General features: G+C 63.4%; 44 protein-coding genes (1 of these 44 running past the window's edge). 28 read left to right on the top strand and 16 right to left on the bottom strand.

All coding sequences use genetic code 11. The features are described 5' to 3' along the window. The 4 genes in view from FVW59_RS13615 to FVW59_RS13600 are tightly spaced (at most 59 nt apart) and all read left to right on the top strand, a layout consistent with a single transcriptional unit that may run on beyond the window. Positions 1-706 carry the 3' portion of an amidohydrolase gene (locus FVW59_RS13615; protein WP_148064906.1) on the top strand. Its footprint begins 728 nt before the window's first position, so the window shows 706 of its 1,434 coding nt (coding positions 729-1,434); its start codon lies beyond the left edge, outside the window; the stop codon is at positions 704-706. A gap of 27 nt (positions 707-733) precedes the next feature. Continuing rightward, complete coding sequence (locus FVW59_RS13610) at positions 734-1,534, top strand: glucose 1-dehydrogenase (protein WP_148064905.1); 801 nt, start codon at positions 734-736, stop codon at positions 1,532-1,534. Between the two features lie 59 nt (positions 1,535-1,593). Further along, positions 1,594-2,043: a MarR family winged helix-turn-helix transcriptional regulator gene (locus FVW59_RS13605; RefSeq protein ID WP_148064904.1), complete on the top strand. Its 450-nt coding sequence runs from the start codon at positions 1,594-1,596 to the stop codon at positions 2,041-2,043. A 30-nt stretch (positions 2,044-2,073) separates the two neighbouring features. Continuing rightward, positions 2,074-3,831 carry an aromatic amino acid hydroxylase gene (locus tag FVW59_RS13600; RefSeq protein WP_148064903.1) on the top strand — a complete coding sequence of 586 codons (1,758 nt, stop codon included), beginning with the start codon at positions 2,074-2,076 and terminating at the stop codon, positions 3,829-3,831. Here the strand turns inward: FVW59_RS13600 and FVW59_RS13595 are convergent. The 5 genes from FVW59_RS13595 to FVW59_RS13575 are packed head-to-tail and all read right to left on the bottom strand — an operon-like array spanning position 3,812 to position 13,931. Beyond that, complete coding sequence (locus tag FVW59_RS13595; protein WP_148064902.1) at positions 3,812-5,647, bottom strand: ShlB/FhaC/HecB family hemolysin secretion/activation protein; 1,836 nt, start codon at positions 5,645-5,647, stop codon at positions 3,812-3,814. The two genes, FVW59_RS13600 and FVW59_RS13595, sit on opposite strands and share 20 nt — an antisense overlap. Further along, positions 5,629-8,865, bottom strand: coding sequence for a two-partner secretion domain-containing protein (locus FVW59_RS13590; RefSeq protein WP_148064901.1), 3,237 nt, complete (start codon positions 8,863-8,865; stop codon positions 5,629-5,631). The genes FVW59_RS13595 and FVW59_RS13590 overlap by 19 nt, the downstream gene beginning before the upstream one ends. Before the next feature lie 22 nt (positions 8,866-8,887). Beyond that, complete coding sequence (locus tag FVW59_RS13585; RefSeq protein WP_187275886.1) at positions 8,888-11,176, bottom strand: CHAT domain-containing protein; 2,289 nt, start codon at positions 11,174-11,176, stop codon at positions 8,888-8,890. A 55-nt stretch (positions 11,177-11,231) separates the two neighbouring features. Beyond that, complete coding sequence (locus tag FVW59_RS13580; RefSeq protein WP_148064899.1) at positions 11,232-13,001, bottom strand: serine/threonine-protein kinase; 1,770 nt, start codon at positions 12,999-13,001, stop codon at positions 11,232-11,234. Positions 13,002-13,019: 18 nt separating this feature from the next. Then, positions 13,020-13,931: an OmpA family protein gene (locus FVW59_RS13575; protein ID WP_187275885.1), complete on the bottom strand. Its 912-nt coding sequence runs from the start codon at positions 13,929-13,931 to the stop codon at positions 13,020-13,022. 392 nt (positions 13,932-14,323) lie between these two features. Here FVW59_RS13575 and FVW59_RS13570 point away from each other — a divergent pair, with 392 nt between their 5' ends. Beyond that, positions 14,324-15,310 (top strand): haloalkane dehalogenase, encoded by a 987-nt coding sequence (locus FVW59_RS13570; RefSeq protein WP_148064897.1) that lies wholly within the window; start codon positions 14,324-14,326, stop codon positions 15,308-15,310. A 1-nt stretch (position 15,311) separates the two neighbouring features. Here the strand turns inward: FVW59_RS13570 and FVW59_RS13565 are convergent, their stop codons facing one another. Continuing rightward, positions 15,312-16,757 carry a peroxidase family protein gene (locus FVW59_RS13565; RefSeq protein WP_222711516.1) on the bottom strand — a complete coding sequence of 482 codons (1,446 nt, stop codon included), beginning with the start codon at positions 16,755-16,757 and terminating at the stop codon, positions 15,312-15,314. Between the two features lie 396 nt (positions 16,758-17,153). On the opposite strand from FVW59_RS13565, the gene FVW59_RS13560 reads away from it, so the two are divergent. The 8 genes from FVW59_RS13560 (at position 17,154) to FVW59_RS13525 (ending at position 29,934) form a co-directional block, all read left to right on the top strand. Continuing rightward, positions 17,154-17,789, top strand: coding sequence for a glutathione S-transferase family protein (locus tag FVW59_RS13560; protein ID WP_148064896.1), 636 nt, complete (start codon positions 17,154-17,156; stop codon positions 17,787-17,789). Positions 17,790-17,903: 114 nt separating this feature from the next. Then, entirely contained in the window at positions 17,904-19,106 is a 1,203-nt protein-coding gene (locus FVW59_RS13555) for an acyl-CoA dehydrogenase family protein (protein WP_148064895.1), read from the top strand. Positions 19,107-19,115: 9 nt separating this feature from the next. Then, positions 19,116-20,252: an acyl-CoA dehydrogenase family protein gene (locus FVW59_RS13550; protein WP_148064894.1), complete on the top strand. Its 1,137-nt coding sequence runs from the start codon at positions 19,116-19,118 to the stop codon at positions 20,250-20,252. A 10-nt stretch (positions 20,253-20,262) separates the two neighbouring features. Continuing rightward, positions 20,263-21,648 carry an ABC1 kinase family protein gene (locus FVW59_RS13545; protein ID WP_246139740.1) on the top strand — a complete coding sequence of 462 codons (1,386 nt, stop codon included), beginning with the start codon at positions 20,263-20,265 and terminating at the stop codon, positions 21,646-21,648. A gap of 345 nt (positions 21,649-21,993) precedes the next feature. Beyond that, a complete protein-coding gene (locus FVW59_RS13540; RefSeq protein WP_148064892.1) occupies positions 21,994-24,711 on the top strand; it encodes a TonB-dependent receptor in 2,718 nt (905 codons plus the stop codon). Between the two features lie 206 nt (positions 24,712-24,917). Then, a complete protein-coding gene (locus FVW59_RS13535; RefSeq protein ID WP_148064891.1) occupies positions 24,918-25,826 on the top strand; it encodes a glucosamine kinase nucleotide-binding domain-containing protein in 909 nt (302 codons plus the stop codon). Between the two features lie 9 nt (positions 25,827-25,835). Beyond that, positions 25,836-28,055 (top strand): family 20 glycosylhydrolase, encoded by a 2,220-nt coding sequence (locus tag FVW59_RS13530; RefSeq protein WP_148064890.1) that lies wholly within the window; start codon positions 25,836-25,838, stop codon positions 28,053-28,055. A 43-nt stretch (positions 28,056-28,098) separates the two neighbouring features. Continuing rightward, the gene (locus FVW59_RS13525) at positions 28,099-29,934 is read left to right on the top strand and encodes a sodium:solute symporter family protein (RefSeq protein WP_148064889.1); all 1,836 of its coding nucleotides are present in this window, start codon (positions 28,099-28,101) and stop codon (positions 29,932-29,934) included. 140 nt (positions 29,935-30,074) lie between these two features. Here FVW59_RS13525 and nagB read toward each other — a convergent pair whose 3' ends face one another. The 3 genes from nagB to FVW59_RS13510 are packed head-to-tail and all read right to left on the bottom strand — an operon-like array spanning position 30,075 to position 33,087. Continuing rightward, on the bottom strand, positions 30,075-30,869 hold the full coding sequence (gene nagB / locus FVW59_RS13520) for a glucosamine-6-phosphate deaminase (protein ID WP_148064888.1): 795 nt from the start codon (positions 30,867-30,869) through the stop codon (positions 30,075-30,077). A gap of 23 nt (positions 30,870-30,892) precedes the next feature. Next, positions 30,893-32,047, bottom strand: a complete 1,155-nt coding sequence (nagA, locus tag FVW59_RS13515; RefSeq protein ID WP_148064887.1) for an N-acetylglucosamine-6-phosphate deacetylase — start codon at positions 32,045-32,047, stop codon at positions 30,893-30,895. Then, complete coding sequence (locus FVW59_RS13510; RefSeq protein ID WP_148064886.1) at positions 32,044-33,087, bottom strand: LacI family DNA-binding transcriptional regulator; 1,044 nt, start codon at positions 33,085-33,087, stop codon at positions 32,044-32,046. Before FVW59_RS13510 ends, nagA begins: the two co-directional genes overlap by 4 nt. A 175-nt stretch (positions 33,088-33,262) precedes the next feature. On the opposite strand from FVW59_RS13510, the gene FVW59_RS13505 reads away from it, so the two are divergent. Together FVW59_RS13505 and FVW59_RS13500 are read left to right on the top strand one after the other, a co-directional pair. After that, entirely contained in the window at positions 33,263-34,372 is a 1,110-nt protein-coding gene (locus tag FVW59_RS13505; RefSeq protein WP_222711515.1) for an NADH:flavin oxidoreductase, read from the top strand. A gap of 91 nt (positions 34,373-34,463) precedes the next feature. Beyond that, positions 34,464-35,138, top strand: a complete 675-nt coding sequence (locus tag FVW59_RS13500; protein WP_148064884.1) for a 2OG-Fe(II) oxygenase — start codon at positions 34,464-34,466, stop codon at positions 35,136-35,138. On the opposite strand, the gene FVW59_RS13495 is transcribed toward FVW59_RS13500, so the two are convergent. Next, positions 35,135-36,133, bottom strand: coding sequence for a calcium/sodium antiporter (locus FVW59_RS13495; RefSeq protein ID WP_148064883.1), 999 nt, complete (start codon positions 36,131-36,133; stop codon positions 35,135-35,137). The genes FVW59_RS13500 and FVW59_RS13495 overlap by 4 nt on opposite strands. A gap of 145 nt (positions 36,134-36,278) precedes the next feature. Between FVW59_RS13495 and gdhA the strand changes: the two genes are divergently transcribed. After that, complete coding sequence (gene gdhA, locus FVW59_RS13490) at positions 36,279-37,634, top strand: NADP-specific glutamate dehydrogenase (RefSeq protein ID WP_222711514.1); 1,356 nt, start codon at positions 36,279-36,281, stop codon at positions 37,632-37,634. Between the two features lie 123 nt (positions 37,635-37,757). On the opposite strand, the gene katG (FVW59_RS13485) is transcribed toward gdhA, so the two are convergent. After that, positions 37,758-39,980 (bottom strand): catalase/peroxidase HPI, encoded by a 2,223-nt coding sequence (gene katG / locus FVW59_RS13485; RefSeq protein WP_425468407.1) that lies wholly within the window; start codon positions 39,978-39,980, stop codon positions 37,758-37,760. 266 nt (positions 39,981-40,246) lie between these two features. Next, a complete protein-coding gene (locus FVW59_RS13480; protein ID WP_148064881.1) occupies positions 40,247-41,575 on the bottom strand; it encodes an MFS transporter in 1,329 nt (442 codons plus the stop codon). 153 nt (positions 41,576-41,728) lie between these two features. Here FVW59_RS13480 and cyoA point away from each other — a divergent pair, with 153 nt between their 5' ends. The 8 genes from cyoA to FVW59_RS13440 all read left to right on the top strand — a co-directional run bounded on the left by cyoA (position 41,729) and on the right by FVW59_RS13440 (position 48,928). Next, positions 41,729-42,664: a ubiquinol oxidase subunit II gene (cyoA, locus tag FVW59_RS13475; protein ID WP_148064880.1), complete on the top strand. Its 936-nt coding sequence runs from the start codon at positions 41,729-41,731 to the stop codon at positions 42,662-42,664. 86 nt (positions 42,665-42,750) lie between these two features. Next, a complete protein-coding gene (gene cyoB / locus FVW59_RS13470; protein ID WP_148064879.1) occupies positions 42,751-44,757 on the top strand; it encodes a cytochrome o ubiquinol oxidase subunit I in 2,007 nt (668 codons plus the stop codon). After that, positions 44,757-45,386: a cytochrome o ubiquinol oxidase subunit III gene (gene cyoC / locus FVW59_RS13465; RefSeq protein ID WP_148064878.1), complete on the top strand. Its 630-nt coding sequence runs from the start codon at positions 44,757-44,759 to the stop codon at positions 45,384-45,386. The genes cyoB and cyoC overlap by 1 nt, the downstream gene beginning before the upstream one ends. Beyond that, positions 45,383-45,760 (top strand): cytochrome o ubiquinol oxidase subunit IV, encoded by a 378-nt coding sequence (gene cyoD / locus FVW59_RS13460; protein ID WP_148064877.1) that lies wholly within the window; start codon positions 45,383-45,385, stop codon positions 45,758-45,760. Before cyoC ends, cyoD begins: the two co-directional genes overlap by 4 nt. Before the next feature lie 7 nt (positions 45,761-45,767). Then, the gene (locus tag FVW59_RS13455; RefSeq protein ID WP_246139739.1) at positions 45,768-46,502 is read left to right on the top strand and encodes an SURF1 family protein; all 735 of its coding nucleotides are present in this window, start codon (positions 45,768-45,770) and stop codon (positions 46,500-46,502) included. A gap of 78 nt (positions 46,503-46,580) precedes the next feature. Continuing rightward, complete coding sequence (locus FVW59_RS13450) at positions 46,581-47,903, top strand: ATP-binding protein (protein ID WP_148064876.1); 1,323 nt, start codon at positions 46,581-46,583, stop codon at positions 47,901-47,903. Positions 47,904-47,939: 36 nt separating this feature from the next. Beyond that, complete coding sequence (locus FVW59_RS13445; protein WP_148064875.1) at positions 47,940-48,338, top strand: MAPEG family protein; 399 nt, start codon at positions 47,940-47,942, stop codon at positions 48,336-48,338. A 35-nt stretch (positions 48,339-48,373) separates the two neighbouring features. Beyond that, positions 48,374-48,928 carry a response regulator transcription factor gene (locus FVW59_RS13440; RefSeq protein WP_148064874.1) on the top strand — a complete coding sequence of 185 codons (555 nt, stop codon included), beginning with the start codon at positions 48,374-48,376 and terminating at the stop codon, positions 48,926-48,928. Between the two features lies 1 nt (position 48,929). On the opposite strand, the gene FVW59_RS13435 is transcribed toward FVW59_RS13440, so the two are convergent. Beyond that, positions 48,930-50,120: a Bcr/CflA family efflux MFS transporter gene (locus tag FVW59_RS13435; protein ID WP_148064873.1), complete on the bottom strand. Its 1,191-nt coding sequence runs from the start codon at positions 50,118-50,120 to the stop codon at positions 48,930-48,932. Positions 50,121-50,199: 79 nt separating this feature from the next. Between FVW59_RS13435 and FVW59_RS13430 the strand changes: the two genes are divergently transcribed. Further along, positions 50,200-50,409 carry a putative hemolysin gene (locus tag FVW59_RS13430; RefSeq protein WP_148064872.1) on the top strand — a complete coding sequence of 70 codons (210 nt, stop codon included), beginning with the start codon at positions 50,200-50,202 and terminating at the stop codon, positions 50,407-50,409. A 40-nt stretch (positions 50,410-50,449) separates the two neighbouring features. On the opposite strand, the gene katG (FVW59_RS13425) is transcribed toward FVW59_RS13430, so the two are convergent. From katG (FVW59_RS13425) to FVW59_RS13415, 3 genes are all read right to left on the bottom strand, one after another. Continuing rightward, positions 50,450-52,627: a catalase/peroxidase HPI gene (gene katG, locus FVW59_RS13425; RefSeq protein WP_148064871.1), complete on the bottom strand. Its 2,178-nt coding sequence runs from the start codon at positions 52,625-52,627 to the stop codon at positions 50,450-50,452. Positions 52,628-52,756: 129 nt separating this feature from the next. Continuing rightward, positions 52,757-53,608 (bottom strand): SDR family NAD(P)-dependent oxidoreductase, encoded by an 852-nt coding sequence (locus tag FVW59_RS13420; RefSeq protein WP_148064870.1) that lies wholly within the window; start codon positions 53,606-53,608, stop codon positions 52,757-52,759. 196 nt (positions 53,609-53,804) lie between these two features. Further along, entirely contained in the window at positions 53,805-54,299 is a 495-nt protein-coding gene (locus tag FVW59_RS13415) for a lipocalin family protein (RefSeq protein ID WP_148064869.1), read from the bottom strand. A gap of 386 nt (positions 54,300-54,685) precedes the next feature. Between FVW59_RS13415 and FVW59_RS13410 the strand changes: the two genes are divergently transcribed. The 3 genes from FVW59_RS13410 to FVW59_RS13400 all read left to right on the top strand — a co-directional run bounded on the left by FVW59_RS13410 (position 54,686) and on the right by FVW59_RS13400 (position 57,514). Next, on the top strand, positions 54,686-55,639 hold the full coding sequence (locus FVW59_RS13410) for a sulfotransferase family protein (protein ID WP_187275884.1): 954 nt from the start codon (positions 54,686-54,688) through the stop codon (positions 55,637-55,639). A gap of 5 nt (positions 55,640-55,644) precedes the next feature. Next, entirely contained in the window at positions 55,645-56,646 is a 1,002-nt protein-coding gene (locus FVW59_RS13405) for a phytanoyl-CoA dioxygenase family protein (RefSeq protein ID WP_148064867.1), read from the top strand. A 91-nt stretch (positions 56,647-56,737) separates the two neighbouring features. Then, positions 56,738-57,514: a glutathione S-transferase family protein gene (locus FVW59_RS13400; RefSeq protein ID WP_148064866.1), complete on the top strand. Its 777-nt coding sequence runs from the start codon at positions 56,738-56,740 to the stop codon at positions 57,512-57,514. Positions 57,515-57,671: the final 157 nt, after the last annotated feature.

The raw sequence follows: 57,671 nt of genomic DNA, 5'->3' as shown, positions 1-57,671 counted from the left end.
GATGCGCGAGCACGTGCCCCAGGAATCGCGGATTCACTACGTGATCACCAGCGGTGGTTCCGCTCCCAATGTGGTTCCGGACTTTGCCGAAGTGTTTTATTACGTCAGGCATCCGAAAGCGGCAGAGCTGCAGAAAATCTGGAGCCGGGTCATGGCCGCGGCCGAGGGCGCAGCCCAGGGCACCGGTACCCGCATGGAGGCCGAGGTGATTCACGGCAACCACAGTATGCTGCCCAACGAGACCCTGGCCAGCGCCGTGCACAAGCGGCTGGAACAGGTGGGTGGTGTGCACTACAGCCCCGCCGAACAGGCCTTTGCCGACAAGATCAGCCCGACGCTAAATCTGTCCGAGGATCTCAGCGGCCGCGAGCAGACGGTCCTGCCGATGGAGTTCATCCAGGGCATGGGCTCCACCGATGTCGGCGATGTGAGCTGGCAGGTGCCCACCGTCGAGATGCGCGCCGCCACCTGGGTGCCCGGCACTGCGCCCCACAGCTGGCAGGCGATTGCCGCCGGCGGCATGTCCATCGGTCACAAGGGTATGATGGTGGCCGCGAAAACGCTGGCGTTAACCGCCGCGGACCTGTACCAGAGCCCTGAGCTGCTGCAGGCGGCCGAGAAAGAGTTCGAACAGCGCCGGGGTGCGGATTTCCACTACGAAGCCCTGCTGGGTGATCGCGAACCGCCACTGGATTACCGCAAATAATTTTTCCTGCAACAGGAGGGCTGGCAGATGGCACTGATGGATAAATTCCGACTGGATGGCAAAGTGGCCCTGATTACCGGGGGCGGCAAGGGGATCGGTGCAGGTTGTGCCAGAGCCTTCGCCGAGGCCGGGGCCAGGGTCGCTATCGCCGCCCGCACCCGGGCCGACCTGGAGCGGGTCGCCGCAGAGGTCGACTCCCTGGGCAGCGAGGCCCTGCTGATCGAGGCGGATGTGCTCGACTTCGAGCAATTGCGTGAACTGGGGCCGAAAACCCTGGCTCACTTTGGTCGGCTGGATATCCTGGTCAACAATGCCGGCGGGTTTCCGCCCAAGCCGGCGGCAAATACCAGTGTGGAAGAATTCGAGGGCGCCTTTCGCTTCAATGTCAGCACGGCATTCGAACTCAGCCGTTGCTGTGCTCCGCTGATGGTGGAATCCGCCGGCGGCGGTGCGATGGTGAACATATCCTCTATCGCCGGCCACCGCCCCACGCCCTGCTTCAGCGCCTACGGCACCGCCAAGGCGGCCATGTCCTTCCTCACCCGGGAGCTGGCCCAGGAGTACGCGCCGAAGGTAAGGGTGAACGCCATTGCAGTGGGGTCCACCCGCACCGATGCTCTGGACACGGTTCTGACCGACGAGATAGAGCGCACCATGGTGGAGTTGACCCCGATGGCCCGCCTCGGCGAAGTGGAGGATGTGGCGCTGGGCGCTCTCTACCTCTGTTCCCCCGCGGCCTCCTACGTCACTGGTGATATTCTCGCGGTCAACGGCGGTATGGAGCGACTCAATATGCAGATGCCCCGGGCCTGGGGCGGGCTGGGTTAACATGGTTTCTTTTGAAACTATAACGGGGCGTGGCTATACTGCGGCCATGGTCAAAACCCATGGATGACAAACTCAGCCTGCAGCAGTTCCTGCCCTACCGCTGCAACAGCCTGGCCCAGCGCATCAGCGTGTCGCTGGCCAGGATCTATGTGCAGAAGTTCGGTATTACGGTGCCCGAGTGGCGCACGCTGGTGGCGCTGTCGGAATACGGCGAACTGCAGTCCAAGCAGATTGCCGCACATACCAGTATGGACAAGGTGCGGGTGTCGCGGGCAGTGGCCAGCATGACGGACAAGGGACTGCTGAGTCGCCGCCCCTGTGACCGCGACAGCCGCGCTGCTTTCCTCACCCTGACCGAGGAGGGGCTGGAACTGTACCGGCGCATCGTGCCCGAGGCCCTGGCCTGGGAAGAGCGCCTGCTGGCGCCACTGTCCGAACAGGAACAGGCGGCCCTTTTCAGCCTGCTGGACAAGCTCGATCTGCGCCTGGCTGAGTTGTCATCCGATTGAACAGCGGCCCCCGGGCCCGGAGCTATCGGTATGCAAGGCGGAATACAACAACAGGACATCGTGGCCAGTTTGCCGGCCCATCTGCAGCCCTTCGTCAAGCTGCAGGACTACAATCGCTACACGCCCCGCGACCATGCGGTGTGGCGTTTCATCATGTTGCAGCTCACCCGGCAACTCCGCGATACCGCCCACCCGGTCTATCTCGAGGGCCTGGCCCGCACCGGGATCGCCCTCGATCACATCCCTTCCATCGATGAAATGAACGCTGCGCTGGCCGCGCTGGGCTGGCGCGCGGTAGTGGTGGACGGCTTTATCCCGCCGGCCATTTTCATGGAGTTCCAGGCCCTGAAGGTGCTGGTGATTGCCCTGGACATGCGCAGTGTCGACCACATCTTCTACACGCCGGCGCCGGACATCGTGCATGAATCCGCCGGGCATGCGCCGTTTATTGTCGACGTGGACTACGCTGAATTTCTGCAGCGCTTCGGCGAAGTGGGCATGAAGGCCATCTCCACCCGCTACGATTTCGAGGTCTACGAGGCGGTGCGCCACTTGTCCATCGTCAAGGAGTGCCCATCGAGTACCGAGGGCGACATCCGCGCCGCCCAGCAGGCGCTGGAGACCGTGCTGGCGCGGGAGGAGGAACCCTCCGAGGCGGCCCTGCTCACCCGGCTGCACTGGTGGACGGTGGAGTACGGGCTGGTCGGCGAGATGGACGACTACCGTATTTTCGGGGCCGGTCTGCTGTCGTCCCTGGGTGAAAGCCGCCACTGCCTGGATGATGGGCGAGTGGCCAAATTGCCGTTGACGGTAAATGCGGTGACCTTTCCCTACGACATCACTTCGGAGCAGCCCCAGCTCTTTGTCACCAAAAGCTGCCGTCACCTGAGTCAAGTGCTGGAGGAGTTCGCCAACGGCATGTGCTTCCGCCGCGGCGGCGCGGTTTCCCTGCGCACGGCGATTGCCGCCGGTACCGTTTGCACCGCCCAGTTCGACTCCGGTATGCAGGTCAGCGGCTGCATGGAGGAGGTGGTCTGCGATGCGGTGGGCAACCCTGTCTACCTGCGCACGGTGGGGCCGACCCAGCTGGCCTGGCGCGACCGCGAGATTTACGGCCAGGGGGTGGAAGCCCACGCCGAGGGCTTCGGCTCCCCCATCGGCCTGCTCAAGGACTTCAGTCGCTGCCTGTCGGATTACACGGTGGATGAACTCAAGGCCCACGACATTGTGCTCGGCGAACGGGTGCGGCTGGAGTTTCTTTCCGGTATCACAGTTCAGGGGAAACTGTGCCATATCGTGCGCCAGGAGCACCGCAACCTGATCCTCAGTTTCGAGGACTGCACAGTGACAGATCTGGACGGCCGTGTACTGTTCGCTCCGGACTGGGGCCGCTACGATATGGCGGTGGGCGCGCGGGTGGAATCCGTGTATGGCGGCAGCGCCGATCGCGACCGCTACCGCCTGTACAAGGCCCCCTCCCGGCACAGCGCACCGGCGGCGGCCCGGGATGAAGCGCTGATGGCGCTCTATGCCCGCGTAGCCGATGCCGCGCAGCAGGGCCGCAGCGACTGGGCGGCGCTCGCCGCCGCCTGTAACGACTACCCCGACGAGTGGCTGCTCCAGCACGAACTGCTGAATGCACTGCCCGCTGGTGATGGCACTGCCGGGCTGCGCGAGCAGTTGCAGTCCTCTCTGGCCGGGGTTGCCGCCCGCCGGCCTGAGCTTGCGGAATTGGTGAGCCTGGCCGGCGCCAGGCCAGAGGCGCGAGCTACCAGAGCGGCCAGTTGACGCCAAAGGCGATGTGGAAGCCCTCGTCCTGCAGGTCATCCTCTGGCGGCGGCGGGATGTCATCGTCGGCAATGCGTTCGCCGTAGTAAAGGCTGAAAAAAGTGTGGGCGGTCGGCAGCCAGCGCAGCCCCAGGCCGATGCTGCTGATCTCGGCCGGGTTGTGGGTCGAGAGGTTGTCGTCGTAGTCCCAGCTGCGGCCGTAGTCCACGAAGGGAATGGCGGTCAGGTTCCAGCGACTGACACCGGCATCGTTGGTAAACAAGGGGACGCGCCACTCCAGGGATGCGCTGAGACCGCTGTCGCGAACCAGCTGGTTTTCACGAAAGCCGCGCACCGAGTACACACCACCAATGGCCATTTTTTCTACCGATAGCAGCGGGTCGAAGGCCTGCTGCCATACGCCACTGAACACCAGCTGGCTGTTCAGCCAGGGCATGCGGCGCGCGTACTGGAACTGGGTGAGCAGGGCCGTGAAACGGCTTTCGGGAATACGTGCGCCGGTATCGGGCTGGCGGCTTGGAGCATCGCCCGGAATGATCGTGGCACCAAACCAGTCCAGGCCATAGCGCACGCTGCTGCGCAGCGCCAGTACCGCGTTGTCGCCCCGTTCAATCCACTCTGCCCCGATGCTGGCGTTGGTCGCGGTGATCTCCCCGTCCCGGGCCCCCAGCGAGAAAGAGAAGGGCTTGCCCAGCAGGTCGGTTTCCGAGTGGCTGTAGTTCAGGCCCGCAAACACCTCGATGCTGCGCTGCAACTGGTCCACCAGGGGGCGTGTCAGGGCGACGCCCCAGGACTCGGTGTCACTCTCGATATCGAGGTCATCGAAGGGGGCCTCGACCACCTCCGAGGCACCCCGCCGATAGCCCATCCACAGCCGGGTATTATCGTCGCCAAGGGGGCGCGTGTAGTCGATATAGGCATCGTTCAACCCCTCACTGGCGCTGCCCGCAAAGGCCAGCCGGTCGGCCTGGCCGGTCAGGTTAAGGTGTTCCAGGCTCACCACTCCGCGCTCGGCACCCACACTGGGAGAGCGGTAGTTGTCGGCGGTCAGGGCCAGGCGCACCGCCCTGGCCTCGTCCAGCTGCAACTGGAGGTCGGCCTCGCCCGGCACCAGCCCCGGCACCAGGGCCGCGTTCACTTTGCGAATGAGGGGGTTGAGCTCCAGGCCGAGCAGGCTGTCCTGCAAGTCGTAGACATTCAGGGGCTGGCCGACGTCGCGGCGCAAGCGTGCCTCCAGCCGGCGCTGGGGGTAGCGTCCGTTGGACGCCAGGGCGATGTGCCTGAGCTGCCCTTCAATGGCCTGCATACGCAGCGTACCCTGCCCGGGCAGTGGGTCTGGCAGCACCACACCGGAATTTACATAGCCGGCGTTGTAGTACAGCAACGACAGACGCCGTTGCAGTTCACGCAATTGCTCAGGGCTCAGCGTCCGGTTGGCAAAGGGCTCGGTGATCGAGGCGATGGCCTGGGCCGGAATGACCGTGTTGCCCTCCACCACGATATCGCTGACACGCATCTCGTGCCCCGGCGACGGCGCGCCGGAGCCCTCGGTCGCGCTCTCCCCCGGTGCCGGCAACACCTGCCGATGCACCGGTGGGCTGGCGCTTTCGGCTTCCACATTGAAGCCGGGCTCGGCAAAAGGGTCCCCGGCATCGCTGAATCCGCGCCCCACGTTGTCGCGAAAGGACGAAATAGCCGAGCCCGCCGGCGGTGGGCTCTGGGCCAGCGCAACAGGGCCGGCCAGTGCCAGCGTCAGCAGTGCCAGCGCGACCAGTTGCACTCGCGTGGGCGCCGCGATCAATGGCGCGGGTTGCATGCCGCCTCCCGCCGCAGGGCAATCAAGGTGTGCGAGGCACCCGGCCCCAGCCGGGTGTTCGAGCCCTGCGCAGCGTCAGCCCCGGGGTCTGCGCCGGTTGTTCCGCTGGTGAGGTAGTCGTCGTAGCGCTCAGCCATTACACCCTCGCCGCGCACCACCAGGCTGCTGGCATCCTCCGGATTGACGGCGCAGCGGTCCTGTATCAGGTTGGTGGCATCGAGCAGGGCCACGTCCAGCTCTGCCACTGCCGCACTGATGTCCTGCTCTGGGGCATTGATCTCCAGGCTGCCCGCATCGCCCAGCGTGGATGTCACCTGGAAACTGGACAGTGCGTCGCGCAGGAAATTATCGGCATTGATATTGATGCGCCCGCCGTTGCCGGCATTGGCGTTGGCCAGCAGGGCGCTATAGCGCACCAGAACCAGGTCAGCCGGCGCCAGCGGGTCACCCAGGGTAATGGAGCCGCCATTGCCGGCAGCATCGGAGGACTGGGAGTCGGCGGTGATGAACACAATACCGCCGGCGCCGGGATCGCCGTCGATAAGGATGTCGCGGCCAAAGATATTGACGTCACCGCCGCCGCCATTTTCCGCGGTGCCCTCAATCCTGGCGAGGTTTATGCTCACCTCGTCCGCCGACAGCAGGATGGTTCCGGCATCTCCCGAACCCACGGCGGAGGTCTGGATGAAGCCGCCATCTTCAAACAGCAGGGAACCCTGGGCCAGCAGGCTGACGTCGCCGGCATCGCTGCTGCCCTCGGCATTGCTGAGCAGTTCAGTGGCCGGGCCGGACAATGTGATGTCACCGCCGCTGACCAGCAAGATGCTGCCCGTTGTCCCCGACGCGGTGGTCGCGGTTTGCATGGACACGTCATCCACCCGCAGTTGCTCGCCAGCGCTCAGGAACACCTGCCCGGCCGGCGCCTGCCCCACTGAATTGCTCTGCAGGTTGCTGTCGCGAATATCCAGGGTGCCACTGGCGGACAGGCTGATCTGCGCCGGCGTGTCACCGGCATCGTTGGCGCGGGTAGCGGTTGTCAGCACGCTGTCCTGCACCTGCATCGTGGCAGCATCCAGCAGGATGAAGCCCGCCGCGCCCTGATCAACCGCCAGACTGTTGATAAAAGCACCAGACAGCTCCAGCGTGTCCAGCGCAGCCAGGGAGATAATGCCGGCATCCCCCGTGTCCAGTGAAGAGGTCGACAGATTGGTGGAGAGGGGAGAGTCAATCACGATACGTCCCCCCTGCAGGAGTACGGCCCCTGAATTACCGGCACCGATGGTATTGCTGGTCAGGTCGTAGGGGGCGCTGATGACAATGTCCTCCGCGGCAGAGAATACGATGTTGCCGCTGTCCCCGGCGGTGGATGTAAAGCTGCCGATGCTGCCGCGCAGCGACGCGTCGTCAATGCCATCCAGCACAATATTGCGGCCACTCAGGGCAATCGTTCCGGCGACCCCTGTGGTGGTTGTGTCGCTCGTGCTGCTGGTGCTGATATCCAGATTACCGCTCAGGTTCAGATTGCCCTGGGCGGTAATAAAGATGTTGCCCCCGTTCAGGTTGCTGCTGGTTCCGGTACTGATGCTGGCAGCCGCCCCGTCCACAGCCAGGGTCATGTCTGCGGCGGACTCCAGCAGGAGGGAGGCGCCCGTGCGCCCGCTGCCGCTCAATCCGGTCACCGCGCTGTTGACCAGCTCCAGGCCCCCGGCGCCGGCCTGCAGGCTGATAAAGCGTTCATCACCGGGGTGAAAACCGGCGGAGAAAAGCTGGATGCCGTCGCCGCGGATGCGCTCCGCCAGCAGGAGAATGTCGCCGGCAGGGCCGTCGGCCGCATTGATACTGCTGATGCCGGAGTTATCGCCCGGCTGGCCAGCGAGCTGTAAGTCGCCCTGCACGTTCAGCAGTATGTCGCCCGCGGGCGCGGCACCCAGGCTGATGGATTGCAGCTGGCCACCGCTGAGGTTGAAGCTCTGCATGGGCAGGGAGGCACTGGTACCCAGCAGGATATTGCCCGGGGCGCCGGAAGCGGCCGTCCCCTGGCTGCCAATCAAGCCACCCGCCAGTTCGACCTGCTGGCTGTCGATGCGAATGTCACCCCCGGCCAGGGGGCCTGCGGTGGCGCTCTGCAGCACGGTATTGCTAAAGGTGGCATGGCTGATCGAACGCAGGGTGAGAGGCACTGTCTGGTTCAGGGACAGCGTATCGATGTAGGCGCCGGACACCAGCAGGCTGTCTGCCAGCAGTGACAACCCGGCCCCCTCCGCGAAGCCAAAGTCCGATATCTGCAGGCGGGTATTGTCGATACGTATGCCGCCAAGCGCCGCACCGGGGTCTGCGCTCAGGCTGCCTGGGTTGCTCGCGTCAATGTTGATCACGCCCCCCGGGGCGAGCGCCCCGAGCGCCAGGTTGATGGCCTGAACCGTGCTGCTATCAAGGGGCACCAAGCCACTGCTGGCGTCGTAGCCCGGCCCAATGTCCCCGGACAGTTGCAGCGCTGGCATCGCCGGGTCGATGCTGGTGCCCACCAGCGTCAGGTTGGGTAGCAGCAGGGGAATGTTGTTGTCGTCCGGATCGGCAATCGCAACGGTAATCCCGCGCGCGGTGACGCCGGCGGGCAGATCCTGCCGGTCGAGGAAACCAAAGGCCGCCGGCTCCGCCACCGACAGCACGGATGACAGCACCGGTTCGTGGGAGTGGAAGCTATCGCCGTTGGCAAAGCCGAGGCGGTTGGCGGTGGACAGTACAAAGGTGCTCTGGGGGTCGAAGATGGCGCCGTCGCCAACCACGATGCCGTTGGGGTTGATCAGCCACAGGGCTGCGTCGGTGGGGCCCAGGCTGCCGCCGAGGTCCTGGCGCACCTGCATGGCGCCGTAAATCTCCGTTGCCGTGCTGCCGCTGACCCGCGCGATAATGTGGTCGATGTTTCCGGCCTGGTGGCTGAAGGTGGCCATCTCCCCGCGCTCCACACCGAAGGCGGAAAAGCTGTGAAACAGGTTATTGCCGGCGACCGCGCCATCGCCCTCGCGAATCTCGAACTGGCCGGCCCGCAGCGTACCCGCCGGGTTGGGGCCAATGGTTCCATCGAACACGGCATCCGCCCAGGTGTTATGGGCCCAGGCGGTTACTGCCAGCAATTGCACCATCCGCCTCAGGCCGCGACGCCGGATAGCGCCGCCCAGCCGCGGTGGCGGGGCGCCAAGCCGTTTCCTGTCACTCATCTCAGGCCTCCTCCCCCAAGCGCTACAGCCAGTTGCCAATCAACAGGAAGGGCGCCCACTGGCTGGGGTGGGGATTGCCGCCTTCCCGGATCCATTTGAGTTGCGCCCGCTGCAGACTGCGCGCCTTGGATTCCCCGGCGGTAGACAGCGAACGATAGAACTCGGTAATGATGTCCAGTGTGGCCTGGTCATCAACCTCCCACAGTGTGGCCAGGGCGCTGCGCGCACCGGCCTTCAGGGCGACACCGGCCAGCCCAAGCGCCGCGCGATCATCACCGGCGGCGGTCTCGCAGGCGCTTAACACCAGTAGCTCGAGAGTGTCACTGCTGCCGGCCCGGGACTGGATGGCGCGGCCCAGCTCGTTGATACGCAGCCGACTGTCGTACGTCAGTAGAAAGGACTCATCGTAGCTGCCGCCAAACTGGCCGTGGGTCGCAAAATGGACGACGCTGTAGTCGCCACTGCCCAGCTCCGCTTCCACGCGGTTGAGGGTGAAGGTGTCGTTGGCGAGCACGTTGGCATCCACCAGGCGATTCAGGTTTTCGAGCTCGGTGCCCACACTCGGCAGGGCGGGAAAGCCCTGTACTGACTCGGACAGCCCGCCCGCGAGGGCACTGTACCGGCGCCCGGCAAAGGGCTTGGGATCGATCAGGGTCAACCCCGGGGCCGTGGCCAGGGCGAAGCGTTCGATAAGAAAGCGCTCGCCATCGTGCAGTGCCGCCAGGGGAATGGTACGCAGGGGGCCGTCCGGCACGAACACCAGCGTATCCACCTGGGCCTGCTCAAGCATTGCCGTCAGTGGTTCAATCAGGTAGCCGTAGAGCCTGCGCGCCTGCTCGAGATAGTCGTCGGTACCGGTATCGGCCTGCAGGTTGAGGCGAAAGTCCCTGACCAGGGTCACCAGGGTCTGGCGATCCACGGCAACGGATAGCTGGTGAATATCGGCTCCGGTACTCAGTAGCAGCTCCAGGCGCTCGTCCAGCAGCACGGGATACAGTACCGCTGTCCGGCCTGTCAGATTCTCCAGTTGCACGGTCTGGTCGCCGAGGCACTGTTGCTGGAAGTAGTCCTCCACCTCTGCCTGTTTCAGGCCTTCCAGGGCGGTTCTGGCGGACTGCAGCAGAGCCTGTTTATCCCCGCCTTCCGCCAGGGCAGTACTCTCCTGCAACAGCAGGTCCGCATACTCGTAATACAGGGGTTTGATCACTGTGGCCAGGGCCTCCTGGTCGAACACTTCCAGGTTCGCGCGCAGGGTTTGCAGAGAGGTCACTGCCCGCCCGTAGGCGGCTAGAGCAGCCTGCTTGTCGCCCAGGCTGCTGAAGGAGCGGGCCAGCACCCACTCCCAGCGATACTCAAGGTCCACCGCACCGGCCCGCGAGGCCGCCGACAGCGCTTCCCGGCCGTAGCGCAGCGCGCTCTCGAACTGGCGGTCATCGGCATAGAGTCCGGCGGTATAGCCCTTGATAAGCGATTCATCGCGTGATGACAGAGGTGTCTGTCGCGCAGCCCCCTGCAGTAGCTGCAAGGCCTGCAAGCGATAACCCTGATCGGCGCCAAAGCGGTTCACCGCGTCCCGGTAGAGCACCGCGAGGGCAATGCGGCTGTGCAACACCGCGGCCGTCGGCGCCGTCTGCCTGGTATCGAATTGACTGCCCAGGTGCTGGGCTTCGTCGAGATAGGCGGTCAATTGCCCGTCCTCCAGCATGGCCCTGGCCGCATTGACCCGGTAAACCAGCGCCTGCGGTGTGCCCTCGACAGCCTGCGCCGCGGCGGCAAAACCCACCATTGCCCCGGTACTGTCACCGCGGCGCTGTTGGATTATGGCGGCGTCGTTGAGAAGACTGGCGCGCAGGGAAGGTGTCAGTGCCTGTTGCCGCTGCAGTGCCTCGGTGACCGCGGTCTCCGCTTGAGCCAGCTCCCCTTTGAGCACATGGAGCAGGGCTTTTTGGTGTAGTAGTTGTGCGCTGACTGCCGGATCGACGTCCCCGTCAGCGGCCAGTTGCGCCTGCAGCTGCGCCAGGGCCGCCTCGGCTCGGCTCACCCGGCCCAGCTTGCGTAACACGTCAATCCGCAACAGGCTCGCAGCGGGCGTCAGGGGCACCGCCGCCGTATCCGGCCCACCGGCCCGCTGTTGTTCGAGCACGAGAAGTGCGGCGTTCAGTTCGCCCCCGTCAGCCAGAGCCTGTGCGTGAGCCAGTGCTTGTTGCGGATGGTCGTCCGCTGCGTCGGCATGGGTGTCCGCCACTCCCAGCAGTACCACCAGCCCCAGGGTGGCGAAGCATCGCCACAGTGGCAGCGCAAACGCCGTCATGGCTTGCCCCCCCGCCGTGAATAGCCGACAACACGGGCTGATTTCCTCGAAACGGTCATAGGGGGTCTTCCAGGTAGCTTTTGGCGCCCGGATGGCCGAGGGCGGCCGCCTGCCGGAAATAGTCCCGGGCGCGTTCGGGATCGGCCGTTTGGCCGTAGAGGCCCGCGTCCAGAATGCGGGCCAGATTGAACAGGGCATTGCGGTCACCCTGTTCGCCAGCGGCGGCCAACAGCGCCAGCCCGTCGTCGATATCCCGCCCCGGCAGTTGTCCTTCCAGACGCTCGGTGCCGAGCACAGTCTGTGCCAGGTAAAACCCGGCATCGGCAGAGTCCTGCAGAGCGCGCAGGCCTTCGCGCCGCTGCTCATCGTTTTGCGCCTGCGCCAGCAGCAGCATCGCGTAGTGGTAACGGGCAAAGGCATTGCCGCTGGTTGCGGCTTGCCGGGCGTGGGCCAGCGCCTGTGATTGGTCCTGCGCAACGCCCCAGCCGGTGTCGTACAGCTCGCTGACAACCACCTGGGCCCGGCTGTTGCCCGCGGCGGCCCGTTGGCGGAGGGCGGCGAACGCCTCTGGTGCCTGCCCCAGCTTGAACTGCAACATCTGCGTAAAGACGCTGCCGGGAAACGCCTTTACAAAGTCCTGCTCAAGATCTGCCAGCCCGGCGTTCACCGCGTCGTAGAACGCAAAGAATTCTTCCGGCGGGGGAATGCCCAGGGGGCCGTTTGCCGCCTGGAGGCTATCCTGGTCCGCCGTTGTTGAGCCGCTCTCCGGGCGCGCACTGGCGCCCTGGTATGCGCTGGCGATATCGTCTGCGGGGACGGCGGCAAAGAACCAGGCGAGCCCGCCGCCCACAAGTACGACAAGGGCAAGGACAGCCAGTGCGGCCACCCGCGATCCCGACGTCCTGCCAGCGCTTGCCGTTGCTACTGTATCCACCAGGGTCTCTGCGTCCGGGTCAGCGGCGGAGCCGGTGCGTGCCGGGGCAGAATTCACCGTCCCCGCGCCGGGCAGCACTTGTTCAAGCGCGGCATGCACCGCCCCGCAGTCACGGAATCGCTCGTCGCGATCATAGGCCAGCAAGCCGTCCATCAGGGGTTGCAGATGCTGCAGTGCGGGGGGCATGCGCGGCACCTGTTTCTGCAGGCGCTGCAGTGATAGCTCGGCCAGTGTGCGACCGGTGAACGGCAACTCGCCCACGAGCATCTGGTACAGCATCACACCGAGACTGTAAATGTCTGAACGGCCATCCAGAGGCTGCCCCAGCGACTGCTCAGGGCTCATGTACTTCGGCGAGCCGATGACTGATTCCACCTGGGTGATTTCTGTCAATTCCGCTGAGTCATGGGCGGGACGGGCGATTCCAAAGTCCGTCACCACCGCTTCACCGGAGTCGCGGAACAGCACATTGTCCGGCTTGATATCGCGGTGGATAAAGCCGCGGGTATGGGCAAAGCCGAGGGCAGAAGCAACCTGTCTTGCGATTTCCAGAGCCTCTCGTTCGCTGATGACAGAGCGCATTCGCTGTCGCAGGTCACCCGATGTCAGCAACTCCATGGCGAGGTAATAGAACCCTTCATGCTCACCCACATCGTAGACCGAGATGATATGGGGGTGGGACAGGCCGCCTACGATGCGTGCCTCGCGCAGAAAACGACGCCCGAACTCCGGGTTGCTGGCCAGCTCCCGCAAAATGATCTTGAGCGCCACGGGGCGTTCAAAGCCCTGCTGAATGGCCAGATAGACCCGCGCCATTCCCCCTGCCCCCAGCAGGCGCTGGATGGTATATCCGGGAATGGCGGGCAGAATGTCCTGCGCTGCTGTTGTCATTGATTTCGCGGCGCCACGCTAGTTGACTATCACCTCCAGCCGTCGGTTCAAGCGGTGATCCGCTTCCGGAATACGTTCGCCGGGGTACTTTGGCCTGGCCTCTCCAGCACCGGTGACGCGCAAACGCCCCTGCAGCGAGGGGTACCTGCGCTCCAGTGCCTGCCTGGCCGCATCCGCACGCTGTTCCGACAGTGCCAGGTTGTGATCCCAGCTGCCGCGTACATCGCTGTGACCAACCAGGGTAAAGGTCTTGCCGGCATACTCGGTACTGGACAGCACCTTGCCCAGTTCGTCGATGTTGCCGGCGGTCAGCTCGTCCATCTCCACGCTGTCCAGCTTGTAGTTGATCGGGATACGAACGGTTGCCTTTTCCTGCCGCTCAGGGCCGTTCTTGCTATCGATCGCATTGATGGCCAGCAGTCCGAACTGCTGGCTCGCCAGGCTGCGCTTGATGGCGTCACTGCTGATCGGAGACTCCACCAGACTCTGGTCGAGCTCGCGTGCGTTCTCGCGCATCCAGGACGGCGGGTTGGGGTGTGCCTCAATGGCGCGCTCGAGCATGGTGAGCGCCTCAAAACGCTGGCCGTTGAGCGCCAGCACCTGTCCATAGCGCGCCATGGACAGGGCCGCCTGCTCCTGCCGCGTGGCGTGCAGGGTGGCCTGCTCGTAGGCAGTCAGGGCGTCCTCCAGCTTGCGCTGCTTCTGGTAGGCCGTACCCAACAGGTGCCAGGCGGAATAGGAATCGCAGGCCGTGAGCGACTTGTTGAGCCAGTCGACCGCCTTGTCGAAATCCTGGGAGGAGCCCGCCTGCTGCGCGAGCCCGTAGTATCGTTTGCCATCTTCACAGGGAATGCCGGCCTGGCTGGCCAGCGTAGCATTGCCAAAGCTCAGTGAAGCGAGGGCCAGGCCCGCCAGATAACTCCAGTTCATTAACAGCCCCCGCAGGCGTGACATGGCCCAAGCCTAGACCCGAATGGCGGGTTATCACGCACGGAAAGCGAAAAGTTTGATGCAGTTAACGCTTTTCCGAATTTTGGTTACAAGACACCTATCCGGCACTCGCGCTCGCGTTGTGCAGGGAGCGCTGCACGATAGAGGGGCTGGGCTTGCTCTCAACGAAAACCGCAACCGCCAATTTTTACCGGCCTGTGGGTGGTCGATAACTCTGGTTTGGAGGCGTGTACCAATGTTGATGCATTTCGCGCGTAATACCTGACAAGCACCGTTTTTCTTTAAGCTGCTTTCAGCAGATGAATACCTTTGGGAATTTATGTCCATGGCGGACATCCATGTTGGGACCGATAGGCAAGGGAGCCCCGGCAATGAACATCGATTATGAAGGGCCAGAAGTGCCCGCTGTGGTGCGTACACCCGAGTCCTGCTTTGACAAGCTGCCGGATTTCCCGTTTGCCGCGCATTACCTGACGGTGCCGGGCCCCGGCGGCGACCTGCGCATGCACTACCTGGACGAGGGCCCCCGGGACGCGCCGGTGGTGCTGATGCTGCACGGCGAGCCGAGCTGGTCCTATCTCTACCGCAGAATGATTCCGGTGTTTGTGGCGGCGGGTTACCGGGCGGTGGCGCCGGACCTGATCGGTTTTGGCCGCTCGGACAAGCCGACCCGTCCCTGGGACTATAGTTTTGCAAGCCACCTGAACTGGCTGGAGGCGCTGGTCTGCGGCCTCGATTTGCAGGATGTGACCCTGGTTTGCCAGGACTGGGGCGGCCCGGTTGGCCTCGGCGTGCTGGCGCGCCAGGTCGAGCGCTTCTCCCGGGTGGTCGCCGCCAACACCATGCTGCACACCGCCTCAGCCGAGCTGGCCGGGCGCACGGCCTGGGCGGCCCATGCCAGTGGCGAGGACGACAGTACCGTCAACCGCGGCCTGCTCGACTGGGCGCGGCACAGTCTGCGCGAAGGCCATTTCCGCGCCGGCGATTCCCTGCAGTTTGCCACGATGTCGGAACTGGCTCCCGCCGTGGTGGCGGCCTATGACGCGCCCTTCCCCAGCGAGTGGCACAAGGCCGGTATGCGGCAGTTTCCCCTGCTCATTCCGCTGACCAGCTCGGACCCGGGCGCGGCGATCAACCGCGAGACCTGGGCGGTGCTGGCCCGTTTCGACAGGCCCTTCCTCACCCTGTTCAGCGACCGCGATCCGACCACGCGGGGCTGGGAGCTATTGTTTCAGGAGCGGGTGCCGGGTGCGGCGGGGCAGCCCCACACCCTACTGGAGGGGGCCGGCCACTTCTGGCAGGAGGACTGCGGCGAGCAGGCCGCTCGCCGCATTGTAGAGTGGATGCAGGCCGCTTGACTCAGGTGGGCAGTACGCTGGCGTTGGTGCTGGCCAGCAACTTGCCGATGCGGTTGTAATCCGCTTTCGGTACCCAGTTGCGGTTGCTGCCCAGGAAACTGTGCTCATCCAGTTCCAGCAGGCCAATCAGCACTTCGGCAACGATGCGCGCGCCGGTGGGGCCCAGGCCCTCGCCTTTATCGAAGGTGCCGGCGCTGGTTTCGCGGCCGATCACCTCGGCTTCCGCCAGCACGTACAGCCACAGGGGAGCACCGCTGCCCGGGGCCGGATGTTCCAGCCCGGCCTGGTTGATGGCGGCTTCCGCGATCTCTTCCACCTTGTCCAGCACCAGTGCGATTTCACTGTCGCTGCGCTCGCAGGCCGCCGCCACGGCCTCCCCGGCCGGCAGCAGGAACACATTGCCGCGCAGCAGGTTGCGGCTGGCCAGTGAGTTTTCGCCGCTGGTGATAAAGGGCAGCTTGAGCAGGTCTCCCGCCATTTTGGTGTCGAGCTTTTCCGCCCGCTGCACGTTGCGCCCGGCCGGGGTGTCGAACAGTTCGTGCCAGTCCACCAGCGCGTCCGCGCTGCCCACCGGACTGAAGCCGCGGCCGAGGGTGGTGCCGAAAAATTCGTAGCTGTTGCCCCCTTTCTGTACCTGCAGTTTCATCGGCACCATGGAGTGTCCGAAACGATAGGCGGCTACGGAGAACTCCACCGGAATGTAGGGTGTTTCCCCGCAGTACAGTTTGCGGCCGTGACAGAGAATGTCATCCACCACCGGGCGCCCGCACATGGCCACCAGGAAGTCGAATACTACGCACCACTGGTAGTGCCAGGTGACCCGCCGTTTGGCCTCTTCGTACAGGTGGGCGCCGGCCAGGCCATCGCTGGCGGCGAGGTCGTCGCAGACCGTGTTGTGGAACTTGATCATCGCAAGCTGCATCTGGCTGATGATGCGGTTTTCGTCGTTGCGCGGGTCGCCGATCATGGCGCGGCCGTTGGCCGAGCGCAGCAGGTCGTTGGCGACTTCCGTGGAGGCGCCGGCGACATCGGCGCCGGTCAGCATGTGGGCGCCGTCCGCGGCGAACAGGTAGGGCTGCGCCTCCGGCCCGGCGCCGTAAATGCAGTCCAGGTCGAGCCGCGGGGTGCGCGCGTTGGGAATGTCGGTGGCCGCCGCCGGGTTGCGATCCAGGCTGGTGCTGACATCGAGGGTGATGTCGTGGTCGATAAACTGACCGAAGATGACCTGGCCCACCGGCACCGTCTGGCTGCGACTGGAACTGCTGCCGGAACCGCCGTCCATGGGGCCGCCGGAGGCGCCGATGGCGGTCAGCAGGTCCGCCGCGATATAGCTGGGGGGCAGGTGGGGGAACATGCGTCCAAAGCGCTCCTCCCGCTGTTGTTGGTGGCCACGGTGGCAGTAGGCGGCCAGGCCGGGCAGTTCGTTCATTCCGTGATGTGCAGACATACTGAACTCCTTTCAGTGTTGGCTGAGGCAGGCAGATGATTGGCCGCCGCGCGGCCCGCTGGCGCCGGAGTGACGTCAGAAAAGAGCCGCGAACGGTCGCTCAAAAGCTAGGCCGGTCTCTGCTGTTTGTCTAAAAAACGACCGGTTTCTGTGTGCTAGTACACAGCGGCGGGGTCGATGCCGACGGCATGCGAGTGATCGCTATGGAAAGTAGTATTCACTGCGGGGTGATTGTATGGTTTCAGGTTGTGTTCACGGTCGGCCCGGATACTCCGGGTTGCCGGGCGCCAGCGGGTGCGGGCGATGGCTGTGGCCAAGCGCTGCGGCAAAGGTTGGATTGATGGGGTGGGTCACCGGGTGGCGCACCTGCGACTATGTCAGGTAAGGAGTCCCCTTGTGAAATTGTGGCACTGCGCGGGAGCGCGCTCCCTGCGGCCCCTGTGGGCGCTGGAGGAACTGGGTCTGGAATATGAGCTGGAGGTATTGCCCTTTCCGCCGCGGATTTTCCAGCGCGAGTACCTGGAAACCAATGCCCTGGGTACGGTGCCCTTTTTCCGCGACGGGGTGGTGGAGATGACCGAGTCCGTGGGCATCTGCCAGTACCTGGCGGATCGCTACGATTCCCGCCGCCAGTTCAGCCTGGGGCCGGATCACACAGAGTACGGGGCCTACCTCAACTGGCTGCACCACGCCGACGCGACCCTGACCTTTCCCCAGGCCATTGTCATGCGCTACACCTTCCTCGAGCCGGATGCGGCGAAAAAGCCGGTGGCGGAGGACTACACCCGATGGTATCTGGCCCGCCTGCGGCGCCTGGACAGCCACCTTGAGGAACACGACTACCTGGTGGACGAGCGCTTTACCATGGCCGATATCGCTGTGGGTTATGCCCTCCACCTGGGCCGCTTGCTAAAGCTGGATGAGCAGTATCAACCGCAAACCCGGGCCTATCTGGAGCGCCTGTGCCAGCGCCCAGGCTTTGTTCGCGCCGATGCCAAAGCCGGGCCGATGGTGATCCCCGGTAACGACTGAGCTTGCCCGCCCCGCTGCAAGTGCCCTGCTGTGAGGCTCAGGCGAGGCGTGGGCGGCAATTTGCAGATGCCAGATTCCATTCCTGATAACAGTAACGAAGAGAGGAGATGCGCCATGAGCGCCACCGAACAGGAACTGAACGCGTTCCGCCAGCAGGTTTCGGCCTGGCTGGCCGACAACAAGCCCGCCGATCCCGGCTTTCTGCTACCCCAGTCCTTCATGGAGGTCGGCACCGAACAGCAGCTCGAGTTCCTGCGGGAGTGGCAGTACAGGGTGTGGAATGCCGGCTACCTCGGTATGGCCTGGCCGAAGGAGTACGGTGGCGGCGGTGTCGAGCCGGTGTTCCAGAGTATCGTCGACCAGGAGATGCGCCGTCACGCGGTACCCATCTGCTTCAATGTCATCGGCCTCGGCTGGGCCGGCCCGCTGATCAACCACATCGGCAGCGAGGAGGAGAAGGCGCGCTACCTGAAGGGCATCCTCACCGGCGAGGACATCTGGTGCCAGGGTTTCTCCGAGCCGGATCACGGCTCCGACCTCGGCAATGCCCAGACCCGGGCCGTGCGCGATGGCGACGAGTACATCGTCAACGGCACCAAGATCTGGACTACCATGGGCAATTTCGCCAAGTACATGATCCTGCTGGCGCGCACCAACCCGAATGCCGAGCGCAAGTACGACGGCCTGTCCTTCTTCCTTTCGCCGATGCAGGTGCCGGGCATCGACGCCCGCCCCATTCGCAAGATCACCGGTGAATACGGTTTTACCGAGACCTTTTTCACCGACGCCCGCATCCCCGCCGACTGCCTGATGGGCGCAGAGGGGCAGGGCTGGAAAATCGCCATGCAGACTCTGCAGTACGAACGCGGCGCCGAGGCGGGCGCCGCCGGCGGCCTGGCCTTTGTGCGGGTACTGATCAACGACATGATCGAGGAACTGCGGGACATGACCCGCGACGGCGAACCCCTGCTCCGCGATCCGGTGGTGCGCGATCAACTGGTGCAGCTCATCATGGAGGAGAAGGCCAACGCCCTGTGCGAGAAGCGCGGCGCCATACAGGCCCTGGGAACGGACTACCCCTTCTCCCTGCAGCTGTCGCACAAACTGCGCTTCTCTGAATACGGCCGTCGCATGCGCCAGTTTGCGGTGGGGCTGCAGGGCGCCGCCGGCGGCCTCTACGTGGGTGATGCACAGGCGCGCCAGGGCGGCTTCTGGCAGCGCGCCTACTTCAACAATTTTTCCACCACCATTGGCGGCGGTACCAGCCAGGTACAGGCCAATATCATTGCCGAGCATGTGCTCGGCCTGCCGAAGTAGGGGGCAATCATGACGGTCATCAACAACACCAGCCTCGCCTTCGACGAGGACCAGGCCATGATCCTGGATGTGGCGCGGGACTTCTGCCGCGAGCGTTCCCCGATTGGCGCGGTGCGCGCCCAGCTCGACGCCCCGCTCGGTTATGACCAGGCCCTGTGGCAGGAGATGGTCGGGCTCGGTTGGCCGGGGCTGGCCCTGCCGGAGTCGGTGGGCGGCAGCGGTCTCGGTATTCGCCATGCGGTGGGGATCGCCGAGGCCATGGGGCGCGCCCTGCTGGGTACGCCGCTGATCAGCACCACGCTGGCCGCGCAACTGGTGGCGCGTGCCACGGCGGAGGAGAGGGTGGATGCCTTTCTCGCCGATGTCGCCGCCGGTGTGCCCGCCACGGTGGCGCTGCTGGAGAACCCGGACTGGGGTTCGGACCAGTGCCAGTGCCTGTTCGATGAAAGCGGCGTACTACAGGGTGCCAAACACTTCGTGCCGGATGCCCAGGCCGCCGGCTGGTTTGTGGTGGTGACCCGGCACCGGGAGCTGCCAGCCCTGGCCCTGGTGCGCGCCGATCAGTTGCCCGCCGGGGCGATTGTGCCCCACACCCTGATAGACGAGACCAAACGCGCCGCCACGGTGGATTTCAGCGGTGTACAACTCACGCCGGATGCCATTATCGCCGGTGAACAGGTCACCGTGGCCCTGTGCGACTTCTACCTGCTGGGCGCCCTGCTGACTGCCGCGGAAGCCACCGGCAGCGCCGGCGCCTGCCTCGATACCACGGTGGAATACCTCAAGACCCGCAAGCAGTTCGGCAAACTGATCGGCTCCTACCAGGCTCTCAAGCATCCCTGTGTGGACATCCTGATGGCCATCGATTCCGCGCGCTCCTTTGTCTACCACGCGGCGACCCTGCTGGAGGACGGCTCTCTCGGCCGCGACGCCGAAATTGCCTGCCGCATGGCCAAGGCCCAGGCCGGCGACGCCCTCCTGCAGGCCGGCGACCGGGCGGTGCAGTTTCACGGCGGCATGGGCTTTACCTACGAATGCGATGCCCAGCTCTATATCCGTCGCGCCCAGTGGAGCAGCCAGCAGTTCGGTGACGCTCTGCACCACCGCAAGCGGCTGGCGGCGCTGCTGCTGGACACGGCGGCCTGAGTCGTTTGCCGTGGCGAAGGGGGGCGGACTGAAACGCGGTGGCTTCAGCCGCAGCCTGTCGGTATCGCTGGCGGGGCTGCGCGCCGGCGGTGCTTTTGCCCTCGACGGCGCCCTGCAGCGTTTGCGGGGCGGGGAGGGGCAGGCGCTGGATTCCGCTTTTGCCCGCCGCGAGGCCAGGCGTTTTGTCACCGAACTGGGCCGCCTCAAGGGCAGCTACGTCAAGATCGGCCAGATGATGGCCCTGCTCGGTGAGCACTTCCTGCCGCCGGCGCTCACCGAGGCCCTGCACAGCCTGGAGGCGAGTACCGAAGCGCTGCCATGGACCGAGATTGAACCGCTGTTGCAGGCCCAGCTGGGCCCCCGGCTCGACGAACTGGAGGTTGAGCACCGTGCCCTGGCCGCTGCTTCCATCGCCCAGGTGCACCGCGCTACCGTGCGCGACAGCGGCGAGCAGATTGTTCTGAAAGTGCAGTACCCCGGGCTGGCGGAGGTGATCGACGAAGACTTCGACACGGTGGTGCGCATGCTGTTGCTGGCGCGCTGGGTACAGGCCGGACGCGAACTGGACGAGTGGCTGCAGGACCTGCGCGAGCAGTTGCACAGCGAGGTCGATTACGTTCGGGAAGCGTCCATGCTGGAGCGCTTCGGTGAGCGTGTGCATGAGGCCAACGCCAGCGGGCAGCGCAGCGTGCGCTACCGTATCCCGCGACTGCTGCCCGCCTACTGTTCGGGACAGGTGCTGGCGATGGAATACCTGGCCGGCTACCGCGCCGGTCGCGCCGAGGTGGCCCGCCTGTCCCAGGCCCGCCGCAATGCCCTGGGCGAGGCCATGCTGGAGCTGTTTTTCCTGGAGGTGTACCAGTGGGGTGAGCTGCAGACGGATCCCAACTTCGGCAACTACCTGATCGCGACGGGCCGCGGCGGCGACGAGCTGGTGCTGCTGGATTTTGGCTCGGTGCTGGCGCCCGACGACGACTTCCTGCTGCACCTGGGCAATGCCATATCCGCGGGCATGGCGCGGGATCGCGAGGCGCTCACCGAGAGTCTGGTGGGCCTGGGTTGCCTGCGCGAGGACAGCAGCGATGTCGCCCGCGACACCTTCGCCGAGTTCTGCTGCCAGCTGCTGGAGCCGCTGGAGGACCCGGCGCTGCTGCCGCCGCAGTACCTCAACCGCAGGGGTGAATACCGCTGGGGGCACTCCGCCCTGCTGCGCCGGGTGGGGCGGCAGGCGGCGGGCTCCGCGGCCACCCGCCATTTCAGTGCCCCCGGGGGTGACTTTGCCCTGATTGCGCGCAAATTGACCGGCGTGTTCACCTTTATCGCGGTGTTGGGCGCCGAGTTCAACGGCCATGACCTGGCCCATCGCTACATCGACGACTGGCTGGCGAGGGAATAGGGCGCTGTCCAAATTTGGCGGATCCTCTGCCCACTTTTGGCAACGTTGTCATCGGGTTTTTCGTGCTTTTACCCGGGCGGTTGGCATTCTGTCTGCAGCGCTTGGCACTGTAAAAACAGGTAATTTTCGCTAGTTTGCTGTCGCGGAAGCAGCTTCTACCCCAGCCCTTCAATTTGTTTCAAATATTTTGCCCACGCCTGTTGACAACGTTGTCCCGCAAGAATAGGGTTACTCCGACAACGTTGTCATGTGCTTGTCATAATAACGCTCAGCCGCTCCCGGAGGCTGCAGGTACGGCACCGGGGTACAGGTCGCTTGAATAAGCAAAACGAGAAGGGGGAACCCGTGAAAACACTCAAATCAACTATCCGTTCGCTGCATGGCAGCCGCTCGCGCTTCCTGCACAGCTCCCTGTCGGTCATGGCCCTGTGCGGTGTGGTCGGCTCGGTTCAGGCCCAGGACAGTGCCCCGGCGCTGGAAGAAGTCGTGGTTACCGGCATTCGCGGCAGTCTGCAGGAGGCGCTGGAAACCAAGCGCAATTCCGTGGCCATTGTCGACGCCATCAACGCCACCGACATCGGCAAGTTTCCCGACAAGAATGTCGCGGACTCCCTGAGCCGTATCACCGGTGTATCGGTCACCCGTGGCTTTGGTGAAGGCGAGAAGATCGCCGTTCGCGGTACTTCTCCCAACCAGAACCGCACCCTGCTCAACGGCGCCGCCGTGGCGTCCGCTGACTGGTTCGTGCTGGACAACCCGTCCCGCGCCTTCAACTACACCCTGCTGCCCTCCAACATTGTGTCTTCGCTGGAGGTGTACAAGACACCGCGCGCCGACATTCAGGAAGGCTCGCTCGGTGGCACCGTGATGCTGCGTACCCGCCGTCCCCTGGACATGGAAGCCAACAGCGGCTCGCTGCAGGTGCAGGGCATGTACTCGGAGACTTCCGAGGAAGTCGATCCGCTGCTGTCCGGCCTGTATTCCTGGAAAAACGACGCCGAGACGCTGGGCTTCAACATCTCCCTGACCCGGCAGGATCGCACCCTGCTGCGTGAAGGTACGGAGATCCTCGGTTTTGAGCGCCAGAACTTTGGCCGCGGTGATGTCTGGAACCCGCGCGCCCTGGGCGACGCCTACTTCACCCAGGATCGCGAGCGCGAGACCGCTCTGGCGACCGGGCAGTGGCGTCCCACCGAGCGCGGCCAGTTCACGGCGACTTACCTGAACTCCGAACTCGACGCCAACAACACCAACCACAACAACTACCAGTGGTTCAACGGCCAGGCGGGCGGTGGCACCATCGATCCCGGCAGTGCGCAGCTGGTTGGCGACGGTGTGGTAGCCGGCCAGGTGGCCGACAACTATGCCGAGTACTACGTGATCGATCGCGTGTCCTACAGCGAAACCGAGTCCCTGGACCTGGAGTACCTGCACGACTTCGACGGCGTCACCCTGACGGCGCGCCTGGGTCACACGGAAGCGGAAGGCGGTACCTCCAGTGACCGCCAGTACGGTTTCGATGCCTTCCTGGGCGGCTCCAGCTTCAACGGCCTGGATTCCACTGCCTTTATCGGCGGCAGCCCGGAAACCGAAGAGCAGCTGCTGGGCCGCGGCCTGGGCTGGATGATGGAAAACCAGCGCATCATGTCCGACGAGGAAGACTACGCCGGCCTCGACCTGCAGTTTGACGCCGACGTGGGCATCTTCCACACCTTCAAGACCGGTGTGTACTACCGCGATCACGACAAGGGCCAGTTCCAGAACGGCACACGTTTCCACTGGCTCACCGACGCCATGCACTCGGATGACGCGACCGCCTACGGTGGCGGCAGCGACACCTCCGGCTGGAACCGCTGGCTGTACGGCAACCTGAACGCCGGCACCCTGGGCGACTATGCCTACAACGAATCCGGTGCGCCCTACCCGCTGCTGAATGTAGGGCAGGCGGAGTCGGTGATCTTCGCGCCAGAGGCCTATGCCAACGCGGCGACCATTCTGTTCCTGCCGGACACCTGGAATGTGAACGAGAAGATCTACGCGGCCTATTTCTCCGGTGACTTTGAGGGCGAAGGCTTTCGCGGTAACGTCGGCGTGCGCGTGGTGCAGACCGATGTCGGCTCCACTGGCTACAACTGGGAAGGCGACTGGCTGGCTGCCACGATCGACCAGCTCGGTGGCTACGATTTGCTGGTCGATTCAATCGACGATCGTGCCGACTTCAATGTGCGCCAGGTCACCGAAGACCACGACTACACCGAGGTGCTGCCCAACCTGAACGTGGCCTTCGACGTTACCGAAGACAGCATCGTGCGCTTCTCCGCGGCCCGCGTTATGGCGCGTCCGGATTACATCAAGATCGCCAACCAGTCCTCGGCCAACCTGGACACCGGTACCGGTGTGCGCGGCAACCCCTTCCTGGACCCGGAACTGGCCAACCAGTTTGATGTGGCCTACGAGTGGTACTTCGCCGATCAAAGCATGCTGGCGGTGACCTACTTCCAGAAGGACATCAGCAACTCGCTGGTTTCCAGCACCACGGTGGAAAGCCAGTACGACCCGAAACTGGATCGCAACGTGGATGTCACCTTCGTGCAGCCCAACAACGGTGCCGGTGCGGATGTCCAGGGTGTGGAAGTCAGCTACCAGCAGACTTTCGGTGACTTCGGCGTAATTGCCAACTACACCTACACCGATGCCGACAGCCGTGACGCCCGCGATCCGGTCAGCCGTCCCGGCTCCGGCCTGGTGCCCGGCTCCTCCGAGCACATGGCCAACCTGTCCGGTTACTTCGAGAACAGCTGGATCAGTGCCCGCCTGAGCTACAACTACCGCACCGAGTGGTACGACGGCCTCAGCGAGTTCGGTTCCGAGATGTACATCGATGACTACGGCCAGCTGGACGCCAACGTCACCGTCACCGTGTGGGATAACGTCGACCTGGTGTTCGAAGGTATCAACCTCACCGGTGAAGAGCTGGAGCAGTACCACATCGATACCCAGCGCAAGGCCCGTCTTTACGACAATGGCGCCCGCTACGTGGTCGGTGTGAACTACCGCTTCTAGGCCTTTGCGGTCCACTCCGGCTGCCCCATCTCCTGGCGCAGCCGGAGCCCGGACCGGCGCTTCCAAATTTATCAACAGGTTGTGTGTCGGGCGTCGCGGCGGTGGCGCCCAGTGGTAAGACGGGCCTGTCCCTGACTACCTTGGCTGGTGTGCCAGCGTGCCCACCAGCCTTTTTTATTTCCGGCGACGAATTGTAGATCGACAGTATGAACTCAATGACTTCCGATATCGGCCGCCTCTACCTGGGCATCGACGGTGGGGGCAGCAAGTGCCGCGCCCTGCTGGCGGACGCCGAAGGGCGGACCATGGCCAGCGTCACCGCCGGTCCGGCCAATCCCTTCCAGGACCGGGCTCAGGCGCTGGCTTCCATTGAGGCCGCGAGCCTCGGGGCGCTGCAGCAGGCCGGGCTCGGCGCAGCGGATCTGGCCCGGGTGGTGGCCGGTGTCGGTCTGGCAGGGGTGAACATTCCCAGCGTCTTCGCCGCCGTGAATGCCTGGGCACATCCCTTTGCTGAACTGCACCTGACCACTGACATCCACATTGCCTGCCTCGGTGCCCACCGCGGCGAGGACGGCGCGGTAATCGTTGCCGGCACCGGCTCGGTGGGCTACGTCTGCGTCAATGGGCGCAGCCACAACTACGGGGCTCACGGTTTCCCCTTTGGCGACAAGGCCAGCGGTGCCTGGCTGGGACTGGAGGCGATAAAAGCCGCCCTGCTGCACCTGGACCAATTGGGGCCGGCGACGACGCTGCTGGCCAGTATCGAAAACGCCCTCGACGCCAGTGGCCTGGAACTGGTATCTGCCATGGCCGGTCGCAGTTCGCGGGACTATGGCGCGCTGGCGCCACTGGTACTGTCCTGCGCCGAGGCGGGCGACCCTGTGGCGACCGCCATTATCGAGGAGGCTGCAGCTTACCTCAATGCCCTGGCGCGACGCCTGCTGTCCCACGGTGTCAGCCGTTTCGCCCTGTTGGGCGGGCTGGGCCCGAAACTCGCGCCCTGGCTGGCCGGGGATGTACAGGCGGCGCTGATCACCGCCCAAGGCCAGCCCGACGAAGGCGCCCTGCGCTTTGCCCGGTCGCGCCACGGGACGCGCGTCGCGGCGCTGGGATAGACTGCGGCCATGTCTTTTTCCACCCTGCCATTGGTGACTCCCGCGCCACAGCATTTTGCTGCCGGTGAAGGCGAGTGCCGACTGCACCGGCAAATGGCTGTCCACACCAGCGACCCGTCGCTGCAGGCGCTGGCCGGTTTTGTAGCGCACAGCCTCGCGCTGGCGCCGGAGGGCAGTGCCGCCGCGCCCGCGTTGTACCTGGCGCTGGATGCGGCTTTGCCCGGCCCCGAACACTATCATCTGCTGATCACACCGCAGCAGCTGACCCTGAGTGGCGGCGGCGTGCCCGGCGTGTTTTACGCCCTGCAGACCCTGCTGCAACTGTTGCCCCCCGCGGTGAGCCGGCAGGGCTTGCCAGAGCGGGGTGATTGCGCCGTCGCCTGCGCCAGTTTTCGCGACGGGCCGGCACTGGGCTGGCGCGGGATGCACCTGGACTGCTCGCGGCATTTCTTCCCCCGCGACTTCATCCTGCGCTACCTGGACCTGCTGGCCCTGCACAAGCTCAACCGTTTTCACTGGCACCTGAGCGACGACCAGGGCTGGCGCTTCCCGAGCCGCCGCTTTCCGCGCCTGACCGAAGTTGGCGCCCGGCGTGAACGCACCGTGCAGGGGCACACATCGAACCCCGACCGCCGCTACCGGGAGCAGCCTCACGGCGGTTATTACAGCGAAGACGATATCCGCGCCGTGGTGGAATACGCGGCGCAGCGCCAGATCGCGGTGATTCCCGAGCTGGATATTCCCGGCCACGCCGCCGCGCTGCTGGCGGCCTACCCGGAGTACGCCTGCGGCCCTCGCGCCGACGGCGAGCCCTACCAGGTGGAGACCCACTTCGGTATTTTCCCCGATGTCCTGTGCCCGAAGGAGGAGACCTTCCACTTTCTGCAACAGTTGCTGGAAGAGGTGGTCGCCCTGTTCCCCGGGGACTATGTGCATATCGGCGGTGACGAGGTGGTCAAAACCGCCTGGCGCAACTGCCCGCACTGCCAGCAGCTGATTCGGGACCAAGACCTGCGCGACGAAGACGGCCTGCACGGTTATTTTGTCGCCCGGGTGGCCGGCATTCTGGAAGGTCTGGGCAAAAAGGTGCTGGGCTGGGATGAAGTGATGGACGGCGATGTGTCGCGCGATACCACCATCATGTGCTGGAACAGCAACGCCGGCGAGCGCGCCCTGCAGGCCGGTTACCCGGTGGTGATGTGCCCGGTGGACCGGGTCTACTTTGACTTCTACCAGTCCACCTCCCTCGACGAGCCCGCCGCCATTCACGGCCTGACCCCCCTGCGCCGGGTGTATGACTACCACCCGGCCACACCGGCGGGCGAGAGTGGCAGGCTGCTGGGTGCCCAGGGCAATATCTGGACCGAGTACCTGGCCACGCCGGAGGCGGTCAGCTATGCCGCCCTGCCGCGCCTGTGCGCGCTGGCGGAAAGCCTGTGGCGCGGCGAGGGCCGGCAGTGGCCGGACTTCTGCCGCCGTCTGCCGGCGCTGACCAGCCGCCTGCGCCAGCTCGGCTACCGGGTGGCCGACAGTCACTGCAAACCCCTGCTGACCCTGGACGAGCGCCGCGATGGCAAACTGCGGGTGAAAGTGGCCAGCGATGTCCCCGGCGTGATCACTCGCTACACCCTGGACGGGGCTGCGCCTGATGCTGCATCCCCGGCCTGCACAGACTGGTTGCCCATTGAACAGGAATGCCTGCTGCGCGCCACCGGCCAGACCCCGGACGGCACCCTGTACGGCGATGAGCGCCAGCAACTTGCTCCCCACCTGGGGCTGCACAAGACGGTATACCGCTGGCGTGAGGAGGGGCTGCAGCAGGCGCCGGAACTCGCTCTGCTGACCAATGGCTGCCGCGGCAACGGGCGCATTTTCCACTATCACGAGTGGGCCGTTTGCGCTGAAGAATTGGCCGATATCGTGGTCGACCTGGAACAGCCCCAGGTGCTCACGACCCTGCGCTTCAACCTGGAAGCCGGCGCGCACCGGCGACTGGCGCGGCCGGCGGCGATCGAAGTGCTGGGCAGTAGCGAAGATCAGCAGTGGCAAACCCTGGCGCATGTCGACGGGGCGACACTGCCGGCTGACGGCGCCGTTCAGCTCGATCTTGGCGCGCTTCGCCTGCGCTACCTGCGCCTGCGGCTGGATAACAGCCGACGTTATTACAGCCCGGAAACCCGGCAGCTGGAGCGCATGCCGCTCTACCTGGACGAACTGGTACTGACATAAGTGGCCGCCACAGCGGCCCGACTGACAACAGGATTGCACATTGATGAAACTCGCCACACTCGACATCGCCATCATTGCCCTGTTCCTGGCGGCGACGATTGGCCTCGGTCTGTGGCTGTCGCGCCTGGCCAGCCGCAATCTCAAGTCCTACTTCCTGGCCGGCAACGACATTCCCTGGTACATGCTGGGGCTGTCCAACGCCTCCGGCATGTTCGATGTGTCAGGCACCATGATCGCGGTGGCCTGGATGTTCGTGTACGGGGTCAAGAGTGCATGGATTCCCTGGCTGTGGCCGGTGTGGAACCAGATCATCATGATGATCTTCCTGGCCCTGTGGATGCGCCGCTCGGCAGTGCTGACCGGGGCCGAGTGGATAAGTTTCCGTTTCGGTGACGGCGCCGGTGCGCGCCTCGCGCATATTGTAACGGTGCTGTTCGCGGTGATTATCGTGATCGCCTTCATGGCCTACTTTGTGGAAGGCATCGGCAAATTCTCGGCCCAGTTCCTGCCCTGGGATCTCGCCTTCAGTCTCGCCGGCCTGCAATTCTCCAGCGAGGACAGCTACGCCCTGATCATCATTGGCCTCACCACGCTCTATACCCTGAAAGGGGGCTTCTACAGCGTGGTGGGCACCGAGGTCATGCAGTTCCTGATAATGACCGTTGCCTGCCTGATTGTGGGTATTATCGCCTTCGGTGCGACGAGCGCCGAGCAGATACAGGCGGCGGTGCCGGCGGGCTGGGACAGCCTGTGGTTCGGCTGGGAGCTCGGCCTGGACTGGTCGAGCCTGTTGCCGGCGGCGGATGCGCGCATCGCGGAAGACGGCTACGGTGCCTTTGGCTTCCTCTTCATGCTGATGATCTTCAAGGGTATCTTCGCCAGCCTGGCGGGGCCGGTGCCCAGCTACGACATGCAGCGGGTACTCGGCACGCGCTCGCCCTCCGAGGCGGCCAAAATGTTCGGCCTGACGCCCCTGGTCCTGTCCTTTCCCCGCTATTTCATGATCGCCGGTATTACCGTGCTGGCGCTGGTGTACATGGATACCGGTGCGCTGCTCGATGACAGCGGCCGCCTGGACTTTGAACGGGTGCTGCCCTATGCCATTTCCGAGTATGTCGATGCCGGCTTCCGCGGCCTGCTGCTGGCCGGTCTGCTGGCGGCCTTCATGTCGACCTTTGCCGCCTTCATCAACGCCGGTTCGGCCTATGTGGTCAACGACCTCTACCGCAAGTACTTCAACCGCGAGGGTAGCGACCGCCACTACGTGCGCCTGAGTTATCTGGTGACCGGCGCGCTGGTATTGATCGGGCTGTATTTCGGCTTCGCCGGCGGCAATATCCAGGCCCGTACCGACTGGATTGTCGGCCTGCTCTACGGCAGCTATGTCGCCTCTAACGTGCTCAAGTGGCTGTGGTGGCGCTTTAACGGCTTTGGTTACTTTGCCGGGATGGCGGCGGGCATGCTCGGGGTGGCGGTGATTCCCCCGGCACTGGAGGCCGCGGGCATCGACTGGCTGGCGATTCAGCAGTTTCCGCTGCTGCTGGCGGTGGCCATGCTGGGCAGTGTCGCCGGCTGCCTGCTGACGGCGCCGGTGGATGCGGCACAGCTCAAGCAGTTCTACCGCCAGACCCGCCCCTGGGGCTGGTGGGGCCCCGTAGCTGCCGCTGTGATGGCAGAGGACCCGGGCTTCAAACCCAACCGCGACTTCGCCCGGGACATGGGCAACGTTCTGGTGGGCATTGTCTGGCAGATGACGCTGGTGGTGATTCCCATGTTCGTGATGATCCGCGCCACCGACAGCCTGCTGTGGAGCCTGGCGGTATTCGCTGTGACGACCTGGTTGCTGAAAAAATTCTGGTGGGACCGGCTGGAGGATTAAAAAGCGGCGCAATGAATTGCGCCCTACAGGAAGTAGGGTCGAATTCATTCGACTGCAGGGCGTAGGGTCGAATTCATTCGACCAGAAAAACGGCGGAATGAATGACCCGAGAAGAGGGACTGGCCCTCCGCCCTACATGCTTATCCCCGTCCCAATCGCGCCAGCATGGCCTGGTTTTCCGCTTCGATATGCTTGAAGAATGCCGGGTCGCTGAGGTGACTCGCAGCGTCCTCGTCGGCGATCACCACCGCCGCCGGGTGCATTTGCAGCATGGACGCAGGGCACCAGGCTGACACCGGCCCCTCCACCATGGCCTTCACTGCCGCCGCCTTGCTGGCGCCGGTGGCCAGTAGCACCACCAGCCGCGCTTCCATGATGGTACCGATGCCCATGGTCACCGACAGGTGGGGCTGGTGTTCGCCTTCGGCGAAGAAGCGCGCGTTGTCGGCGATGGTCTCCCGGGTCAGGGTTTTGACCCGGGTGCGGGAGGTCAGGCAGGAGGTGGGTTCGTTGAAGCCGATATGGCCGTTGCGCCCGATCCCCAGCAACTGGATATCGATGCCCCCGGCCCCGGCGATGGCCTGCTCGTATTCTGCGCAGGCAGTGATCGGGTCGGCGGCATCGCCGGGCGGTACACGGGTATTGGCAGGATCGATGTCGATGTGATCGAAGAACTCGCTGTCCATGAAGTAGCGATAGCTCTGGGGGTGCGTCGGCGGCAGGTCCATGTATTCATCGAGATTGAAGCTGCGCACGTCGCGGAAGCTGATATTGCCAGCGCGGTTGCGGGCGATCAGTTCCCGGTACAGTTGTACTGGCGTTGATCCCGTGGCGAGGCCGAACACCGAGGCCGGCTTGCGCTGCAACTGCTGCTGGAAGATGTCGGCGCCGTAGCGGGCGACTTCTGCCGGGGAATCGAGAATCACGACTTTCATGGGTGTCCCTGCTGCTGTGCGGTTTACGGACTGAGGTGGGTTTGCCGTGCGCCGGCGACCCAGGTATCCAGTACCTGTAGCTGGTCATCCAGGCGCACGAAGTCGGCGCGATAGCCCGGCGCAATGCGCCCGAGCTGCTGCTCCCGGCGCAGGAAGGTAGCGGGATAAAGAGAGGCCATGCGCAGGCATTCCTGTAGTGGCAGGCCCACCTCCCGGTGGCAGTAGCGCACGGCGTCGATCATGCCGATGGCGCTGCCCGCCAGTGCCCCCTCGGCGTTGACCAGCCTGCCCTCACGGACCTGGATACGCTCGCCGTAGATTTCGAACCAGTCCTTGTCATCGCCGACGGTGGCCATGGCATCGCTCACCAGGCAGAGCTTGCCGGTGGGCAGGCAGCGCTGGGCGATGCGGATGCTGGCGGGATGAACGTGGTGGCCGTCGGCAATGATGCCTGCCCAGCAGTCGCCCGCTTCCAGCGCCGCGCCGACAACGCCGGGTTCCCGCGATGTCAGTGGGCTCATGGCATTGAACAGGTGGGTAAAGCCGCGCAGACCCTCGGCGCGGGCGGCGCTGATGTCGCTGTAGGTGGCATTGGTGTGGCCGGCGCAAACCAGCACGCCGGCTGCGCTGAGGGTGGCAATGGCTCCCGCGGGCAGTTGCTCCGGCGCCGCTGTCACGAGGGTGGTCAGGCGCGGGCCGAGACTCGCCAGCCACTCGATATCACCGCTGTCGGGGCGGCGAATGCGGTCTTCCCGGTGAGTGCCGCGCCTGGCTGCTGCGAAGAAGGGGCCTTCTATGTGGATACCAATCACGCTGGCGTTGCCTGCCGCCTGGGCCGCCAGCACCGCCTCGACACCGGCGCGATGCACCTCGGCTGTATCGCTGATCAGGGTGGGAAGCATGGCCGTAGTGCCGGTGGGGCGATGACCCGCGACCATGCGCGCCAGCCCGGCCGCGTCGGGCTGGTTATTGAACAGCACGCCGCCACCGCCGTTGACCTGCAGGTCGATGAAGCCCGGTGCCAGCAGACCGTCGTCGAGTTCCGTTGTTGTCGAGCCGGCTGGAATGTCATCGGCACTCAGCAGCGCTGTGATCTGGCCGCCGTCCATGCGGATGGCACAGTGCTCGTGCAGCACCTCCCCGTCGAACAGTCGCGCGGCGACGAGGTACTCGCTCATTGCGGTGCCGGACAGGTGGAGTCGCGCACCACCAGTTGCGGGCGGAAGCCGTTCGCCGGCAGGGCCTGGTCCGTACCGGACCCGGGCGAGCCGTTGCGGCTGGCGCGAATGCTGGCGATCAGATGGCTGGCGGCGCAACCCGCGATATCGGCATTGGGCTGGTGGGCCGTGGTCAGCTTGGGCCAGGTCTGGCGCGAGAAGGGGCTGTCCTCGAAGCCGACGATGGACAGTTCCTGTGGTACCGCCACCTGGTGGATGCGGGCCGAAAACAGGGCGCCGGCGGCGATCTCGTCGTTGGCGGCGAAAATCGCGGTGGGCACGGGTTGCAGGGCCAGCAAGCGGCGGGTGCGCTCGGCGCCGGAATCGAAGTTGAATTCGCCGGGGACGATCAGGGCCTGGTCAACGGCGATGCCGTTTTGCTGCAGAGCGGCGAGATAGCCGTCGCGACGCGCCACGCTGGAGCGGTGGATGTCCTCGCCGCCGAGGAAGGCAATGCGCCGGTGGCCGAGGCCCGCGAGATAGTCGGTGATATCGAAGGCCGCCTGATAGTCGTCAACGTAGATGCAGGGTTCGCTCTCGGCGGGGTCGTCGGAAGCGGACACAATGCGTACGAAGTGCAGCTGGCGCTGGCGCAGGGCATCGATCAGTGCTGGATTCTCGGAAAAGGGCGGGGTCAGCACCAGGCCGGCGATGTGGCCGGTGCTCAGCAGTTGCTCGAGATCCGCCATGATGTCGCCGCTGCCGGCAGACAGCGGGTGGATCAGCAATTCATAGCCCTGGGCGCGGCACTCCGCCAGCAGGCCGTGCTGCATCTCGATTACGTAGTGGCTGTTGGGATTGTCGTAGATGAAGGCGATAAAACTGGAGGCGCCGCGCAATTGCCGGGCGGAGATATTGGGCTGGTAGTTCAGCTCCTTGGCGGCGGCCCACACCCGCTCCTTGAGTTCGTCACCGACCGAGGGCTCTCGGTTGATGACCCGGGATACCGTTTTGAACGAGACCCCCGCCAGTTTGGCGACGTCCTTGATGGTGGCTTTCATGCCCCTTGCTGTCCCTCTACCGCTGCGGTTTGTGCCGTGCCATGTTATCGGAATTGCCGCGCAGTGTAGCGGATAGGTATTGTCATGACAACGTTGTCATGTCTTCCGCGTCCCTGCGGCGGCGGGAATAATGTTATTCTGCCGGCCCCCTGAACTGACCCGACGGAGAAACCCGGTGAGTGATAGCAGCCCCCTGTTCCAGCCCTTTACCTGCGGCCCCCTGCAATTGGCCAACCGCATCGTGATGGCGCCGATGACGCGCAATTTCTCACCGGGCAACATCCCCGGAGAGAACGTGGCGGAGTACTACCGTCGCCGCGCTGCTGGCGGCGTGGGCCTGATCGTCACCGAGGGTACCTGTATCGATCATATCGCCGCCAGCGGCTACCCGGATGTGCCGTACTTCCACGGCGAAGAGCGCCTGGCGGGCTGGCAGCGGGTGCTGGAGGCGGTGCACAGCGAGGGCGCCAAAATCGCCCCGCAATTGTGGCACTGCGGCGGCATGCGCAAGGCCGGCGTGCCGCCGGAAGGCGATGTGCCGGGCTACACGCCCTCGGGCATGAACATGCCGGGCAAGGTCAACCGCCACATCATGAGCCAGCAGGATATCGACGATGTCATCGGCGCTTTCGCCCGCGGTGCCGCCGATGCCAAACGTCTGGGCTTCGATGCGGTGGAGCTGCACGGCGCCCACGGTTACCTGATCGACCAGTTCTTCTGGGCTGGCACCAATGTGCGCGATGACGCCTATGGCGGTTCGATGGAAATGCGCTCCCGCTTTGCGGTGGAGATTATCGAAGCGGTGCGCGCCGCGGTGGGGCCGGACTTCCCCATCATCCTGCGCTGGTCCCAGTGGAAGCAGCAGGATTACACCGCCCGCCTGGCGCAAAGCCCGGCCGAGCTGGAAGAATTCCTGGCGCCCCTGTCGGCGGCGGGGGTGGATATTTTCCATTGCTCGACACGGCGTTTCTGGGAACCTGAGTTCGAGGGCTCGGACCTCAACCTGGCGGGCTGGACCCGCAAGCTCACCGGCAAGCCGGCGATTACCGTGGGCAGCGTCGGTCTCACCGAGGACTTCCTGCCGGTGCCGGGAGAGTCCACCTTCCGCGAGGCGGAGCCGGCCAGTCTCGACGAACTGCTGCGCCGCATGGGTGAGGGGGAATTCGATCTGGTGGCGGTGGGGCGCGCCCTGATCGCCAATCCGGACTGGGCGCAGCTGGTACAGGAAGACCGTCTCGCCAGTGCCCGCGCATTCGAGAAGGAAAACCTTTTCCAACTGGTGTAACGCCTGCAGTAGCGCAGCCGGGGCGACGGCCCTATAATCCCGCCGCCCTGACTCCGCCACCCCGGCGGGAGCGGGCCCAGCGGACCCATTGATGACTGCGCCCGACCTGCTTGTTTGCCCCGCCTCAGGGAGTGACGACGAGCCCTTCTTTGCCCAGATGGCCGACGATGTGCGCCGGCGCGGTTACGCGGTATGCCCCGGGGCACTGCCGCTGCCTCTGTGTGAGGCCCTGCTGGCGCAATTGCAGGTCATTCCCGCCGACGGTTTCGAGCGCGCAGGCGTAGGTCGAGAGCACAACCATACCCTCAACCGCTTTGTCCGCTCCGACGAAATATGCTGGATCACCGGCGAATCAGCCGCCGGCCGCGAGTGGCTCGACTGGAGTGCGCGCCTGCAGCGCGCACTCAACCGCCAGCTGCTGCTCGGTCTGTTTTCCTTTGAATCACACTTCGCCCACTACGGTCCCGGTGACTTCTACCGCAAACACCTGGACGCCTTCCGCGGCCAGGCCAATCGCGTGCTGTCGCTGGTCGCCTATCTCAACCGCGGCTGGCAGCCGGATGATGGCGGTGAGTTGCTGATGTACCTGGATGACGAGGCGCAGGGCGAAACCCTCAAGGTGGTGCCGGCGCTGGGTACGGTGGTGGTGTTCCTGAGCGAAGAATTTCCCCACGAGGTGCTGCCGGCGCAGCGGGATCGCTACTCCATCGCCGGCTGGTTCCGGGTCAATACCTCGACAGCCGGGCGCGTCGACCCGCCCCGCTAGCCGCCGGTGACCGTCTGCGCGGTGGGTGTGAGGTAGGTGTGTACCAGGTAGGCGGAGTAGGCGCAGAAACAGAGCAGCAGGGCGCCGCCCTCTACCCGGTTGATGCGACGACGGCCGCTGCGGAAGCTGAAGCCGATCACAAACAGGGACACGGTGAGCAGGGCCATAATGCTCATGTCACGATTGACGATGTCCGACTCCACGCTGAAGGGATTGATACAGCCGGCGATGCCGACCACCGCCAGGGTATTGAACAGGTTGGAGCCGATCACGTTGCCCAGGGCCATGTCGTGTTCACCCTTGCGCGCCGCCAGTACCGATGACACCAGCTCCGGCAGAGAAGTACCCACCGCGACAATGGTGAGGCCAATGATCAGGTCGCTCACGCCGAAGCCCTGGGCTAGTTCCACCGCGCCCCACACCAGAATCCGGGAGCTGATGATGAGGACGGTCAGGCCCATTCCCAGCCAGATCCAGGCCCGCTTCATCGGCAGCATCCGGCTCGGCATTTCCAGGTCCATCTCCTCGCCCAGGCTATCGTCCTTGTTGCGCATGCCCTGGATGATGGTCCAGGTCATCAGCACGAAGAACACCACCAGCAACAGCACAGCATCGGCGCGGGACAGCTCCCCGTCCAGCAACTGCACAATGGCCAGCGCGGTGATGCCGGTGAGAATGGGCAGTTCCTTGCGTAGTACCTGGGATTTCACCGCAATCGGGCTGATCAGGGCGGTCAGGCCCAGCACCAGGGCGATATTGGTAATGTTGGATCCGTAGGCGTTGCCCAGGGCAAGGCCCGGGTTGCCCTCTACAGCGGCGATGGCCGATACCAGCATTTCCGGGGCCGAGGTGCCAAAGCCGAGGATCACCATGCCGATCAGCAGAGTGGGCATGCCGAAGTGACTGGCTATGGAGGCGGCGCCGTCGACGAACTTGTCTGCGCTCCACAGGAGCAGTATGAGGCCGATCAGTACGGCAGTCAGTGAGGTAATCATGCGACGAATTATACGGGGGCTCGTTGAAATTTGACCATGCAAAATGCGTCTTGCATCACAGCGGAGGCTTGTGCTGCAGGCATTGCCGGCTATGCTGATTGAGGGGCGGCTGGGCCGCACGCGAATAATGAGCTAAGGAGTGAGCATGAGCAAGCATATGGCAGAGGATCTGGCCACATTTATGGACGGCGTTGAACGCCGTAACCCGGGGGAGCCAGAGTTTCACCAGGCGGTACACGAAGTGGCGATGGATATCATTCCCTACATCGCCGACAAGCCCATCTACAAGGAACTGAAAATCCTCGAGCGCATGACCGAGCCCGATCGCATTGTCAGTTTCCGCGTGGTGTGGCAGGACGACAACGGCGACATCCGGGTGAATCGCGGTTACCGCGTGCAGCAGAACAATGCCATTGGCCCCTACAAGGGTGGTATTCGCTTCCACCCCACGGTGACCCAGTCAGTGCTGAAATTCCTCGCCTTCGAGCAGGTGTTCAAGAACAGCCTCACCGGACTCCCCATGGGCGGCGGTAAAGGTGGTGCCGATTTCAACCCCAAGGGCAAGTCCGATCTGGAAGTGATGCGCTTTTGCCAGGCCTTCATGACTGAGCTGGCCAAGCATATCGGCCCCGACACCGACGTGCCCGCCGGGGACATCGGCGTGGGCGCGCGCGAGGTGGGCTATATGTTCGGCCAGTACAAACGCCTGGTGAATCGCTTCGAGGGGGTGCTCACTGGCAAGGCGCTGGAATTCGGCGGCAGTCGCATTCGCACCGAGGCCACCGGCTACGGCGCCGTCTATATGATGCAGGATATGCTCAGCCACCACGGCGAGACCATCGACGGCAAGGTCTGCGTGGTGTCCGGTTCCGGCAACGTGGCCACCTACTGTGCCGAGAAGCTGATCCAGCTGGGGGCGAAGGTGGTGACCTTGTCCGATTCCTCCGGCTTCGTGCACGACCCGGAGGGCTTCACCCAGGAGAAGCTCAACTGGGTCATGGACCTGAAGAACAAGCGTCGCGGGCGCATCGAGGAGTACACCCGGGAGTTTGGCGGCAGCTACCACGAGGGCCAGGAACCCTGGGGCGTACCCTGTGACCTCGCCTTCCCCTGCGCCACCCAGAACGAAATCGACGGTGAAGAGGCCAGGACCCTGATCAAGAATGGCTGTCGCGGTATTTCCGAGGGCGCCAACATGCCGACGACGCCGGAGGCGATCAAGGTCATCCAGGATCACCCCGGTCTGTTGCACGCTCCTTCCAAGGCCGCCAATGCTGGCGGGGTGGCGGTATCCGGGCTGGAAATGAGCCAGAACAGCCTGCGCCTGCAGTGGAGTCGGGAAGAGGTCGACGAGCGCTTGCGGGGCATCATCCGCGGCATCCACGACCAGTGTGTGGAGTTCGGTACCACCGCTGAAGGCCATGTGGACTATTTCCGCGGTGCCAATATCGCCGGCTTCAACAAGGTGGCCTCGGCCATGCTGGCCTACGGAGTGATGTAGCCCCTTCCGGGCCCGGGTGGCCGCTGATCGCAGTAGCCACAAAGAGAAAATGGCGCTGTCGGGAACGACAGCGCCATTTTTGTTCGCAGGTGTTGCCGGTGCAGAGGCACCGGCGGGTGGGGCTTACTTCACATCGTAGCGATCGGCGGTCATCACCTTGGTCCAGGCAGCGACGAAGTCCTCGACGAACTTGTCCTTGCTGTCGTTGGAGGCGTAGAACTCGGCGATGGCGCGCAACTCGGAGTTGGAGCCGAAGATCAGGTCGACCGGAGTGGCGCTCCACTTGGCCTTGCCGGTGTCGCGGTCCTTGCCCACGTAGACGCCGTCGATGGTCTCGGACTTGCTCCATACCGTGGACATGTCCACCAGGTTGACGAAGAAGTCCGTGCTCAGGGTACCGGGCTTGTCGGTGAACACGCCGTGCTGGCTGCCATCGGCATTGGCGCCCAGTACCCGCAGGCCGCCCACCAGGGCGGTCATTTCCGGCACGCTGAGATCCAGCAGGGCGGCGCGCTCTACCAGGGCTTCAGCCGGCGGGCGGGGGAAGCCCGGGGCCAGGTAGTTGCGGAAACCGTCGGCCTTGGGTTCCAGCACCTCGAAGGCCTCCACGTCGGTCATTTCCTGGGTGGCGTCGGTGCGACCGGGCACGAAGGGTACCTCGATCTTGTGGCCGCCTTTTTTCGCCGCCTCCTCAATGGCTGCGGCGCCGCCCAGCACGATGACATCAGCCAGGGAAACCTGGGTCTTGCCGGCCTTCTTGTTGAAGTCCTGCTGGACTTTCTCCAGCTTGGCCAGCGTCGCCGCCAGTTCCTTGGGCTGGTTGACCGCCCAGTCTTTCTGCGGTGCCAGTCGGATGCGGGCGCCGTTGGCGCCGCCGCGCATGTCAGTCTGGCGGAAGGACGCTGCAGAGGCCCAGGCGGTTTTCACCAGTTGCGAAGTGCTTAGGCCGGATTTCAAAATCTCGGATTTCAGCTTCTTCACGTCGCCGTCATCGATCTGTTTGTAGTCTGCCTCGGGCACCGGGTCCTGCCAGATCCAGGTGGCATCGGGGACAGACGTGCCGAGATAGCGGGAGGTCGGCCCCATGTCGCGGTGGATCAACTTGAACCAGGCGCGGGCATAGGCGTCCTCGAACTCTTCCGGGTTGTTCAGCCAGCGCTGCGTAATCTTGCGGTAGGCCGGGTCTTCCTTCAGGGCGAGGTCGGTGGTGAACATCATCGGCGCGTGGCGTTTGTTGGGGTCGTGGGCATCCGGGACCATACCCTCGCCCTTGCCGTCTTTTGGTTTCCACTGCTGGGCACCGCCGGGGCTTTTGGTCAGTTCCCACTCGAAGCCGTACAGGTTTTGCAGGTAGTTGTGGGTCCACTCGGCGGGACTGATGGTCCATGCGCCTTCCAGTCCGCTGGTCACCGTGTCTGCCCCTTTACCGGTGCCGCACTTGTTTTTCCACCCCAGGCCCTGCTCCTCCAGCGGAGCGGCTTCCGGCTCGGGGCCGACACAGTCAGCTGCCTTGTGCGCGCCGTGAGCCTTGCCAAAGGTATGGCCACCGGCGATCAGGGCGGCGGTCTCCTCGTCGTTCATTGCCATGCGACCAAAGGCGTCGCGAATGGCCGCTGCCGCTTTCAGCGGGTCGGGGTTCTTGTGCGGACCTTCGGGGTTCACATAGATCAGGCCCATCTCGGTGGCCCCGAAGGGGCCCTCGATGCGGCCCATTTCATTGCGACGCTGGTCGGTGAGCCATTCGCCCTCGGGGCCCCAGTTGACGTCTTCCGGCTCCCATGCGTCGGCGCGCCCGTAGGCGAAGCCCGCGGTCTCGAAGCCCATATCCTCCATGGCCAGGTTACCGGCCAGAACAATCAGGTCGGCCCAGGAGATGGCGTTGCCGTATTTTTCCTTGATCGGCCACAGCAGACGGCGGGCCTTGTCGAGACTGGCGTTGTCCGGCCAGCTGTTCAGCGGTGCAAAGCGCTGCATGCCGCCGTCGGAACCGCCGCGACCGTCGATGGTGCGGTAGGTGCCCGCGGCGTGCCAGGACAAGCGAATAAAGAAGGGCCCGTAGTGGCCGAAGTCGGCGGGCCACCAGTCCTGTGATGTGGTCATCAGCTCGCGCAGGTCTTTTTCCAGGGCTTTCTGGTCGAGCTTTTTGAAAGCTTCAGAGTACTTGAATCCCGGTCCCATAGGATCGGATGAAGCAGACGAGTCACGCAAGGGCTCGAGGCTCAGGCGGTTGGGCCACCAGTAGTCGTTGTCGGGGACTGCGGGCACATCGGCAGCGGAGGCCACCGAGCCCATCGCGCACAGGGTGGCGAGGGTGATGGCCTTTTTCAGCATGCTGGACTTTTTCATAGGATCCTCTCTCTGATCTTTTTGTCGGTATTGCGGCGCGATAACAGAGGGTGGATGACTCCGCCGGTTAGGTAGCGACATCGCACAGGCGAGCGCTCACTTGTTATCGGGGAAAAGTATAGTCAGGCCGTATCGATACAGCCCAATTGCAAATTCAGAAGTTCATGTTCTGTTTTTTTGATGAACGTCTGGCGCCAGCGGGGCGGGAGCGGCCTGTCGGGAGAGGGCGACAGGCCGTGGTGTGACAAGTGAGGGAGGTTTGGATCTCAGCCGCGGGCCCGGGCCTCCAGGCGGCGATTGAACCACAATGCCAGCAGGGTCCAGACCACGGCAGAGAGCAGGTAGCCACTGACGGCGACCAGGCCGAACTTGGACGACAGGGACAGCGCCAGCAGCGGCGCGAAGGCCGCGCCAAAGAGCCAGGCAAAGTCGGCGGTGAGGGCGGCGCCGGTGTAGCGGTAGCGGCGCTGGAAGTTGGCGGTCACGGTGCCGCTGGCCTGGCCGTAGGAGACGCCAAGCAGGGCGAAGCCGATCAGGATGAAAGCGTTCTGCTGGGTCGGGCTGCCATCCATCAGCATGGGGGAGAACAGGGCGAAAACACCAATGGCGGCGGCCATCAGGCCCAGCGTGGTGCGCTTGCCGATGCGGTCGGCGATGACGCCGGAGGCCATGGTGCCGAGAATGCCGGCACAGGCGCCCCAGATCTGGATTTCCAGCACCTTGTCGATCACCTGGGACTTGTTCAGGGCAATCCAGGACAGGGGGAAGATGGTGACAATGTGGAACAGTGCATAGCTGGCCAGGGCGACAAAAGCGCCGATGAAAATGTTGCGGCCCTGCTCGCGGAGCATTTCCCGGGTGCTGATGGGTTCCAGTTCGCTCTCTTCCAGGGCGAAGGTGTACTCATCGGTCAGCACCAGGCGCAGGCGGGCAAACAGTGCTACCACGTTAATGGCGAAGGCCACGAAGAAAGGATAGCGCCAGGCCCAGGTCAGGAAGTCCTCGGTGCTGACGCTGAGGACCAGGTACAGGAACAGGGCATTGGCCAGCAGGAAGCCCAGCGGCGCGCCGAGCTGGCCCAGCATGGCGTACCAGTTGCGGCGGTTGGACGGTGCGTTCAGCGCCAGCAGGGAGGGCAGGCCGTCCCAGGAACCACCGGTGGCGAAGCCCTGCAGCACCCGGAAAAAGGCCAGGAAGACAATGGCTGCCGTGCCCAGCGTGTCATAGCTCGGCAGGAAGGCGATGCCGGCAGTGGCGGTGCCCAGCAGGAACAGGGAGGCGGTGAGCTTGACGCTGCGCCCCCAGCGGCGCTGGATGGTCATGAACAGGGTGGTGCCAAAGGGGCGCGCAATAAAGGCCAGGGCGAAAATCCAGAAGGAGTAGATCATGCCTTCCAGCTGGCTGGAGGCGGGGAAGAACACCGCGGGGAATACCAGCACGCAGGCGATGCCGAAGACGAAGAAGTCGAAGTACTCGGAGGTGCGGCCGATCACTACACCGACGGCAATTTCACCGGGTGCGACGGGTGAGTGGCCGGCAGTGGTCTCCGGGCTGGCTTGGGTGGAAGAAGCGGTATGTCCAGTCGCGTTGGCCATGCAGGGAAATTTCCGGATTTGAGACTACAATGGCCTCAAAGGCTACCCCCATTCCGCCGTGGGCACCATAGGACAAATTGTCCAATTCCCCCGCCGGTCCCGATCCCGTAGAGTGCGCCCCACTCTTCCCACAATCCGGAATTGCGAGCGGCAATGGCAACTCCCAGAACACTCTGCAAAACACTCCTGGCGTCGGTGCTGGCCCTGTCTCTGGCCGGCTGCAACTGGGTGGTGATGTCCCCCTCGGGTGACGTGGCCTCCCAGCAGGCGGACCTGATCCTGTGGTCCACCTACCTGATGCTGATCATCATTGTGCCGGTGATTGTGCTCACCCTGCTGCTCGCCTGGCGCTATCGCTCCTCCAACAAGGACGCCACCTACAAGCCCGACTGGGATCACTCCACCAAGCTGGAGCTGGTGATCTGGGCGGCGCCGCTGGCCATTATCATCGCCCTGGGCGCACTGACCTGGGTGAGCACTCACAAACTTGACCCCTACCGGCCGCTGGATCGCATCGAGAAGGGCGTGCCCGTGCCGGAAGGCACCGAGCCGCTGGTGGTGGAAGTGGTGGCCATGGACTGGAAGTGGCTGTTCTTCTATCCCGAGCAGGGTATCGCCACCGTGAATGAGCTGGCCGCACCGGTGGATCGCCCCATCAAGTTCAAGATCACCGCCACCACCATGATGAACTCCTTCTACGTACCGGCGCTGGCGGGCATGATCTACGCCATGGGCGGGATGGAAACCCAGTTGCACGCGGTGATCAACGAGCCGGGCAGTTATGAAGGCTTCTCCGCCAACTACTCCGGCGAGGGCTTCAACAAGATGCGCTTTGAATTCCTGGGGGAGTCCGAGAGCGATTTCGAACAGTGGGTGGCGCAGGTGAAGGCCCAGGGTAACCCCCTCAGCCGCGACGCCTACAAGGCGCTGGAAAAGCCCAGCATCGATGACCCGGTGCGCTACTACAGCGAAGTTATGCCTGGCCTGTACGACGCCATTCTCAATCGCTGCGTCGACCCGGGTCAGGTCTGCATGAAAGACCTGATGAAGAGCCATCACGGACACCACGGCGAAGAGCACGGCGAATAAGTCCCGAGCGGGCACGCCATCTTCGCGAAACCAGTTCCGGCCGCTTTTAAGGCGGCCCAGTTGTAAAACCCAAGGGCGCCGCAACTATGTCGTCAGCAGTACAAACCTACTCCGACACCACATCAGCCGTCTTCGGCCGTCTGACCTGGGATTCCTTCCCTCTCCACGACCCGATTATCCTCGGTACCTTCGTCATGGTTGCCGTTGGTGGTATCGCCCTGGTGGTGGCCCTGACCAAGTACCGGGTCTGGGGTTACCTGTGGAAGGAGTGGTTCACCAGCATCGACCACAAGCGCATTGGCGTGATGTACATGATCCTCGGGATCATCATGCTGCTGCGCGGCTTCGCCGACGCCATCATGATGCGCCTGCACCAGGCCATGGCCTTCGGTGACGCCACGGGTTACCTGCCGCCCCACCACTACGACCAGATCTTTACCGCCCACGGCGTGATCATGATCTTCTTCGTGGCGATGCCCTTCGTGGTGGGCCTGATGAACTATATCGTGCCGCTGCAGATCGGCGCCCGCGACGTGGCCTTCCCCTTCCTCAATAACTTCAGCTTCTGGATGACCGCCTCCGGTGCGGTACTGATCATGCTGTCCCTGTTCGTGGGGGAATTCGCCAAATCCGGCTGGCTCGCCTATCCACCGCTAACGGGGATATTACAAAGCCCCGGGGTCGGGGTGGATTACTACATCTGGTCGCTGCAGATCGCCGGCGTGGGGACGCTGCTGTCGGGGGTCAACTTCGTGGTCACCATCGTCAAGATGCGCGCCCCCGGCATGACCCTGATGAAAATGCCGGTCTTCACCTGGACCGCCCTGTGCACCAACATCCTGATCGTGGCGGCCTTCCCCATCCTCACCGCGGTACTGGCGCTGCTGTCGCTGGACCGCTACATGGACTTTAACTTCTTCACCAATGATCTCGGCGGCAACGCCATGATGTACGTGAACCTGATCTGGATCTGGGGCCACCCGGAAGTGTACATCCTGATCCTGCCGATCTTCGGTGTGTTCTCCGAGATCGTGTCCACCTACAGCGGCAAGCGCCTGTTCGGCTACTCGTCCATGGTGTACGCCACCGTGGTGATTACGGTGCTGTCCTACCTGGTGTGGCTGCACCACTTCTTTACCATGGGCTCCGGCGCCACCGTGAACAGCTTCTTCGGTATCACCACGATGATTATCTCGATCCCCACCGGGGCCAAGATCTTCAACTGGCTGTTCACCATGTACCGCGGCCGCATCCAGTTCGATGTGCCCATGCTGTGGACCATCGGCTTTATGGTCACCTTCGTGATCGGCGGCATGACCGGCGTGCTGCTGGCGGTACCCCCGGCGGACTTCGTACTGCACAACAGCCTGTTCCTGATCGCCCACTTCCACAACGTGATTATCGGCGGCGTGGTGTTCGGTGTGTTCGCGGCCATCACCTACTGGTACCCGAAAGTCACCGGTTACAAGCTCGATCCCTTCTGGGGCAAGTGCTCCTTCTGGTTCTGGCTGATCGGCTTCTACGTCGCCTTCATGCCCCTGTACGCACTGGGCCTGATGGGCGTGACCCGTCGCATGAGCCACTTCGAGGACATGTCCCTGCAGATCTGGTTCCAGGTGGCGGCCTTCGGCGCGGTGCTGATCGGCCTCGGCATCCTGAGCTTCCTGATCCAGCTCTACGTGAGCTACAAGAAGCGCGATTCCCTGCGCGATGAAACCGGCGACCCCTGGAACGGCCGCACCCTGGAGTGGTCCACTTCCTCACCGCCGCCCCAGTACAACTTCGCCTTCACACCGCAGGTGCACGAGAACGACGCCTGGTGGCAGATGAAGCAACACGGCTTCAAGCCGCCGCAGGAGGGCTTCCTGCCCATCCATATGCCCAAGAACACGGCGGCGGGCATGGTGCTGGCCGGCCTGGCCACGGTGTTCGGCTTTGCCATGATCTGGTACGTGTGGTGGCTGGCCGCGGCGAGCTTTGCCGGCCTGATCCTCGGCGCCATCATTCACACCTTTAACTACAAGCGCGACTACTACATTCCGGTGGAAGACGTAGCCGCAGTGGAAAACCGGCGGGCGGAGGTGCTGGCCTGATGAGTACTGCAGTAGCAACACCGGCCGCCGACAACGGCAAGCTGGAATTCCTCGTCCGCGGCGAGCACCACCCGGCCCAGGGCACCCTGCTGGGTTTCTGGATCTACCTGATGAGCGACTGCCTCATCTTCGCCGCCCTGTTCGCCACTTACGGCGTGCTCAGCCTGAACTTTGCCGGCGGGCCCTCCGGTGCCGACCTGTTCGACCTGGAACTGGTGGCCCTGAACACCGCCTTCCTGCTGGTCTCCTCCATCACCTACGGCTTTGCCGTGCTGAAGATGCAGCAGAACAGCCTGAAAGGCACTATCGGCTGGCTGGCGGTGACCGGCGTGTTCGGGCTCAGCTTCCTGGCCGTGGAACTGTACGAGTTCTACCACCTGCTCCACATCGGCGCCGGCCCCCAGCGCAGCGGCTTCCTGTCTGCCTTCTTTACCCTGGTGGGCACCCACGGCCTGCACGTCACCTTTGGCTGCATCTGGCTGGTGACCCTGCTGCTGCAGCTGCGCAAGCACGGCCTGATCCAGGAGAACAAGCGCCGGGTATTCTGCCTGTCCATGTTCTGGCACTTCCTGGACGTGATCTGGATCGGTGTCTTTACCTATGTCTACCTGATGGGATCCATGGTATGAGCGAACATCACGATAGCCTTCATCACGGCCACGACGACCACCACGCCGAAGAGGCGCCTCACAGCACCTTCAAGGGCTACATGATCGGCTTTGTGGCCTCGGTTATTCTCACCGCCATTCCGTTCTGGATGGTCATGGGTGATGTGCTGGATTCCCGCAATGCCACCGTGCTGATCATCCTGGCCTTTGCCGTGGTACAGATCGTGGTGCACATGGTCTACTTCCTGCACATGGACTTCCAGGCCCAGGGCGGCTGGACCATGCTGTCGCTGATCTTCACCCTTGTGTTGGTGTTCATCACCCTGTTCGGTTCGCTGTGGGTGATGTACCACATGAACGTCAACATGATGCCTTCCATGATGGGGGGCTCCTGATCCGTCTGTGAATACCGCCATACGCCCGCGCCGCCTGCTGCACAGCGTTCTCGCCCTGTGCGCGCTGGCGGCCTTTGCCGGTTTTGTCGCCCTCGGCAACTGGCAGGTAGAGCGGCGGGCCTGGAAGCTCGACCTGATCGAGCGGGTGGAGGCGCGGGTCAGCGCGCCTGCGGTGGCTGCGCCCGGCACTGAGGATTGGCCGGCGGTTACCCGCGAGCGGGATGAATACCGCCACGTCCGACTGCAGGGGCGCTTTCTTCCCGATCTCGATACCCGTGTCGCCAGCGCCAGCGAGCTGGGCACCGGCTACTGGATACTCAGCCCCCTGCAACAGCAGGACGGCAGCCTGGTGCTGGTCAATCGCGGCTTTGTGGCTCAGGGCCAGCAGGCCGCGCCGGTACCGCCGGGTGCGGTAGAAGTGACCGGCCTGCTGCGGATTACCGAGCCCGGCGGCGGCGTGTTGCGGGACAATGAGCCCGAAGAGGATCGCTGGTTTTCCCGCGACGTTGCCGCTATCGCCGCCAAACGCGGCCTGTCCGGCGCTGCTCCCTACTTTGTCGATGCCGCAGCCGATACGGCGGGCAGTCCCGGGGGCAATGGGCCGGTGGGCGGGCTCACCGTGATTCGCTTCCACAATTCCCACCTGGTCTATGCCATTACCTGGTACGGACTGGCGCTGATGGTCGTGGGCGCGACAGTGCTTGTTATTCGTGAGGGGCGGCGCAAAGGGCAGCGGCGCTGACCACAGATTGCTCTGCCCGGGCCTGTGGGCGCGCTCCGTTGCGGCATCGTATACTGGCCGCCACAGGAGAACCCAGCAATGACTAAATCCCAGGCGGCCAGCAAGCCCGTCCTGCTCAATCGGGTGCCGGTTACCGAAAACGACGTCACCCTCGGCGAGAACATGCAGCAACTGGCGCAGCTGCGCTGGATGGCCGTCCTCGGCCAGTTGCTCACTATCCTCATCACTCACTATGGCTTCGGTGTCGAATTGCCATTGCAGCAGATGCTGTCGGTACTGGCGGGTCTGGTGCTGTTCAATGGCCTCAGCCTGCTGAGCCTGTCTTTTCGCCGCCCGGTCTATACCTGGGAGCTGTTCTTCGCCCTGCTGGTGGATATGGGCACACTGACCTACCAGCTGTACCTCAGCGGCGGTGTCACCAACCCCTTCGTGTTTCTCTACATTCTGCAGGTCGGCCTGGCGGCGGTCCTGCTGGCCTCGCGCTGGGCGTGGACGCTGCTGGTGGTCGCCATCGGCTGCTTCCTGTGGCTGGCCATTGCCGGGCAGCCCCTGGCCCTGCCCCAGGATCACTACTTGGGCCTGTCCAGCGTCTATGTACAGGGCATGCTGATCTGCTTCGTACTCAACGCCGTTTTACTTCTGATTTTTATCCATCGCATCACCCGCAGCCGCCGCGAGCGCGATGCCCGCCTGGCTGAGCTGCGCCAGCGCGCTGCGGAAGAGGAACATATAGTACGCATGGGGCTGCTGGCCTCCGGGGCGGCCCACGAACTGGGCACCCCCCTGGCCACCATCGCCGTCATTCTGGGGGACTGGCGCTACATGCCGGCGTTTACCTCGGACCCGGACCTCTACCAGGAAATCCAGGAAATGCAGGCCCAGGTGCAGCGCTGCAAGAGCATTGTCAGCGATATCCTGCTCAGTGCAGGGGAGACCCGGGGAGAGTCCTCGGAGGAAACCACCGTGTGCGAGTTCCTCGATAACCTGGTTCTGGAATGGAAGGCCAGCCGGCCAGTTAAACACCTGAACTTTGACAACCACTTTGGCGAAGACCTGGATATCGCTTCGGACTCGGTACTGAAACAAACCCTGACTAACCTGCTGGACAATGCCCTGGAAGCTTCGCCGGAGTGGGTCGGGCTTGAGGCGGCGCGGGAGGGCGATACACTGCGCCTGGTGGTGCGCGATCGCGGCCCCGGCTTTTCCCCGGAGATGCTCGAGCGCCTGGGGCGCCCCTACCAGTCCACCAAGCGGCGTGCCGGGGGCGGCGTGGGCCTGTTCCTGGTCGTCAACGTTGCCCGTACCCTGGGTGGCGATCTGCGGGCGCGCAACAATCCGGAGGGCGGCGCCGAGGTGATACTGAGCCTGCCCCTGACTGCTCTGGAACTGCAAGAAAGCTGAACCTTACTGACACAATAACAAACCAGGAGTCGTACCATGTTCACAGAAACCTACCAGCTGACCATACTCGCTTTCGGCCTGACCGGCCTGCTGCTGCTGATCCAGATGCTGGTGGCGGATTTTGCCGGCATGGGAGCGAAGCATACGCCCGGACACCCGGTGCCCGCGGACCACGGCAGCTTCTTTTTCCGTGCGGTGCGCGCACAGGCCAACACCAATGAAAGCATCGCCGTGTTCATCCTGCTGGCCCTGTTCGGCATGTTGGGCGGAGCTGCGCCGGCTGCACTGGGCTGGTCGGCCATGGTGTACGTGGCCGGTCGCGCCGGCCACATGGTGTTCTACTATGCCGGGATTGGCCTTGCCCGCAGTATCTGTTTCGGCATTGCCTTGCTGGGTCTGGCAGCCATGGCGGTGATAGGCTTCATGGCTCTGTAGGCCAGGTGGATTGAAATAAAAACAAGGAGCAGAACGTGGCTGAGGTAGAGCCAGAAGACAATGAACGCACACTGATACTGATCGAGGACGACGCTGCCTTCGCCCGCACCCTGGGGCGCTCTTTTGAGCGGCGCGGCTACACCGTTCTCAATGCCAGCAGCCTGGATACGGCGCTGCCCCTGCTGGCCACCCACCAGCCCGGCTATGCAGTGGTGGATCTGAAACTGGAGGGTGAGGCTTCGGGCCTGGCCTGCGTCAAGGCCCTGCACAGGCACGACCCTGATATGCTCATTGTGGTGCTGACCGGCTATGCCAGTATTGCGACCGCCGTGGAAGCGGTGAAGCTGGGGGCCTGCCACTACCTGGCCAAGCCGTCCAACACCGACGATATCGAGGCCGCCTTCCAGACTGCCGAGGGCAATACCGAAGTCGCCATCACCGGCCGTTCAACCTCCATTAAAACCCTGGAATGGGAGCGGATTCACCAGACTCTGGCGGAGACTGACTTTAACATCTCCGAAACCGCTCGACGCCTGGGCATGCACCGCCGCACCCTGGCCAGGAAGCTGGCCAAGCAGCAGGTGAAATAGCTCAGTCCTGGCGGGCCGACTCGCGCCGCCGCGACCAGTGCATGCAGAGGAAGCTGGCAACGGCGCAGGCGGCGATGCAGATCACCACACTGAGCAGGGCTTCCGGCAACAGGTTACTCAGGGCTGAAGCGGCACCACCCAGGCCGAACTGGGCGGTACCCATGACCGCCGCCGCCGAGGCGGCGCTGCGCGGGAAGTCCTCCAGGTAGCAGGCCTGAATATTCGGGCTGATAGCGCCGAGGGTGCCTGCGTAAAGCATCATCGCCGGCAGGAAGCCGAACACCGGCCATTCCAGCACAGCGGCCAGCAGGACCAGCGCAGCGGCAACCACCTGCACCCGGGTGGCGAAGTACATGATGGGGCGCGGCGACAGGCGGTTCAGCAGCAGGCGGTTGAGCAACACGCAGGCGAACATCGCGAAGATGTTGCAGGCGAACAGCAGGGTGAACATGCCGCGGGATTGCTGGAAGTGATCCTGGTAGATGAAAGAGGCGTAGGTGACAAACATGATCAGGCCGCCGAAGGAGGCGGTTTGCCACAGAATATAGGGCAGGGCGCTGGGGGTTTTGACCACGCTGATATAGCGTTCGACAAAACCGATGCCATCGGCCGGCCTGGGTTTGCGCGGCCCCCTGAACACCGTCGCCATCAGCAGCGGCAACATGGCGAGGGCATAGGCGCCGAGGTACACGAAAATCAGCCCCCAGCTACCAGCTTCGAGAATCGCGGCGCCGATGGCCGGGGCAATGGCCGGGGCCACAATGGACACCATGCCGATCATCGAAAACAGTTTGGCGGCCTGTACGCCCTGTACCTGGTCGCGCACGATGGCGGGAATGGACACGCCAATCCAGCCGCCGCCCACCGATTGCACGAAGCGGCCGGCGAGCAGTTCCTGCAGGCTATCCACCCGGGAAAGATAAAAAGCCGCCAGGGCGAAGACCCACAGCCCGGTGACCAGCACCCGCCGCCGTCCGTAGCGGTCGGAAAAGGCGCCGCCGCTGAGCTGGCCCACGGCAAAGCCCAGCATGTAGATGGAAATGCTCAGGGATACCTGGTGGATGGTGACACCGAGGGACTCGGCGATCAGGGGGAACGCCGGCAGGTAGGTATCGATGGCGAAGGGGCCCAGCATCATGGTGAAACCAAGCACGAACACAACCGAAACGGGGATGGTGGCGTTTTCCTGCATGGTTTTGCTTCCTTTCGGCTTGCTGCGAGCTGGGTGTAGATTGTAGCGGCCTTAACCGACTAATCCGAGGTTGCGCGACATGCACAAATCACAACTGCTCTTGCTGGCGCCCTGGATACTGGCTGCCTGCCAGGCGAAAGTCCCGGAACAGGCGGCCATTGGCAAGCCCAATCCCGCCGCGGAATACTGCGTGGCACAGGGCGGCCAGTACGATCTTGAGACGGGGAAATGCGCCAGGGCCGATGGCGAGGTGGTCGACGCCTGGGAGTACTTCCGGGCGTCGCAGTGATTCTCTTCGCCGCCCCCGCAGGGGCAGCGAAGGCAGTGGGTTATGCCGCCAGGTCGAAGCGATCCGCGTCCATCACCTTGACCCAGGCGGCGACGAAGTCCTCGATGAACTTCTGCTGGGCGTCGTCCTGGGCGTAGAGCTCGGCATAGGCGCGCAGGATGGCGTTGGAGCCGAACACAAGGTCCAGGCGGGTGGCCGTCCACTTCAGTGCACCGCTGCTGCGGTCGCAGATTTCGTAGGTGCCGTCTCCGGCTGGCTTCCAGTTGTTGCCCATGTCTGTCAGGTTGACGAAGAAGTCGTTGCTGAGTGTGCCGACGCGGTCGGTGAAGACGCCGTGGCTGCTGCCGCCGTGGTTGCTGCCCAGCACGCGCATGCCGCCCACCAGTACTGTCATCTCCGGCGCTGTGAGGCCCATTAGCTGGGTGCGGTCCAGCATCAATTCCTCGGGTTTCACGGCAAAATCCTGCTTCAGCCAGTTGCGGTAGCCGTCGTGTAGCGGCTCCAGCACATCGAAGGAGTCCGCGTCGGTCATGTCGTCGCTGGCGTCACCGCGGCCGGGGGAGAAGGGCACGCTGATGTCGTGGCCGGCCGCTTTGGCCGCCTGCTCGATACCGACGTTACCCGCCAGCACGATCACGTCGGCAAGGGAAGCGCCGCTGGCGGTCGCGATGCCTTCCAGCACACCCAGTACCTTCGCCAGGCGCTCGGGCTCGTTGCCCTCCCAGTCCTTCTGCGGCGCCAGGCGAATCCGCGCGCCGTTGGCACCGCCGCGCATATCCGAGCCGCGGTAGGTGCGGGCGCTGTCCCAGGCGGTGCAGACCATCTCGCTGACGCTGAGCCCGCTGGCGGCGATCTTCGCCTTGACGGCAGCGACATCGTAGTCAGTGCTGCCGGCGGGGATCGGATCCTGCCAGATCAGGTCTTCCCGGGGCACCTCTGGACCGATGTAGCGCACTTTCGGACCCATATCGCGGTGGGTCAGCTTGAACCAGGCGCGGGCGAAGGTTTCCGAGAAGTAATCCTGGTCCGCGGCAAAGCGCTCGGCGATCTTGCGGTAGGCCGGGTCTTCCTTCATCGCCATGTCGGCGTCGGTCATGATGGGCATACAGCGGATCGATGGGTCTTCCACATCCACCGGCATGTCTTCTTCGCGAATATCCACCGGTTGCCACTGCCAGGCGCCGGCGGGGCTTTTCTTCAGCTCCCAGTCGTAGCCCAGCAGCAGCTTGAAGTAGCCGTTGTCCCATTGGGTGGGGTGAGTGGTCCAGGCGCCCTCAATACCACTGGTGATGGCGTCGCGGCCTACGCCCTTGCCGGTGGGATTGCGCCAGCCCATACCCTGTTCTTCCACATCGGCGGCTTCCGGCGCCGGGCCAAGCAGCCCCGCATCGCCATTGCCGTGGGCCTTGCCGATAGTGTGGCCACCGGCTGTGAGGGCGACGGTTTCTTCATCGTCCATTGCCATGCGGGCGAAGGTGTCGCGCACATCGTGGGCGCTTTTCAACGGGTCGGGGTTGCCGTCCACCCCTTCCGGGTTGACGTAGATCAGGCCCATCATGACGGCGGCCAGCGGGTTTTCCAGTTCCCGGTCACCGGAGTAGCGGCTGTCCGGGTTATCTGTGGGTGCCAGCCAGTCTTGCTCCGAACCCCAGTAAGTGTCCTTCTCCGGGTGCCAGATGTCTTCGCGGCCGAAGCCGAAGCCGAAGGTCTTGAGTCCAACGGATTCGTAGGCGATATTGCCAGCGAGAATGATCAGGTCGGCCCAGCTGATTTTGTTGCCGTACTTTTTCTTGATCGGCCACAGCAGGCGCCGGGCCTTGTCCAGGCTGACGTTGTCGGGCCAGGAATTCAGCGGCGCGAAGCGCTGGTTGCCGGTGCCGCCGCCACCGCGGCCGTCGGCCAGGCGGTAGCTGCCCGCCGCGTGCCAGGCCATGCGTACCATCAAACCGGCGTAGGTGCCCCAGTCTGCCGGCCACCAAGGCTGGCTGTCATGCATCAGGGCGTGCAGGTCGGCCTTCAGGGCAGCAACGTCGAGCTTCTTCAGTTCCTCGCGGTAATTAAAACCGGCGCCCAGGGGGTCCGTCTTGCTATCGTGCTGGTGGAGAATGTCGAGGTTCAGGGAATCCGGCCACCAGTCAGTGTTGGACCTGCCAGCTGATGTCATGGAGCCGTGTATGACCGGACATTGGCCGGAGGAAGCGGGTGCGTTGTTGCCCATCGTAATCTCCTTACTGCGTGCGGGAAGCGGCGTAGTGTTGGAGTTGGCTCCAACACTGAAGTTTACTATAGACGTCGATCCGGCAGTGGTGAAATCGAATGATTGGAATCCCGCGATAGCGAAAATCGATCATGAGGTCTCGTCAGACCCAGCCCCCGATGCAGCAAACAACTTGCGATGCAGTTGCGGCGCAAAGATAACCGGCCGCTGTTGCTGATCCAGTGCGGCGTCGCTTTCCGCCAGCCAGTAGATGATCTCGGCAACGGCCTGCGGTGAGGTGGGGTTGAAGCGGGCGGCAATCTTGTCGTCGAAGCCGTTGGCCTTCATCACCTCCGTGAGCACGAATCCCGGTTCCACCGAGAAAAAGCGTACGCCGCAGTCCGGGTGCTCCACCCGCAGGGCGGGCATCATGCGGATCAGTGCCGCCTTGGAGGAGGGGTAGGCAAAGCCCCAGCCGCCTTCGTCCGCCGGGGCGGGGGGATCGTTCAGCGCAGAGCCGGAGACCATATTGATCACCGCGCCTGTCCGCCGCTCCAGCATCCCGGGCAGCAACTTTTTCACCAGTGCCAGCGGCGTGAGCACATTGCCACGATAGATTTTTTCCGTCTGTTCGACCTGCACATCAAGTACCCGCTGCATATTGCCAGGACCCTGGTAGCAGGCGTTGTTGAACAGTACATCGATGCGGCCGAAATGTGCCAGCGACTGGTCGGCTGCCGCCAGCACCGAGTCGGTATCCAGAATATCCGAGCGCACCAGCAGCACCTCGGCGCCCTGTGCGCGGGCCGCTTCGGCGGTGGCCTCCAACGAGCCGGGCAGGGCGCTTTGGGTGGACTGCCAGCTACCGTGTTCGTGCTGTTCACCCTCCTTCAGGGTGCGGGCGGTCAGCGCGAGATTGTAGCCCCGGCGGGCAAACTCGATGGCGGTAGCGGCGCCGATGCCGCGACTGGCACCGGTGATGAAGGCGGCTTTTTTTGTCATTGGGCAACGTCCGCTTGTTTGCGATGACTGCCATTTAACGCGGCCCGGGCGCTGTTACCAAGCCGTAGGCAGGATGCACTTCAAACTGGTTCAGCTAAGCAGGCAGGCCAGGCAAAACGAACCCTGGTTGGTATGTCTTGTTTACGGCGGGCAGGTGACCCGCTACCGGCGCTCGCCGCGCCCGCCAGTAGAGGCACTACTGCTCCCTCGCTGGCGGTGCGCCCGGCAGGGGTTTGTGGTCGACAAAAATCAGCTTGCTGGTATCGAAACCGAGGGCCGCCGATTGTTGTTTGAATCGCTCGATGACCTGCGGATCGGGGTGCGGTGTTCTTGCCAGCAGCCACAGGTAGGAGGTGTCCGGCCCGGAGACGAAGGCGTACTGGTAGCCCTGCCTGTCCAGTTCGAATACGACGTAGGAACCGTAGAAAGGCCCGAAAAAAGACACCTTGAGGTAGGCGGTATTCTCATCTTCCACCGGGTAGGCCTTGCCGCGAGCAGTTTGCCACTCGCCCTCAGCGGCGGAATAGCCCCGGTTGACCACCGACACGCCGCCGTCGTCTCGCAGTGCGTATTCCGCAGTAACCTGATCCAGGCCGCGCTCGAAGGAGTGATCCAGGCGGGCGATTTCGTACCATTCGCCCAGGTAGCGCTCAAGCTCGAAGTCACTGACTGGTGCGACGCCGGCCGGCATGCCCAGGCATCCTGTCAGGCCAAGGGTTACCAATGCGATGAGAAGGTATTTCGGGTATTTTGGTGGAGCATGGGCGCGATGCTCGGACACTGTAATTCACCTGTGCTGCCGGAGACGAGGAGTCAGCTTCACCGATTGGCATAGCGAAGGCAACAGGCTGGCCGGCGGAGAATGCCGTTACCACTGCATAGACTCCAGGCGGCAGTTAGTAAAAGTAATTCGGCCTATTGTTGCCGCGTGTATATGCAAGGTCGGTGCCATGTAAGTCCCGCGTCTTGTTTCCTTCATATCAATCCTTATACTACCGAATGCTTCTCGTGCGCCATTCTTGTGCTGCATTAGTCCAAGACTGCGTCACACCTATAGTCCGGAAAGTTACTGCCTATATGCCCCTACCCAACCTCGTCTGTGTCGGCATGGAAAAATGCGGCACAACGCTACTGAACTCGGTCTTCTCTGAATCCCGGGACATACTGACACCGCGTAAAAAGGAGCTCTTCTATTTCAACGAGAATTACGACAGGGGGGCGGATTGGTATCAGTCCTGGTATGACTTCGACAGCAAACCGAACGCCAGGTATATCTGCGATATTACCCCATCATATTTTCGATCAGAGCTAAGTATCCGGCGCATCTGCAAAGATCTCGACAACCCGAAGGTCCTGCTTGTCTTGAGGCACCCTGTGCATCGTGCCTTTTCGCACTATGTCCACAGAATTCGCCACATAGCACTCAATCTCGATGCCTACGGCAAGTCCTTTTACGATGAGTTAAAAGAACGCGCCAAAAATCCGCTTCTGTTCCCACGCTACGATCGCGTCGTCGAGAGAATGTTGCAGTATGTCGACCGGGATCGCCTGTTAATCCTCGTCTATGAGTCGGATTTTCTCGACTTCGAGCAGTTGAATGCGAAAATCTGCAGTTTTCTCGATATAAGTGACCTTGATTTTGGCGCCTTCAAGGGCAGACAGGTCAACAAGGGCTTGATGCCCGGCATCTACTATGGCGACCGGAAAAGCGCCTCCTCTGAAATAGAACTTGAAGGCGAAACGCTGCAAGTGCCGCCCAACCACCTCCTGCTGGCCCACGCCAAGGGTACCGAGACCTGGGACAGGGTCGATCCACAAACTGCCCGCGATAATGTCGCCGCCGCCAGCAGGTGGACCCGTACACTTTCGGCAACGGATGTAGAATCAATCTACGAGGAATATTTCAGTGAAGAAATCGAGCGTCTTTGCCAACTGACCGGCCTCGACCTGGATGCCTGGGGTATGCTGCGCGATGGCGTGGCATATGAGAGAGCATTGCCCCCGGCCCAATACCTGACAAGACAAGGATAAATGCCATGGGCGCCAAGACACCGGAATTTGCCCCGCTGTGGACTGACGCTGAGAATGCTCTCAGCATCCTGGAAAGCAAACTCTCTCAGGCGACGGTTACTGGGCAGCAAGCCGCCCAGCTGGAAAGCCTTATACGCTTCGGGTTTGCCATCATACCGCAGGCAATTAGCACCGGGCAGGCGGATGCCCTGCGACAGGAAATCAACTCGGTCTCATCCCGGGCGGAATACTTCCTCGCGCGCCGGGCGAGAAAAGCCTATACACACCCGGTCCCGGATATTTACGACGATCCGACGTTTCGCCTGATAGACTTCCACGTCAATTCAGCGTTAGCGCGGGAAGCAATATTCTGTGAAAAAATTGTAGATCTGCTGAGGATTGTATTCGACGATGAATTGAACGCATTCCAGTGCCTTACCTTTAATTACGGATCACAGCAGGCAGCCCACCAGGACACTGCGTACGTGGTGGTGTCCGAACCGCTGCAATTCCTGGCATCCTGGATTGCGCTCGAGGACGTAGAGCCAGGCAGTGGTGAACTGGAATATTATCCCGGCAGCCATAAACTGGAGCACCATCTCTTTGGTGAAGCTTCAAAGTCGTGGAACCCGGAGATTCACGGGCGGCCCGCCCACAAAGCGTTCCTCGATGGACTCATATCGCGCTGTGAGCAACAAGGGCTGGAGGCGACGGCCTTCCTCCCCAAGAAAGGCGATGCCCTGATCTGGGCTTCGGACCTGGTGCACGGCGGACGCAAGATGGAGTCTCCCAGGACACGCTACTCGATCGTGACTCATTACTGCCCCAGCACCGTTTACCCAAATTTTCGCAATTTCACCAGCTATTTCCATTTGCAGGCGGTACAACCGCATTGCTATATAAGTTCTCGCCATTACGATCTTACAAAGAGAGCCCCGTCAGGCTGGTGGAGCAAGCTGTTCGGAAGGCAGCACTTCAGTAACCAGATGCTCAAGCCGGCCTTTATGGGCCAGCAGGAGTCGGATTGATAGTGGCGAAGAGCCTCCCGATTGGAAAAAAGCAGTCCGACTCGATAAAAATCCATCCAAAACGATCTACTAATAAGAAGTGGGGTAGCCCTTGAAACAACGTATTACCAGAACGCTGGCTTCCAGCCTGATGATGATCACCGGCCTGTTGGGCGCTGGTTCCAGTCATGCGCGCGATGTCAGCAAAGCGCTCGAAATGCCCGAAGTGACTATCTATCACCTGGAAGGTCGTCGCTCCGAGCGCATTGTCTGGTTGATGGAAGAGTTAAATCTGCCCTACAAACTGGTTTTCGAGCGCGGCGACCTGGGAAAATCCATGGCCAATATCCGCGAAGTGAACCCCGATGTGCCCATGGCTCCGACGGTTACCATTGGCGATCAGGTGCTGGTGGAATCCGGTGCGATTATTGAAGTCATTATCAATCGCTATGCGCCAGGGCAATTACAACCGCCGCTGGAAAGCGTGGAATACGCCAACCACATGATGTGGATGCATTTTGCCGAAGGCAGCCTGGCGTCGCGGCTGATTGCGGATTATCGGGTGTGGATGGTGAACCCGCCCACCGAGCGTTCGCGCATGGTGGATTCGGAAGCAACCGTGCAATACGCAGAAAACTACCTGGCCAAGCACGAATGGTTTGGCGGGGATGCGTTTTCAACGGCCGACATCATGATGATGTTCCCACTGAATTTTGCCACCGCGTTAAACATTGTCGATGAAGCGCAGTTTCCAAAAATCGCAGCATGGAAGAAAAAGGCCGAAGCCCGCCCGGCCTATCAGCGCATGCTCAAAGCAGCACGCCCCGATGGATTGATAGGCGCACTGCCCAGATTGCCCCAGCACCTACCTTCCGGGTCGCGTCAGTAAAAGTGGTTTAGCAACCCAACGGCACCTTTCGGCTCTTCATCATAAACGGGGGACACCGGCATTCATTAAACTGATTTTGCGAAGATCGTTTAATGGAGAGAACACCGATGTCCCACGCAGGAACCATTATAGGCATACCTGGGCTGGAGGTAGTACG

This window comes from Parahaliea aestuarii, from assembly GCF_008064635.1.
GTDB classification, from domain to species: Bacteria; Pseudomonadota; Gammaproteobacteria; order Pseudomonadales; family Halieaceae; genus Parahaliea; species Parahaliea aestuarii.
Note: the sequence above shows the minus strand (reverse complement) of the source record. Positions and strands in the feature narration are given on the sequence as shown.

Bases quoted from the DNA above. Each gene is read 5' to 3' on its own strand.
- FVW59_RS13610 (WP_148064905.1), top strand. From the start codon at position 734: ATGGCACTGATGGATAAATTCCGACTGGATGGCAAAGTGGCCCTGATT.
- FVW59_RS13605 (WP_148064904.1), top strand. From the start codon at position 1,594: ATGGATGACAAACTCAGCCTGCAGCAGTTCCTGCCCTACCGCTGCAAC.
- FVW59_RS13600 (WP_148064903.1), top strand. From the start codon at position 2,074: ATGCAAGGCGGAATACAACAACAGGACATCGTGGCCAGTTTGCCGGCC.
- FVW59_RS13595 (WP_148064902.1), bottom strand. From the start codon at position 5,647: ATGCAACCCGCGCCATTGATCGCGGCGCCCACGCGAGTGCAACTGGTC.
- FVW59_RS13590 (WP_148064901.1), bottom strand. From the start codon at position 8,865: ATGAGTGACAGGAAACGGCTTGGCGCCCCGCCACCGCGGCTGGGCGGC.
- FVW59_RS13585 (WP_187275886.1), bottom strand. From the start codon at position 11,176: ATGACGGCGTTTGCGCTGCCACTGTGGCGATGCTTCGCCACCCTGGGG.
- FVW59_RS13580 (WP_148064899.1), bottom strand. From the start codon at position 13,001: ATGACAACAGCAGCGCAGGACATTCTGCCCGCCATTCCCGGATATACC.
- FVW59_RS13575 (WP_187275885.1), bottom strand. From the start codon at position 13,931: ATGAACTGGAGTTATCTGGCGGGCCTGGCCCTCGCTTCACTGAGCTTT.
- FVW59_RS13570 (WP_148064897.1), top strand. From the start codon at position 14,324: ATGAACATCGATTATGAAGGGCCAGAAGTGCCCGCTGTGGTGCGTACA.
- FVW59_RS13565 (WP_222711516.1), bottom strand. From the start codon at position 16,757: ATGTCTGCACATCACGGAATGAACGAACTGCCCGGCCTGGCCGCCTAC.
- FVW59_RS13555 (WP_148064895.1), top strand. From the start codon at position 17,904: ATGAGCGCCACCGAACAGGAACTGAACGCGTTCCGCCAGCAGGTTTCG.
- FVW59_RS13550 (WP_148064894.1), top strand. From the start codon at position 19,116: ATGACGGTCATCAACAACACCAGCCTCGCCTTCGACGAGGACCAGGCC.
- FVW59_RS13535 (WP_148064891.1), top strand. From the start codon at position 24,918: ATGAACTCAATGACTTCCGATATCGGCCGCCTCTACCTGGGCATCGAC.
- FVW59_RS13530 (WP_148064890.1), top strand. From the start codon at position 25,836: ATGTCTTTTTCCACCCTGCCATTGGTGACTCCCGCGCCACAGCATTTT.
- FVW59_RS13525 (WP_148064889.1), top strand. From the start codon at position 28,099: ATGAAACTCGCCACACTCGACATCGCCATCATTGCCCTGTTCCTGGCG.
- nagB (WP_148064888.1), bottom strand. From the start codon at position 30,869: ATGAAAGTCGTGATTCTCGATTCCCCGGCAGAAGTCGCCCGCTACGGC.
- nagA (WP_148064887.1), bottom strand. From the start codon at position 32,047: ATGAGCGAGTACCTCGTCGCCGCGCGACTGTTCGACGGGGAGGTGCTG.
- FVW59_RS13510 (WP_148064886.1), bottom strand. From the start codon at position 33,087: ATGAAAGCCACCATCAAGGACGTCGCCAAACTGGCGGGGGTCTCGTTC.
- FVW59_RS13500 (WP_148064884.1), top strand. From the start codon at position 34,464: ATGACTGCGCCCGACCTGCTTGTTTGCCCCGCCTCAGGGAGTGACGAC.
- FVW59_RS13495 (WP_148064883.1), bottom strand. From the start codon at position 36,133: ATGATTACCTCACTGACTGCCGTACTGATCGGCCTCATACTGCTCCTG.
- gdhA (WP_222711514.1), top strand. From the start codon at position 36,279: ATGAGCAAGCATATGGCAGAGGATCTGGCCACATTTATGGACGGCGTT.
- katG (WP_425468407.1), bottom strand. From the start codon at position 39,980: ATGAAAAAGTCCAGCATGCTGAAAAAGGCCATCACCCTCGCCACCCTG.
- FVW59_RS13480 (WP_148064881.1), bottom strand. From the start codon at position 41,575: ATGGCCAACGCGACTGGACATACCGCTTCTTCCACCCAAGCCAGCCCG.
- cyoA (WP_148064880.1), top strand. From the start codon at position 41,729: ATGGCAACTCCCAGAACACTCTGCAAAACACTCCTGGCGTCGGTGCTG.
- cyoB (WP_148064879.1), top strand. From the start codon at position 42,751: ATGTCGTCAGCAGTACAAACCTACTCCGACACCACATCAGCCGTCTTC.
- cyoC (WP_148064878.1), top strand. From the start codon at position 44,757: ATGAGTACTGCAGTAGCAACACCGGCCGCCGACAACGGCAAGCTGGAA.
- cyoD (WP_148064877.1), top strand. From the start codon at position 45,383: ATGAGCGAACATCACGATAGCCTTCATCACGGCCACGACGACCACCAC.
- FVW59_RS13450 (WP_148064876.1), top strand. From the start codon at position 46,581: ATGACTAAATCCCAGGCGGCCAGCAAGCCCGTCCTGCTCAATCGGGTG.
- FVW59_RS13445 (WP_148064875.1), top strand. From the start codon at position 47,940: ATGTTCACAGAAACCTACCAGCTGACCATACTCGCTTTCGGCCTGACC.
- FVW59_RS13435 (WP_148064873.1), bottom strand. From the start codon at position 50,120: ATGCAGGAAAACGCCACCATCCCCGTTTCGGTTGTGTTCGTGCTTGGT.
- FVW59_RS13430 (WP_148064872.1), top strand. From the start codon at position 50,200: ATGCACAAATCACAACTGCTCTTGCTGGCGCCCTGGATACTGGCTGCC.
- katG (WP_148064871.1), bottom strand. From the start codon at position 52,627: ATGGGCAACAACGCACCCGCTTCCTCCGGCCAATGTCCGGTCATACAC.
- FVW59_RS13420 (WP_148064870.1), bottom strand. From the start codon at position 53,608: ATGACAAAAAAAGCCGCCTTCATCACCGGTGCCAGTCGCGGCATCGGC.
- FVW59_RS13415 (WP_148064869.1), bottom strand. From the start codon at position 54,299: ATGCCGGCCGGCGTCGCACCAGTCAGTGACTTCGAGCTTGAGCGCTAC.
- FVW59_RS13410 (WP_187275884.1), top strand. From the start codon at position 54,686: ATGCCCCTACCCAACCTCGTCTGTGTCGGCATGGAAAAATGCGGCACA.
- FVW59_RS13405 (WP_148064867.1), top strand. From the start codon at position 55,645: ATGGGCGCCAAGACACCGGAATTTGCCCCGCTGTGGACTGACGCTGAG.